This window comes from Rhizobium phaseoli, from assembly GCF_001664385.1.
Classification (GTDB): domain Bacteria; phylum Pseudomonadota; class Alphaproteobacteria; order Rhizobiales; family Rhizobiaceae; genus Rhizobium; species Rhizobium phaseoli.
The window spans coordinates 182103-239244 of record NZ_CP013532.1 but is presented as its reverse complement, the minus strand read 5'-3'; the positions used below and the strand labels follow the sequence as shown (position 1 = coordinate 239244).

The window sequence follows — 57142 nt, the reverse complement described above, 5'->3', positions numbered from 1 at the left end:
GTGTGGCAAAGACGATCGGATAATCCCGGTTGACCACCGAGAGATAGCCGAGGCGGCCGAGACCATCGAGCGAGAAGATGTTCTCGATCAGCAGCGAGCCGGTGAAGAAGGCGGAGATGAAGGCACCGGGAAAACCGGCGATGATGATCAGCATGGCATTGCGGAACACATGGCCGTAAAGCACCTGCCGCTCGTTCAGGCCCTTGGCGCGGGCGGTGACGACATATTGCTTCTTGATCTCCTCGATAAAGGAATTCTTGGTGAGCAGCGTCGTCGTCGCGAAGGCGGCGAGCGACAGCGAGATCAGCGGCAAGGTGAGGTGCCAGAAATAATCGAGCGGCTTCTGCCACCAGGCGAGCTGGTCGAAATTATCGGAGACGAGGCCGCGCAGCGGGAACCAGTCGTAGAAGGAGCCGCCGGCGAACAGCACGATCAGCAGGATGCCGAAGAGGAAGCTTGGCACCGCGTAGCCGACGACGATGACGCCCGACGTCCAGACATCGAAGGTCGATCCGTCCTTCACCGCCTTGCGGATGCCGAGCGGAATGGAGATGGCGTAGGAAAAGATCAGGATCCAGATGCCGAGCGAGATCGACACCGGCAGCTTCTCCTTGATGAGGTCGAGCACCGAGGTGTTGCGGAAGAAGCTCTCACCGAAATCGAAGCGGATATAGTTCCACATCATCTCGCCGAAACGCGTCAGCGGCGGCTTGTCGAAGCCGAATTGTTTTTCAAGTTTGGCGATCAGCTCCGGATCGAGCCCCTGGGCGCCGCGATATTTCGAGTTTTCTTCGCCTCCGCCTGCGCCGAGAAGATCACCGCCGCCGGACAGACGCTGATCGGCACTGTCGGCTTGGCCGGTCAGCTGGGCGATCACCTGCTCGACCGGACCGCCGGGGGCGAATTGAACCACTATGAAGGAAATCGCCATAATGCCGACGATGGTCGGGATCATCAAAAGCAGGCGGCGAATGATATAGGCACCCATCAGCCTTCAGCCTCCGGGAATGTTTTTCCTGTCTGCACGCCGTTCAGTCCAATTCCACTCAATCCGCCAGCCTTCCCTTGCCGGCTCTGCCGGCTTGTCGTGATTCGCATCTGCCATTTGGAGCCCAGAGCCCCTGCATTGCAAGCCCGCTCATTTTGCCGAAGTTGACCACCAGGCATCCGGGAAGCCAAGGCCATAAGCCGGATACTCGGCCGGCCGCGTGACGGTGTTCCAATAGGCGATGTTATAGGTATCGCGGTAGAACAGCGGGATCACATAATGATTTGCCAGCAGGACCCGGTCCATGGCCTTGATCGCCGCAACCTGTTCATCGCGGTTGGGCGCGAAGATGATCATGCGAATAAGCTCGTCGACCGCCGGGTTGGCGATGCCGGCATAATTGCGAGAGCCTTGCTGGTTGGCCGAACCTGATCCCCAGTAATCGGCTTGCTCATTGCCTGGATTCATCGTCTCCGCCCAGACATTCCAGATCATGTCGTAATCGAAGCTGCGCTCGCGATTGACCGCCTGCGAGGCGTCGACCGTGCGCACGCGCGCATCTATGCCGATTTTCTTGAGGTTATTGGCGTAAGGCACCGCCCAGCGCTCCAACATCGGGCTCGACAACAGGATCTCGAAACTCATCGGCTGGCCAGTCTTCGTATTGACCATCCGGTTGTTCTTGATCTCCCAGCCGGCTTCCTTCAGCAGCGCAATCGCCTTGCGGAGGTTGTCGCGGCTTTTCTGCGGATCGCCGCCAACCGGATTTGTATAAGGGGTCGTGAAGATCTCCGGCGGAACCTTGTCCTTCAGCCCCTGCAGTATTTCGAGCTCCCGTCCCTGGGGCAGGCCGGAAGAGGCAAGGTCGGTGTTCCAGAAATAACTGTCGATCCGCTTGTAGCTGTTGAAGGCAACGGTGCGGTTCAACTCTTCGAAATCGAAACCGTAATTCAGCGCCTCGCGGACCCTGATGTCCTTGAACAGATCGCGCCGCATGTTGGGCACGAGCGCCTGCAGGATGCCGGTAGAGCGCAGCGGATTTTTGACCTCTTCCTTCTTGACCCTTCCTTCCTTCACCGCGGGGAAATCATAGCCGGTTGCCCAGCGGGCGGCAGTCGTTTCCTGCCAGTAATCGCTGTTGCCGGCGCGAAACGCTTCGAACTCGACGTCCCGATCGCCGAAATAGGTGTAGATGACGTTGCGGAAATTGTTCTGGCCGACATTCACATTGAGATCCTTGCCCCAATAGTCGTCACGCAGTTCATAACGGATCGTCGCGCCGGGGGAGAAGGCAGCAATCTTATAAGGCCCCGAACCCATCACGGGCTCCAGCGTCGTCTTGGTAATGTCGCGCGGCTTGCCATCGGCTCCAGGCGCTTCCCACCAATGCTTCGGAACGACCACCAGCTGACCTAAAATATTGGGCAATTCGCGATTGTTCTTCTCGTCGAAGGTGAACGTGACATCACGTTCGCCGGTCTTTTCGGCCTTGACCACGTGGGCGTAATAATTCGCCGTGAGAGGATTGAGTTCCTTGGTTTTGTCCAGGCTGAAGACAACATCTTCAGGGGTTACCGGCTGACCGTCCGCCCATTTCGCTTCCTTGCGCAGGCGAAAGGTCGCGCTCGAGACGTCAGCGGGAAAAGATAGGCCCTCGGCCAGCAGGCCGTATGAGACGAGCAGTTCGTCATCGGCCGGCTTCATCAGCGTGTCGTAAACAAGCGTCAGGCCGACCGCTGTCTGGCCTTTCGCAAGCAGCGGATTGAACGTGTCGAAGGCGCCGCTGGCGGAAAGACGCAGGTCGCCCCCTTTCGGAGCAGCGGGATTGACGTAGTCGAAATGCGTAAAGCCCGGTTTGTACTTCATCTCGCTGATGACCGAGCTTCCAATCTGAAAGGATTGGTCCTGCCCCGCAACCGTCATTGGCGCCAGTGCGCCCGCAAGCGACAGAAACAGACCGATCTTCGACCACACAACCGCCATTCACGCTTCCCCTTGATATTGATGGTTCGACAATACGAAAAATGCAGGCGAAAAACAGGACAGAGTTTGGTTTTTGCCGGACTCGCGAAATTTTGACCCCATCGGCTGACGTCAGATCTCGCAGGGGTTGCGCCGCTGCTGCGATCCGTCACCGCCGCCCACCCGGCAAATCATCGATTCACCAAAATCACTTTTCACGTTAGATTCGCGGACAAATCACTTCTCAAGGGAACAGCATGGCATTCGGCTTCGCTCAAGCTTTCAGGACATTCGGCAAACTGGCGCTTGCCGGCGCAATCGGCGCAGGCCTTGCCGCCGGCGACGTCGGCGCCGAGCAGAAGACGCCGAGCCCGGGCAGTGCCAAGGCGCTGTTCGGCGGCGTCAGCCTGCCGACTCAGGGCCCGGCCCAGCCGATCGGCTTTTATGCCAAGGGCTGCATGACCGGCGCGGTGGCGTTGCCGACCGACGGACCGACCTGGCAGGCGATGCGGCTTTCACGCAATCGACGCTGGGGCAATCCGGTAACAATTGCGCTGCTGGAACGATTTTCGCAGGACGCCGCCAAATACGCCGGCTGGCCGGGCATTCTTGTCGGCGATATCGCCCAGCCGCGCGGCGGACCGATGGCCAGCGGTCATGCTTCACACCAGATCGGTCTCGATGCCGATATCTGGCTGACGCCGATGCCGGCGCGCCGCATGACGGCCGAGGAGCGCGAGGACCTGCCCTTCACCTCAATGCTGCAGAAGAACAAGTTTCTGACGATCGATCCCCGGGTCTGGACGGAATCGCATGCGCGGCTCTTGATGCTGGCCGCGAGCTATCCCCAGGTGGAGCGCATTTTCGTCAACCCGGCGATCAAGAAGAAGATGTGCGACACCTGGACGGGCGATCGCACCAATCTCGGCAAGCTCCGGCCGGAATACGGTCATGATTCGCATTTCCATATTCGCCTCAAATGCCCGCCAGGCGTTGCGGGATGCACGCCGCAGGCCCCCGTCGCTGCCGGCGACGGCTGCGACAAGTCGCTTGCCTGGTGGTTCACGCCGGCGCCATGGGCGCCGCCGAAGCCGCCGAAACCCGACGCCAAGCCGCCGAAGCCACCGCGCGAGATGATGGTCTCCGACCTGCCCAAGGCCTGTGCCGCCGTGCTCGACGCCGCTTCGGTCGCCTCTATGCAGGCCGCGACCTATGGCGGACCTTCGGCCGCGGGCGGACCCTCTGCCGCGAACGGACCTTCCGCCGCAAGCGCGCTTGCGGCCGCACCGGCCACCGACGATGACGACGGCGAACTGCCCGATGTCGGCCCGGTTCCGAACGATAAGCCGGCGCTCCAGTGAGGAGCATCGGCGCTGTCTTTCAAATCGCGAATTCTTGGTATAGAAGCGGTCAAATCGATTGAATTGTCAGGTCGGAGGGGTCGATGGCCGGCGGCAAATGCCTAGCATTGATTGCGCATGATCAGAAGAAGGACGATATGGCCGCTTTCGCCCGCGCCAACAGAGACCTTCTCTCCCGCTGGAAGATCGTCGCGACAGGCACGACCGGCGGTCGCGTGCTCGACGCCGCGCCCGACCTCGACGTCACCAGGCTGAAAAGCGGGCCGCTCGGCGGCGACCAGCAGATCGGCGCGCTGATTTCGACCGGCGAGGTGGATGCCTTGATCTTCTTCGTCGACCCGCTGACGCCGATGCCGCATGATGTCGATGTGAAGGCGCTGATGCGGCTGGCGATCGTCTACGACATTCCGATGGCGCTCAATCATGCGACCGCTATAAAGCTCCTCCCCACCCTCGAAGCCTGATCAGCACGGAACCGGCCATGCCAAAACCGAACCACAGCACCGCTCCGCTGCCCTTCCCGATCCTGATCGGCGATATCGGCGGCACCAATGCCCGTTTCTCCATCCTGACCGATGCCTATGCCGAACCGAAGCAGTTTCCGAACGTGCGCACGGCGGATTTCGCAACGATCGACGAAGCGATCCAGAAGGGCGTGCTCGACAAGACCGCGGTGCAGCCGCGCTCGGCAATTCTCGCCGTCGCCGGCCCGATCAACGACGACGAGATCCCGCTGACCAATTGCGACTGGGTGGTGCGGCCTAAGACGATGATCGAGGGCCTCGGCATCGAGGACGTGCTCGTCGTCAACGATTTCGAGGCGCAGGCGCTGGCCGTCGCCGCGCTTTCGGATGAGAACCGCGAACGCATCGGCGACGCCACCGGCGATATGATCGCCTCGCGCGTCGTGCTGGGACCCGGCACCGGCCTCGGCGTCGGCGGCCTCGTTCATGCCCAGCACAGCTGGATCCCGGTCCCCGGCGAAGGCGGCCATGTCGATCTCGGGCCGCGCAGCAAACGCGACTATCAACTCTTCCCCCATATCGAGACGATCGAGGGCCGCGTTTCGGCCGAGCAGATCCTCTGCGGGCGCGGCCTCGTCAACCTCTATAACGCCATCTGTATCGTCGACGGCATCCAGCCGACGATGAAGGATCCGGCCGACATCACCTCGCACGCGCTTGCCGGCAGCGACAAGGCCGCCGTCGAGACCGTGTCGCTGTTTGCCACCTATCTCGGCCGGGTGGCGGGCGACATGGCGATGGTGTTCATGGCGCGCGGCGGCGTCTATCTCTCCGGCGGCATCTCGCAGAAGATCCTCCCGGCCCTGAAGAAGCCGGAATTCCGCATGGCTTTCGAGGACAAGGCGCCGCACACCGCCCTGCTTCGCACTATCCCGACCTATGTGGTGACGCACCCGCTGGCGGCCCTTGCCGGGCTTTCCTCCTATGCGCGCATGCCGGCGAATTTCGGCGTGTCGACGGAAGGCCGCCGCTGGCGGCGCTGATCCCGGCGCGCGTCCCACCCGGACGCGCGGCGCTCTAGCCAAACCGATCCCAACTCTTTATAGACCCGCCAAAAGTACGCGTCGCCCCTGCGCCGCGTTTGGTCGAGATAGGAAAGCTCATTATTGGAAGCGGCGGAAAGCAGAAAGCAGAGCGTCAGCAGCGATACCGTCACCGGCATCCTGAAGCGCATCATCGCTGAAAACGGCCGCGACCATCTCTGGGGCTATGTCTTCGCGATCGCCTGCCTCATCATCGTGGCCCTTTCGACAGCGTTCACGGCGTGGATCATGCGGGCGATCATCGATGAGGCCTTCGCCAATCGCCGCGCCGACGTCGTCTGGATCATCTGTCTTTCGATCTTCGTCGCCTTCGTGCTGCGCGGCTTTGCGAGCTATGGACAGGCGGTGGCGCTCTCCAAGGTCGGCAACGATATCGTCGCGCGATATCAGCGCCGCCTTTACGCGCATTTGATGACACTTTCGGTCGGCTTCTTCAGCGAGGCGCGCTCGGCCCATATCGCCGCGCAGGTGAGCCAGAACGTCAGCGGCATCCGCGACGTGCTCAACCTGACGATCACGTCGACGGTGCGCGACCTCCTGACCTTCGTTTCGCTGATCGGCGTGATGGTCCTCCAGGACCCGCTGCTCAGCCTCGCGGTGTTCATCATGGCGCCGCCGCTGCTCTATGCGCTGCGTTACGTCTCCAAGCGGCTGCGTTCGGCAACCCGCGAGGCCGTGCATCTGAACAGCCACGTGCTGGGCGCCATGCAGGAGACGATCCAGGGCATTGCCATCGTGAAAGCCTTCACGATGGAAGAGGAGCTGGAACGCAAGGTCAACAAACTGATCAAAGGCGCCGAAAACCGGGCAAACCGGATTGCCCGGCTTTCAGAACGCACCTCGCCGCTGACGGAGAGCTTTGCGGGCTTTGCCGTTGCCAGCGTGCTGGCCTATGCCGCCTACCGCTCGATCTATTACAACGTGCCGCCGGGTGCCTTCTTCTCTTTCGTCACCGCCTTGCTGCTGGCCTATGACCCGGCCCGCCGGCTTGCCCGCCTGCAGGTGCAGATGGAGCGCGCCGTCGTCAATGCGCGGATGATCTACGAACTGCTCGACATGGAGCCGCGCCAGCGCGACCTGCCGGATGCAGGGCCGCTGACGGTGACGCAAGCCCGCATCGAATTCCGCAACGTCTCCTTCGGCTATGGCAATGAGAGCGTGCTGAGCGGCGTCAGCTTCGTCGCCGAAGGCGGAGAGACGACGGCGCTCGTCGGCCCCTCGGGTGCCGGTAAATCCACCGTCATCAGCCTCATTCCGCGTTTCTACGATCCGCGCGAGGGCCAGATCCTGATCGACGGGCAGGATATTGCTCACATCACCAAGAAGTCGCTGCGCCAGCAACTCGCCTACGTCTCGCAACAGCCCTACCTGTTCGAGGGCACGATCCGCGACAATATCCGCTACGGCCGGCCGGAAGCGACCGATGCCGAGGTGGAAGAAGCTGCCCGGCTTGCCTATGCGCATGATTTCATCTGCGCCCAACCGCAGGGTTACGAGACACCGGTCGGCGAAAACGGCGTGACGCTTTCGGGCGGCCAGCGTCAGCGGCTGTCGATCGCCCGTGCGCTGGTGCGCAATGCGCCGATCCTGCTTCTCGACGAGGCGACCTCGGCGCTGGACACCGAATCTGAAGCTGCCGTTCAGAAGGCGCTCGACGAGGCGATGACCGGTCGCACTGTCGTCGTCATCGCCCACCGGCTTTCGACCGTGGTGCGCGCCGACAAGATCGTCGTCATGCAGCAGGGCCGGGTCGTCGAGGAAGGCAACCACGAGACGCTTGCGAAGGTCAGCGACGGTCTTTACGCTCGCCTCAACAACCTGCAGAGGCCGTCGGCCTCCGATCTAAACTGACCTGGTGAGACCGAGATGAGCGATGCTGCGATGAAACTGGTGGTGGTTGGCGCGGCAGGGCGCATGGGGCAGACACTGATCCGGCTCATCCATTCCATGGAGGGCGTGACGCTGCACGCCGCCGTCGAGCGCACCGGTTCGCCCTTCGTCGGCAAGGATGCAGGCGAGATTGCCGGGCTTGGCCCGACCGGCGTCATCATCGGCGACGATCCGCTCAATGCCTTCCTGCATGCCGAAGGCGTGCTCGACTTCACCTCGCCCGCCGCAACGGTGGAATTCTCGGGCCTCGCCGCCCAGGCCCGCATCGTCCACATTGTCGGCACCACAGGCTGTTCGGAAGACGACAATGCCAGGATCGCGGCCGCCGCCCGGCATGCCCGCATCGTCAAATCGGGCAATATGAGCCTCGGGGTCAATCTGCTCAGCGTGCTTACCGAACAGGCATCACGGGCGCTCGACCCTGATGACTGGGACATCGAAATCCTCGAAATGCATCACAAGCACAAGGTGGATGCGCCTTCCGGCACCGCGCTTCTGCTCGGCGAGGCAGCGGCCAAGGGGCGCGGCATCGATCTCGCTTCAAAATCGGTCAAAGTGCGCGACGGCCATACCGGAGCCCGCGAAGCCGGCACCATCGGCTTTGCGACGCTGCGCGGCGGCTCCGTCATCGGCGAGCATTCCGTGCTTTTCGCCGGCGAAGGTGAAATCGTCACCCTGTCGCACAGTGCGGCCGACCGCTCGATCTTCGCGCGCGGCGCCATCAAGGCGGCTCTCTGGGCGCGCGACAAGAAGCCGGGCCTCTATTCCATGCTCGACGTGCTCGGGCTTTCTTCCCAATAACGACATTCGGAGACATATTGATGAGCGGAACCCTCGTCCTCGTTCGCCACGGCCAGAGCGACTGGAACCTGAAGAATCTCTTCACCGGCTGGAAGGATCCCGATCTGACCGAGCTCGGCATCCAGGAGGCCAATGCCGGCGGCGCCGCACTTGCCGAATACGGGATCAAATTCGATGTCGCCTATACCTCGGCGTTGGTGCGCGCCCAGCACACGCTGAAGCTCATCCTCGACAAGGTCGGCCAGCCCGACCTGCAGACGATCCGCGACCAGGCGCTGAACGAGCGCGACTACGGCGACCTCTCCGGGCTCAACAAGGACGATGCCCGCGCCAAATGGGGCGAGGAACAGGTCCATGTCTGGCGCCGCTCCTATGACGTGCCGCCTCCCGGCGGCGAAAGCCTGCGCGACACCGGCGCCCGCGTCTGGCCTTATTACCTCACCGAAATCCTGCCGCGGGTGCTGCGTGGCGAAAAGGTGCTGGTCGCCGCCCACGGCAATTCGCTGCGTTCGCTCGTCATGGTGCTCGACAAGCTGACCAAGGAGGGCGTGCTCGCCCTCAACCTCGCCACCGGCGTTCCCATGGTCTACAAGCTGAACGCCGATTCCACCGTCGCTTCCAAGGAAGTGCTCGGCGACATGTCCGGCGCGCATTGAATCTAACGGCCTTCCCTGCACCGACAGGGAAGGCCGTCCTCAGTTCTCGATCGTGAACTGCACCCGGTCGGCCGCGAACCGGCTGATCGAATATTGCACCGGCACACCGTCGAGATCGGTATTCATCGCCTTGGCGATCAGCAGGATCGCCCCGGGGCTGAGTTCGAGATCGGCCAGATCAGCCGTGTCGGCATGCGCCGCCGTCACCTCGGTCGTCGCCCTGATATAATCCGCCAGCCCGAGTTCAGCGAAAGCCTTGGTGATCGATTGATGTTTGCGGTAGGCTTCGCCGATCCCAGCGAAACGTTCTGCGGGGAACCAGCTCGTCGCCTTTGACACCGGCCGCCTGTCGGCCTCGCGCAACGTTTCCAGCCGTATCACCTGTGCGCCCGGCTTCAGCCCCAGCCAGCGGGCGATCTCGGCGCTCGCCTCCTCCGTCACCTCATCGAGCAGCAGGCCGCGCATCTCGCGCGCCTGGTCGCCGATGCCGGCGGTAAAACGCGTGCGCCTGGTGATCGGGAAATTCAGCCGCTCCTTGCGTTCGATCAGCGTGCCGCGACCTTGCACCGCCCGGACGATGCCTTCCTGCGCCAGGGCTGCCAAAGCGCTGCGCACCGTATGCCGGTTCACGCCGAATTGCAGCGCCAGGACGGTTTCGGGCGGCACCATTCCGGTTTCATCATAGGCGCCGTTGCCGATCGCCTCGCGAATCCGGTCGGCGATCTGGCGCCAGAGCGCCACGCCGGTCTGCCTTTGCACCTGATTCAGTCCCGCCATTCCATCCCCTGTCCTGTCATTCATGCCTTCCATCGAATTCAAGGAATTACAGCACTCTCCACGCCCCTGAAAAGGCGCGCGCGCTGCAGAATGTCACACGCTTGTCACGGCATCGATTTAGGACTAAGTATAGCTTGTATAGTTGTCTATATCAATAGACATTTAAAAGGAAGCGGCGATGATATCAGCGGACAGCAACAACGCTGCGTCACAGACGGCATCCGGGCGCAAACGCGCCGCCGATCTGCTGGCGCGCGCAGAACGCAGCGAACTCTCGGCGGCCTGGAATGCGTTGCCGCAAAAGCCTGCGGCGCATCCGGTGCGCGGGCCGGAGACCGGGCTGGTGATGGTGCGCGGACGCATCGGCGGCGGCGGCGCTCCCTTCAATCTTGGCGAGGTGACGGTGACGCGCGCGACGGTGCGTCTCGACTCCGGCTCGGTCGGCCATGCGCAGGCGCTCGGCACCGATCGCGAGAAGGCGCGGCTGGCGGCGATCTTCGATGCGCTGTGGCAGGAGGAGGCGACGAAGGATTTCGTCGAACGGGCGCTGCTTTTGCCGATCACCGAACGGATCGCCGATGCCGAACGCCGCAAGGCCGACGAGACGGCGGCGACCCGCGTCGATTTCTTCACCATGGTGCGGGGAGACAACTGATGGATTTCAAGACAGAAGCCTTGACCGGCGGCTTTGGCGAGCCGGTCTTCCATGCCCAGAGCGTCTTCAAGGTGCTGATGGACGGCATGGCCCGTCCCGGTACGATCCTGACCGTTCAGCCCGATGTCGCGCCGCCTGTGCCGCTCGGCATTGCCGCCGGCGCGATCGCGCTGACGCTTTGCGACCACGACACGCCGGTCTGGCTTTCCCAGGGGCTGGCGAAATCCGCCGTGCCGGAGTGGCTCGGCTTCCACGCCGGCGCGCCGCTGACCGCGGAGAAGGCCGAGGCACGCTTCGCCTTCACGGAAGCCGGTGCCACGCTTTGCCCCTTCGGCCTCTTCGCCTCGGGCACGCAGGAATATCCCGACCGATCGACGACGCTCGTCATCGAACTTTCCGCACTCGAGGGTGGGCGCCGGCTGGCGCTGATCGGCCCCGGCATCCAGACTGTGACCGAGATCGCGCCTGTCGGGCTGCCGGAAACCTTCCTGCGGCTCTGGACCGAGAACCGCGCGCTTTTCTCGCGCGGCATCGACATCGTGCTGACATCGGCCGAGCGCTTCCTCTGCCTGCCGCGCACCACCAAGATCACAGCAACGGAGATCTGAGCTCATGTATGTTGCCGTCAAGGGTGGCGAGGCCGCCATCGCCAATGCCCACCGCCTACTTGCCGACCGCCGCCGCGGCGACCGTTCGCTACCGGCGATCGGCATCGACCAGATCGTCGCGCAGCTGGCGCTCGCCGTCGACCGCGTCATGGCCGAGGCCTCGCTTTTCGACCGGACGCTCGCCGCACTGGCCGTCCGGCAGTCTCGCGGCGACATGATCGAGGCGATCTTCCTGCTGCGCGCCTATCGCACGACGCTGCCGCGCTTCGGTTATTCCAGGCCGCTCGACACGGCTGATATGACGATCGAACGGCGCATCTCGGCGACCTACAAGGATCTGCCGGGCGGCCAGCTTCTTGGGCCCACCTTCGATTATACCCACCGGCTGCTCGATCCCTCGCTGCTTGCCGACGAGGCGGTCGAGGCGCCCGCCCAGCGCGCCGCCGAGACCGGCCGCGTCATGCGCGTCTCCGAAATCCTCGGCGAGGAAGGCCTGATTGAGGCCGATGGCGACATGCCGGAGGATCACGAGGTCGGCGACCTGACGCGCGAGCCGATGGAATTTCCAATGAGCCGCGACCTTCGCCTGCAGGCGCTCGCCCGCGGCGACGAGGGCTTTTTGCTGGCGCTCGGCTACTCCACCCAGCGCGGCTATGGCCGCAACCATCCCTTCACCGGTGAAATCCGCATCGGCGAGGTCGAGGTGGAATTCGACGTGCCGGAACTCGGTTTCGCCGTCTCGCTCGGCTTCATCCAGATCACCGAATGCCAGATGGTCAACCAGTTCAAGGGCTCGGCCAAGGCGCCGCCGCAATTCACCCGCGGCTACGGCCTGGTGTTCGGCCAGAGCGAGCGCAAGGCGATGGCGATGTCGCTGGTGGATCGCGCATTGCGGGCTGAAGAGCTCGGCGAGGATATCACTGCGCCGGCCCAGGACGAGGAATTCGTCATCTCCCATTCCGACAACGTCCAGGCGACCGGCTTCGTCGAGCATCTGAAGCTTCCGCATTATGTGGACTTCCAGGCCGAACTCGATCTCGTCCGCCGCATGCGCCGCGAATTCGAAGTCGCCCGCAACAGAGGCGAAGATTTGAAGGAAGCCGCCGAATGAGCGATCTCGCCAGCTACAACTTCGCCTATCTCGACGAACAGACCAAGCGGATGATCCGCCGCGCCATTCTGAAGGCCATCGCCATTCCCGGCTATCAGGTGCCCTTCGCCTCGCGCGAAATGCCGATGCCCTACGGCTGGGGCACCGGCGGCGTGCAGGTGACGGCCTCGATCATCGGGCCTGACGACGTGCTGAAGGTCATTGATCAGGGCGCCGACGATACGACCAACGCCGTTTCCATCCGCGCCTTTTTCCAGAAGGTCGCCAATGTCGCGGTGACGACGCATACGGGCGAGGCAACGATCATCCAGACGCGCCACCGCATTCCCGAGGAAAGGCTCAAGGCCGGCCAGGTTCTGGTCTACCAGGTGCCGATCCCCGAGCCGCTGCGCTTCCTCGAGCCGCGCGAAACCGAGACGCGCAAAATGCATGCGCTGGAAGAATACGGTCTCATGCACGTGAAGCTCTACGAGGATATCGCCCGCAACGGCCGCATCGCCACGACCTATGCCTATCCGGTCAAGGTTCATGGCCGCTACGTCATGGATCCCTCGCCGACGCCCAAATTCGATAATCCCAAGATGCATCAATCGGAAGCGCTGCAGCTTTTCGGCGCCGGCCGCGAAAAGCGCATCTATGCCGTGCCGCCCTATACCGACGTCGTCAGCCTGGATTTCGAAGACCATCCCTTCGAAATCCAACGCTTCGGCAAGCCCTGCGCGCTGTGTGGCGCCGAGGATGTCTACCTCGACGAGGTGATCCTCGACGACAAAGGCGGGCGCATGTTCGTCTGCTCCGATACCGATCACTGCGAGGATCGCCGCGCACACGGACATGCCGGCGAAATGCTGGCCCGGGAGGCTGCAGAATGACCGAAACGCCGCTTCTTAAAGTCAACGACCTCTCGAAGTTCTATGGCAACCGCATCGGCTGCCGCAATGTGTCCTTCGAGCTCTGGCCCGGCGAAGTGCTCGCCATCGTCGGCGAATCCGGCTCGGGCAAGACGACGCTGCTCAACTGCATCTCCACCCGGTTGATGCCGACCAGCGGCGGTGTCGAATACCACATGCGCGACGGCAGCTACCGCGACCTCTACCATATGAACGAGGCGGAGCGCCGCTTCCTGATGCGCACCGACTGGGGCTTCGTGCACCAGAACCCGGCCGATGGCCTGCGCATGACGGTTTCTGCCGGCGCCAATGTCGGCGAACGCCTCATGGCGATCGGCGACCGTCACTACGGCAAGATCCGCTCCACCGCCATCGACTGGCTGGAACGCGTCGAGATCGATGCCGACCGCATCGACGACCAGCCACGGGCCTTTTCCGGCGGCATGCGCCAGCGATTGCAGATCGCCCGCAATCTCGTCACCGGCCCGCGCCTGGTCTTCATGGACGAGCCGACCGGCGGCCTCGACGTCTCGGTGCAGGCGCGCCTGCTCGATCTCGTGCGCGGCCTCGTCAACGATCTCGGTCTCTCGGCCATCATCGTCACCCACGATCTCGCCGTCGCCCGGCTTCTGTCACACCGCATGATGGTGATGAAGGACGGCTACGTCATCGAACACGGGCTCACCGACCGGGTGCTCGACGATCCGCGCGAACCCTACACGCAATTGCTCGTTTCCTCGATCCTGCAGGTCTGAGCGCCGCGGCAGGTCCAAAACCAGGGAAGAAGACATCATGCCAACGCCTCTCGTCGTTTCCGAAGTCTCGAAGAGCTTCACCATGCACCTGCGCGACGGCATCCGGCTGCCCGTCGTCTCCGATGTCGCCTTCTCGGTCGCGTCAGGCGAATGCGTCGTGCTCGGCGGCCCGTCGGGCATCGGAAAGAGCTCGCTGCTCAAGATGATCTACGGCAATTACGCCGTCGATACCGGTCAGATCCTCATCCGCCACGACGGGCGCGTCGTCGATCTCGCCGCCGCTGATCCGCGCACCGTGCTAAACGTGCGGCGCAATACGCTCGGCTATGTCAGCCAGTTCCTGCGCACCGTGCCGCGCGTCGCGGCAATCGACGTGGTGGCGGAACCGCTGGTGGCGCATGGCGAGGAAGCCGGAGCAGCACGGGAGAAGGCGGGCGCCCTGCTTGCCAGACTCAATCTGCCGGAACCGCTCTGGCAGCTTCCGCCCGCCACCTTCTCCGGCGGCGAGCAGCAGCGCGTCAATATTGCCCGCGGCTTCATCACCGACCATACGATCCTGCTTCTCGATGAACCCACAGCCTCGCTCGATGCCCGCAACCGCGCCGTTGTCGTCAGCATGATTTCGGAAAAGAAGCAGGCGGGTGTCGCCCTTCTCGGCATCTTCCACGACGAGGAAGTGCGCGAAGCCGTCGCCGACCGCATTCTCGACGTCCAGCAGTTTTCTCCAAGAAAGGTCGCCGCATGAGCCGCAGGCTGGGCATTGAACCCTATGTCCACGAGACAGCCTCCGTCAGCGAGTCCAGCTTCGGACGCTATACGGAGGTCTCCGAGCGCTGCCGCATCAGCGAGGCGACCTTCGGCGACTATTCCTACATGATGCAGGACGGCTCCGTCTGGTGCGCGACGATCGGCAAGTTCGTCAACATCGCCGCCGCCGTGCGCATCAACGCCACCAACCATCCGACCTGGCGCGCGACGCTGCATCATTTCACCTATCGCGCCGCCGACTACTGGCCGGACGGCGACATGGAGGAAGACTTCTTCGCCTGGCGGCGCGCAAACCGCGTGACGATCGGCAACGACGTCTGGATCGGCCATGGGGCGACGATCCTGCCGGGCGTCAGCGTCGGCAACGGCGCGGTGATCGGCGCCGGCGCCGTCGTCTCGAAGAACGTCGCAGCCTACTCGATCGTCGGCGGTGTGCCGGCTAAATTGATCCGCGAGCGCTTTCCGAAAGCGGTCGGTGAGCGCATGGACAGGCTTGCCTGGTGGGACTGGGACCATGACCGTCTGCGCCTGGCGCTGCAGGATTTCCGCAACCTGAGCGCGGAAGATTTTCTGTCCCGCTACGAGGGCTAGACGCGCTCGTCAGGACGCAGAGATTTGTGACACGACTTACACAAATATGACACGCGGGGTTCATGAAGCGGGACTAATGCGATGCTGACCGAGCCTGGAGTGCAAGGGAAGAGCATGATGTTCGAGCTGAAGGATGTCACCCGTCGTTTCGGAAAGAAGCTCGCCGTCGACACCGTCACCCTCACGATTCCGCAAGGCCAGATGGTCGGCATCATCGGCCGCTCCGGCGCCGGCAAGTCGACGCTCTTGCGCATGATCAACCGGCTGCAGGAGCCGAGCTCCGGCTCCATCCATTTCGCCGGCGTCGAGGTCTCCGGACTTCGCGGCCGGGCCTTGCGCAACTGGCAGCGCGACTGCGCGATGATCTTCCAGCAGTTCAACCTGGTGCCGCGCCTCGACGTTCTCACCAATGTCATGCTCGGCCGCCTCAATCACCGCTCGACGTTTCTGAGCCTGCTCAGCATCTTCACCCGCGAGGAACGCGTCCATGCCGTCGCAGCGCTCGAACGGCTCGGCATCGAGCAGACGGCGCTGCAGGCGGCCGGCACGCTTTCCGGCGGACAACAACAGCGCGTGGCGATCGCCCGCGCCCTGATGCAGAACCCGAAGATGGTGCTCGCGGACGAGCCGATCGCCTCGCTCGATCCGCTGAACGCCAAGATCGTCATGGATGCGCTGCGCGATATCAACGAGCGCGAGGGCATCACCGTCATCACCAACCTCCACACGCTCGATACCGCCCGCAACTATTGTGAGCGTATCGTCGGCATGGCCGGCGGCCGCGTCGTCTTCGACGGCAAGCCGTCGGAGCTGACCGCCGACGCGGTGAAGGCAATCTACGGAACGGACAAGGATGGCGCCGGCATCGACGAAACGATGACCTCGACATCGATCAATCTCGCTTCCGAGCGGTCAGACAATCAACCCGCCGGCATCCAACCGCTGGCGCTGGCCGGCCTCTGAGCGAGGCGGGCGCGATCGAAAGCCCGCGTCAAGGGCACACTTCTTCGTAACGGAAAGCCGGGGACACCGGTCAATAGGAGAGAACGCATGTTGAAGAAAGCACTCTTTGCGGCAACGGCGCTGTTTGCGCTCGCCGGCGCCGCCAATGCCGCTGACCTCAAGGAATTCCGCATCGGCATCCTTGGCGGCGAAAACGAAACCGACCGCCTGCGCAACTATGCCTGCCTCGCCGACCACTTGAAGCAGGAATTCGGCTTCGAGAAGGTGTCGCTGTTTCCGGCCGCCGATTATGACGGCGTCATCCAGGGCCTGCTCGGCGGCACGCTCGACTTCGCCGAACTCGGCGCTTCCGGCTACGCCGCCGTCTACATCAAGGATCCGAAGGCCGTTACGCCGATCCTGACGACGCAGCAGAAGGACGGCTCGACGGGCTACCACTCGATCGGGTTGGCGCTGAAGTCCTCCGGCATCAAGACCATCAAGGACGCCAAGGGCAAGAAGCTCGGCTATGCCGATCCGGATTCCACCTCAGGCTATCTCGTTCCGCTGACGCAGATCCCGAAGGACACGGGCATGCCGAACGACAAGTTCTTCGCCTCGACGCAGTTCAACGGCGGCCATGAGAACAACCTTCTCGCCGCCTATGACGGCAAGGTCGACGTTGCCGTCGATGACAGCTCGGGCATCGGCGATTTCAAGGACGGCTACACCTCCGGCACCTTCCGCAAGGAAGTTGACAAGGGCGCCGTCGATCCGAACAAGCTGGTTGAAGTCTGGCGTTCGCCGCTGATCCCGAACGGTCCGCTCGTCGTTCGCAACGCTCTCGGCGAAGAATGGCAGACGAAGCTCGCAGCCTTCTTCACGGCGTTGCCGGAAAAGGATCACAAGTGCTTCGCAGCCGTCGAAGGCGGTGATTACAAGGGCTATGCCCCCGTCAAGCACGAGTTCTACAACACTGTTGTCGAAGTACGCAAAGCTGCCATCGGCGGCTGATCGGCCTTTGGAATGCGGGGCGGCCGGAAAACGGCCGCCCTTTCTTGTAACCGGGCGGGGCGTCCATGACTGTTGCCGATACACAGCCGCACATGCAGAGCACTGAGGAGATCGGCACCGCCTGGGGCCGGATGGTCGCCAAGCGCCGCTTCTATACCGTGCTCGGCCTGGTGATCCTCATCGCGGCTTTCGTCAGCTCCGTCCGCTTCGCCGACGAGAGCAATGCCGGCCATTTCTTCGACCGCCTGCCGCATCTCTTCGACTTTTTGAGCTGGCTCATTCCCAAGGACTGGAACGACGTCTGGCGCGCGCTGTTCGACATAGCGAGCGTGAACGACAAGGGCGGCGAGGAATTCAATTTCGACAAGGGCCGTGTCGATGTCTGGGGCGCCTTCTACATTCCCGAATATTTCGAGCTGATGATCGTCACGATCAACGTCGCGCTGCTTTCGACGATCATCGCCTTTGTCTTTGCCGTTCCCTTGAGCTTCATTGCCGCGCGCAACCTGACCAGCTCATGGCCGCTGCGCATCTTCATCAAACGCCTGATGGAATTCCTGCGCGCCTTTCCGGAGATCGTCATCGCCGGCCTGTTTTCGGCGATCCTGTCGATCGGGCCGGTCGCCGCCATCATCGCCATCACCCTGCACACGATCGGCGCGCTCGGCAAACTCTTCTATGAAGTGGCCGAAAATATCGACATGAAACCGCATGAGGGCATGAAGGCCGTCGGCGCCAACTGGTGGGAGCGGGTGCGCTTCGCCGCCCTGCCGCAGGTGCTGCCGAATTTCACCTCCTATGCGCTGCTGCGGCTCGAGATCAACGTGCGCGCCTCGACCATTATCGGCGCCGTCGGCGGCGGCGGCATCGGCGAGGAGCTGAAGCTGTCGATCTCGCGCGGCTTCGGCGCCAAGACGATGGCGCTCGTTCTGCTGCTGTTCGTGACGATCGTCGCGGTCGACCAGTTCTCCGCATGGCTGCGCCGCCGCCTCGTCGGCGAGCACGCCTTCCTCCTGCAACATTGAGGCCGCCATGACGGTGATCGACGCCAACCGGATGCACGAAATCGAAGCGCGCTATCCGGAATACTTCCACCGCTCGTTCCGCCAGCGTTTCGGCGGACTGATGATCGTCATCGCGACGCTGCTTTACGGCCTTTACGCTGTCTGGTTCTTCGACCTTCCGAAGCTTTTCGCCGAAGCCCATTGGGAGCGCGTCGGCATCTATCTCAGCCAATGGGTGAGCTACGACGTTCAGCCGGAATTCCGCATTCAGGACGATGGCTCGATCGCGGTGCGTTATCCGCGCTTTTCGCCGCTCGGCGACAATCCGCATCCGGACTGGGTGGTCGACAATCCCGATGGCAGCATCACCGTTGCCGTCAGCGGCGCCGGTCTCGCCGTCACCGTCTCGAAGAGCGAAACGATCGTCACGGCGCATGGCGTCAGCGTCCCCGTCGACGTTTCGAGCGGCGCGCCGAAGGTCGTCGGGCCGGTGCCCGCCTGGATGACCGTCTATGACGACAACGTCCTCGCCGATCTCGGCTTTGCCGGCGATGTCAGCATTTCCGTCGACCGGGTGAAGATCCGCAAACGCTTCCTCGGCTGGGCGAATTTCGTCTTCGACACGCAGTCTTCCTTTTTCGACAAGCCGGTCGGCGAGGTTATTAGCCTCATCGTCTCCGGCCCGCGCATCAAGCCCGACCAGTCCAACCTGTCGCTCGCCTTCGACGACATTTGGAACAACAGCGAATGGCAGCACGGCGACGTCTGGACCAAGCTCTTCCAGACGATCGTCATGGCCTTCCTCGGCACGCTGCTCGGGGCGCTTGCCGCCTTCCCGCTTGCCTTCATGGCGGCGCGCAACATCACGCCGAACCGGCTGCTCAACCAGATCCTCGAGCGCTTCTTCGATTTCCTGCGTTCGGTCGACATGCTGATCTGGGCGCTGTTCCTGACGCGCGCCTTCGGCCCCGGCCCGTTGGCCGGCAGCGGCGCGATCTTCCTCACCGAGACCGGAACACTCGGCAAGCTCTATTCCGAAGGCCTAGAGAATATCGACAACAAGCCGCGGGAAGGCATCCAATCGACCGGCGCGCAGACCGTGCTCGTCCATCGTTACGGCATTATGCCGCAGATCGTTCCTGTTATCGTCAGCCAGACGCTCTACCAGTGGGAATCGAATGTGCGTGGTGCCACCATCATCGGCGCCGTCGGCGCGGGTGGCATCGGCCTTAAACTCTGGGAGGCCATGCGCACCAACGCCAATTGGGAAAACGTCGCCTATATGGTGATTCTGATTCTGATCGTCGTCTTCCTCTTCGACGCCGCCTCGAACGCGCTGCGCCACCGGCTGATGGGCAGCAGGACACACTGACGATCACAAGGTGGCGGCTATGTCGCCATCATCATTCTGTCACGGAAATCTTTTAGCCGGGGAGCCTGCTTGCGGTTCGCCGCCAAATCACTGCACATTGCGCTCCCCGTTTCGACGATCCCCAGGACAAAAGCCTTGCGCTACGCTCTCTATTTTTCGCCGCCGAAGGATGATCCCCTGACCGGCGCGGCCTCGCTCTGGCTCGGCCGTGACGCCTTTACCGGCGAGACCTATCCTGCCCCGGCCTATGAGCAGCTCGGCCAGGCAGAGCAGTTCGAACTGACCGCCGATCCACGCCGTTATGGCTTCCATGCCACGATCAAGGCGCCGTTTGCGCTCGCCGCCTCGGTCACGGAAAAGGACCTCATGGCCTTTGCCGAGGATTTTGCCTCGCGCACGCCGGCCTTCGAGATCCCTGAACTCGTGCTCGGCCAGCTCGGCCGTTTTTTTGCGCTCGTCCCCGGTTCGCTTCATCAACCTCTTCAGGATTTCGCCGCGAAGGTGGTAAAGTCATTCGAACCGTTTCGCGCGACGCTTTCGGAAGCCGATATCATCAGGCGCAATCCGGAGAAGCTCAGCGACAGCCAGCGGGCCAACTTGCAGCGCTGGGGTTATCCCTACGTCATGGAGGATTTCGGCTTCCACATGACGTTGAGCGGGCAAGTGCCCGAGACACGCGCCGAGGTGATGAAAGCGATTCTGGCCGAGCGTTTTGCCGGGTTCACCGGCCGGCCGCTGTCGATTTCCAGCCTTGCCGTCTTCGTCGAGGAGACGCGCGGCGCCCCGTTCAAAGTTCATTCCTGGCTGCCGCTTTCCGGTGCCAAAAGCTGAAAGACCTGACGTGATGAGCAAAGAGACCGTGTTTTCCAATGCCCGCATCGTTCTCGAGGATGACGTCCTCGCCGGATCGATCCTCATCCGCGACGGCAAGATCGCCGATATTTCCGAAGGGAACTCGGTAGCCGGCGAAGATTTCGAAGGCGACTTCATCATTCCCGGCCTCGTCGAATTGCATACCGACCATCTCGAAGGACATTATCAGCCGCGCCCCGGCATTCGCTGGAACAAGACCGCCGCGGTCCAGGCACATGACGCCCAGATCGTCACATCGGGCATCACCACGGTGTTCGACTGCCTGCGCATGGGTGCGGACGAGGACGGCGGCTTCGAACATGGCGAGATGCGCGAGATGGCCGACGCCATCCAGTCGGCGGAGAAAGAAGGCCGGCTGCGCGCCGAGCACCTTCTGCACCTGCGTTGCGAGGTTTCGGCCGACAATGTGCTCGAGCACTTCGCCGACTTCGAAAACGATCCACATGTGCGGCTCGTCTCGCTGATGGATCATGCGCCCGGCCAGCGTCAGTTCCAGACGATGGATCAATATATCTTCTACTACCAGAAGAAGCGCGGCCTGAGCGATGAGGTCTTCGCCCGTTTCGTCGCCAAGCGTCAGGCGGAATCGGCGCGCAATTCGACGCCGCACCGCAACGCCATCGCCAAGGTCTGCGCCGAACGCGGCATCACCGTTGCAAGCCATGACGACGCCACGCTCGCCCATGTCGACGAGGCGATCGACAACGGCGTGCGGCTTGCCGAGTTTCCGACCAGCTTCGACGCCGCCCGCGCCTCGCACGAGCATGGCATGAGCGTGCTGATGGGCGCGCCCAACATCGTGCGCGGCAAATCCCATTCCGGCAACATCGCCGCCCGCGAGCTCGCGGAAATGGGCGTGCTCGACGTGCTGTCCTCCGACTACGTGCCGCTCAGCCTGCTGCACGCACCCTTCATCTTGGCCGACGAGGTCGAGAGCATCACGCTGCCGAAGGCGATCGCCATGGTGACCTCGACGCCTGCCCGCACCGTCAGCCTCGACGATCGCGGCCGGATCGCGACAGGGCTGCGCGCCGATCTCGTCCGCGTCCACCGTTCGCACGGCGTGCCGGTGACACGCTCCGTCTGGCGCCAGGGACGCCGTGTCGCATGACGCACGAACCCCATCCAGGAGCCGGTGCCGAGCGCGGCATCATGGTCGTCGTCGTCGGGCCGAGCGGCGCCGGCAAGGACACGCTGATGAACCTTGCCGCCCGGCATTTTTCCGGCCGCGCCGACGTTCATTTCACCCGCCGCGTCATTACCCGCCACCGCGGCGCCGGCGGCGAGGATCATCTTTCCGTCTCCCTCCAGGGCTTTGCAGCCATGGAGCAGTCGGGCTCCTTTGCCGTCTGGTGGGAAGCGCATGGTCTGAAATACGGTATTCCGGCCGAAGTCTCGGTGGCGCTGTCGAAGGGTCATATCGTCGTCGCCAACGGCTCACGCTCGGCGCTGCATCGCTTCCAGGCCGCCTTCCCGCGGCTGAAGGTCATCAACGTCACCGCCAGCGCGGAAGTGCTCGCCGGCCGGCTGGAGGCGCGCGGGCGCGAGACACATGAGGATATCATGGCGAGACTCGCCCGCGGGCCGCTGACGGTGCGCGGCGACTACGATGTGACGGAGCTCGACAATAGCGGCTCCATCGAAGAGGCCGAGCAGAAGATGATCGCGATCCTCGACGGGCTGCTGGCCGAGGTGCACTGACCGGGCTCGAGGGGATGATATGCGCGCCATCAACGTGGTCGACTACGATCCCTCCTGGCCGCGGCTCTTTGCCGAAATCAGCACCGAGGTCGCTGCCTTGCTCGGCAGCTTCGTGCTTTCCATCGATCATATCGGCAGCACGTCAGTGCCCGGCCTCGCCGCCAAGCCGAAGATCGACCTCGATGTCGTCGCGATCTCCGACGAGGTTCTGCCGGCGGCGATCGACGCAGTCAGCGCTGCCGATTTCGTCTTCCACGGCGATCGGGGAGAGAAACGCTGGGCCTTCACTCGAGATCATCACGGTTACGGGTTCAAGCTCTATCTCTGCGGCCCCGCTAACCGCGCCCATCGGGAGCGGCTCCTGTTTCGCGATTATCTCCGGAATCACCCCCAAAGGGCCACAGCCTATGCCGAGCTGAAGCGCCGGCTGGCAGCGGAAGCAGGCAACGATTGGGATTTCTACACCGGCGGCAAGACCGCATTCGTCAGCGAGACGCTGCGATTGGCACGCTTGAGGAGGTGAGATCGGAGCGCAGCTTATCGACTCGGACTACCGCTTTCATGAGAGGCGTGACCTCCGGTGGTTTCAGCGATCGACTGCTGCAGCCATGCTCGGAAACGGGCCGATGTCACCTCATTCCAGCGCTCACGCGGCCCGACAAAATAATAGCCGCCGAGCCGGACGTCGGTTTCCAGCAGTTCGACGAGCCGGCCGGCGCGCAAGTCATCCGCGGCGATCAGGCGGGTGGCCAGTGCTATGCCTTGGCCGGCCACCGCAGCGTCGACCGTCAGGTTGGCCGACCACAGCCGCGGGCCATTCAGGGTCACTTCATGCTCGAAGCCGGCCTTGCGAAACCATTGCCGCCACTGATCGCGGCTTTCCTCGTGGATCAGCGGCTGGCGCACCAGATCATCGAGGGTCCGTATCGGAGCGTTTCTGCTGATCCATTCGGGGCTGGTGACCGGGAACATGCGCGGCCTTTCCAACAGGATCCAGCGGACATTTCCCCTCGGCTCCTCGGAATAGCGGATGTCGACATCGGCCTCATACCGGGTGAAATCCGGTTCGAGATCGGTCGCGCGCATCACGAAATCGATGCCGGGCAAGGCAAGCTGGAGCTGGTTGAAACGCGGCGTCAGCCACCGTGTTGCCAGACCGGGCACACACCAGATGCGCAAGACCGTGCGGTTGACTGCCGGGCGCAGTTCCGCCGTGGATTTGGCGATGAGATCGAAAGCCGCCCCCACCGTCTCGGCAAAAACCCTGCCTTCCGCCGTCAGCCTGATGCCGCGCGGTCCGGCATCGACAAGCCGCGTGCCAAACCAGGCTTCGAGATTGCGGACGTGGCGGGATATGACGGTGTGACTGAGATTGAGATCGTCCGCAGCTCTGCGCATCGAGCCCAGGCGGCTGACCGCCTCGAAGGCGCGCACCATGGAAAGCGGCGGTAACCGTCCGCGTTTCGGAACGCCTTCCTGTTCATCTGACGATGATTTCCCTCTGCGCAATCCTGTCTCCCAGAACGGAAATTGGTTCCGCCGAACCAAGATCGGAATGCCGTATTCCCTTCATATGCCATGGAATTGGCGATTTCGGCGTAACGAAGAGTGGTGCACGGTGGTGCATATGATGCACCACCTGCCGACCGGATGACAATCGCGGTTTTCGCCGTTCGCAAGCGAAACCATCAAATTTGCGGGGCGTGCGACCACTTGCCTGGAAAGACTGGAGGGGAGCGGTGCATCCATGTGTCCACCGCGGCCAACAAAAAGCGCCTTCCCGCCCCACCGGACATCCGCCAGCATTGCCCGCAACACGCCGCTCCGCCTCTTGGAGATGACGGCAAGGTTCGCTGCACAGGCCGGCTTTGCCCATCCCTTGCGAGCGGCCGCGATTGCCAACGATCTCAAGGATCCTGGCTGTCACCGGCGTCAGACGGACGCTCAACAAACAGGGGAAAGCGAATGAAATTCAAGAACACTTCGACGATTGCGGCTCTCGGCCTGCTATCGCTGGCACTTGCGGCGGTGCCGGGCGCGGCCCGGGATCTCACCATAGCGTCCTGGGGCGGAAATTTTCAGGATGCGCAGCGGGAGATCTATTTCAAGCCATTCTCCAAGGTTACCGGCAAGCCATTGCTCGACGAAGGCTGGGACGGCGGCATCGGCGTCCTTCAGGCAAAGGTCAAGGCGGGTAATCCCTCCTGGGATGCCGTGGAGGTCGAAGCCGACGAGCTCTCTCTCGGCTGCGCCGACGGGCTTTTTGAGAAGGTGGACTGGAGCAAGCTTGGCGGCAAAGATGCGTTTCTGCCTTCCGCGGTGAGCGATTGCGGCGTCGGCGCCATCGTCTGGTCGACCGCCATCGCCTATGATGGTGCCAAGATTGCCGATGGCCCCAAGTCCTGGGCCGATTTCTGGGACGTGAAGAAATTCCCCGGCAAGCGCGCCCTGCGCAAGGGACCGAAATATACGCTCGAATTCGCGCTGATGGCCGACGGCGTGCCGGCAGACAAAGTCTATGAAGTCCTGGCGACGCCTGAGGGCATCGACCGCGCCTTCGCCAAGCTTGATGCGTTGAAACCGAATCTTGTCTGGTGGACCTCGGGCGCGCAGCCGCTGCAACTGCTGGCTTCCGGCGAAGTGGCCATGACCAGTGCCTATAACGGTCGCATCACCGGCATCAACCGGTCGGAAGGCCGCCAGTTCAAAGTTGTCTGGCCGGGCAGCATCTATGCCGTCGACAGTTGGGTCGTTCTGAAGGGCGCTGAAAACAAGGATTCGGCCTTTGACTTCATCGCCTTCGCCAGCAAAGCGGAAAACCAGGCAAAACTGCCGCAATATATCGCCTACGGCCTCCCGAGCAAGGAAGCCGGCAAGAGCCTGCCGCCGGACCAGCTGGCCGACTTGCCCACCACCCAGGCCAATATGCAGGAAGCAGTCAGCCTTGATACGGACTTCTGGATCGACAATTCGGAAGCGCTGACAAAAAGGTTCGACGCCTGGCTGGCACAATAACGGACGGAATATCGCCCCCGCGGGATCGCATCTGCCGATCGACCCGTGGGGGCTTCCGCACATCCTCGTCACTTCGTCTGCCCCAGAGCCGACAATCCGAACGGAGGGCCACCATGGCTGCGCCGCGCATACGCTTTGAAAAAATTTCCAAGTCCTTTGGCCTGCATCAGGTCGTCAAAGACCTGTCGCTCGACATCGAGAGGGGCGAATTCGTCAGCCTTCTGGGACCTTCGGGTTCAGGCAAGACCACTTTGCTGATGATGCTGGCGGGTTTCGAAAACCCGACCGCCGGCGGCATTTTTCTCGACGGCCGCCGCATCGACCACCTGCCTCCGCATCGGCGCGAAATGGGTGTCGTCTTCCAGAACTATGCGCTCTTTCCGCATATGTCGATCGCCGACAACATCGCCTTTCCTCTCAGGATGCGCGGTGTCGGTCGCGGCGAGATCGAGGAGCGCGTGAACCGCGCCCTCGAGATGGTGCAGCTGTCGGCCATGAGCGGCCGCAAGCCTGCCCAGCTTTCCGGCGGTCAGCAGCAGCGCGTGGCGCTTGCCCGTTCCCTGGTGTTCGAGCCGACGGTGGTGCTGATGGACGAGCCGCTTGGGGCACTCGACAAACAGTTGCGCGAACAGATGCAGCTCGACATCCGCGCCCTTCACAAGCGGCTGGAACTGACGGTGGTGTTCGTGACCCATGATCAATCCGAGGCGCTGACCATGTCGGACCGGATTGCGGTCTTCAACCGCGGCAATATCGAGCAGATCGGTTCGCCGCGCGATATCTACGACCGCCCGCAGACACGCGCCGTCGCCGAATTCATCGGCGAAACCAATCTGATCGAAGGAACGGTCAAGATGACGGGCACGGACGGCACTTCGGTCGAGATCGCCGACGGACGGCATGTGATCGTGCCTGGCAGTAACTCCCTCGCTGTCGGCAGCCGTGTCCATATCTCCGTTCGCCCCGAGCGCATTTGCTTGGCGGCTCGCGGCATCAGCGCGGCGGCGAACGCCCTACCGGCAAAAATACTCGATAGCGTCTATCAGGGCGACCATTTGCGGGTGCAGCTCGATGAGGATGCCTTTCGCTTCGTGGTCCGGACCGACATGCGATCGGCGGAGTGGCCGGTCGGAGCCGATGTGGTGGCGCACTTCACGCCGGACGATTGCTGGGTGATCGCGGCATGAATGCTTTCCGTCGACATACCGGCAGCTTTGCCCTCATCCTTCCCCTGACCCTGTTCCTGGGTGTGTTCTTCATCTGGCCGCTTCTGACCGTCCTGCAACAGGCGGTGTCCGATCCAGTCGTCAGCAAAAACCTGCCGCGGACGACGGCTGCAATTTCAGCCTGGAACCCTGTTTCCGAACCCTCCGACGAAATGCGGACGGCCCTTGTCGACGACCTGAAATCGCTCGACGACGACCAGAATCTGGGAGAGGTGGTGCGAAGGCTGAACAGCGCCCAGCCGGGTTTCCGCACATTGATGCGAAAGACCGTTGCAGCCGTGAGAGACGGCACCGAGCCGATAAGCCTCCCGGAGCTCGACGCCCGATGGAACGACACTGCCTTCTGGCGGGCGGTCGCCGAGGCGACCGAGCCTTACACCGATCGCAACCTGCTTGCCGCAGTCGATCTTCAGCATGACGCCTCAGGGGCGATCGTGGCGATGCCGGCCGGAGAGTCGGCCAATCAGGCGATTCTTCTGAGAACATTCGCCGTGGCTGCCGTCGTGACCCTGGCGACCTGTCTCATCGGCCTGCCTTACGCGATGCTGGCCGCCGCCGCGAGCGGCTGGCGGCGGCAGCTCCTCCTTGCCGCAGTGCTGCTGCCGCTTTGGACATCGCTGCTGGTGCGGACCGCGGCCTGGTACGTCCTCCTTCAGGACAAGGGGCTGATCAACTCCCTTCTCGTGTCGCTGGGCCTCCTCAACGCTCCCTTGCCGCTTCTTTTCAACCGGACGGGTGTCGTTATCGCCATGACGCATGTGCTGCTGCCCTTCATGGTTCTGCCGATCTACAGCGTCCTCATCGCAATTCCGCGAAATCTCATGCCGGCGGCAGCCTCTCTCGGCGCGAGGCCAATCCGGGCCTTTCTGCATATCCTGCTGCCCCTGGCGCTCCGCGGCATCGCCTCGGGCGGACTGCTCGTGTTCATGGCAGCGCTCGGTTACTACATCACGCCGGCACTCATCGGCGGACCGAAGGACCAGATGATCAGTTCGGTGATCGCCTTCTACGCCACGGGCTCCGCCAATTGGGGCATGGCCGGTGCGCTCGGCATGGTGCTGCTCGCCGTGACGATCGTGCTCTACGGCGTTTACGGCCGGCTTTCCATGAAGACGACGGGGGCATGACATGACAATTCGGTTACTCAAATTTCTGTTCGGCGCGGCAACGGTGATTTTTCTGCTGGCTCCGCTTTTGGCGATTCTTCCGATCGCATTTACCTCCAGCAGCTTCCTGGCCTACCCCATTCCGTCTCTTTCGAGTCGCTGGTTTGCGGTGCTGGCTACCGAGGACGCCTGGCGGCGGTCCATCGTCAACAGCTTGCTGATCGGGGCGGGAACCACCTTGCTGTCAACCCTGCTCGGCATTCTGGCCGCACTGGCTTTGCGCCGGCGCGTTGTTTTTGCCGCGGCGCTGAGGACGATATTCCTCCTGCCGATGGTCGTTCCCGCCGTGGTGCTTGGCGTCGGGCTGCAGATCCTGTTTGCCGGGCTCGGATTTCCAAACACATTTGCAGCCGTCATCGTGGCGCATACGGTTGTCGCCGTGCCCTTTGTGCTGGTCAGCATAACCGCGTCGCTCGAGGGCATCGACTATCGGACCGAGCGTGCGGCCGCCAGCCTCGGGGCTTCTCCGGCGAAGGTCTTCTGGAAAGTGACGTTGCCGCTCGCCATGCCCGGCGTCCTTTCCGGCGCCGTGCTTGCTTTCGCGACATCGCTGGATGAAGTCGTCCTGACCCTGTTCGTGGCCGGACCAAATCAGCTGACGCTCGCCCGCCAGATGTTCTCGTCGATTCGCGAAAACATCAGCCCGGCCATCGTGGCGGCGGCATTTCTGTTTATCGTGGGGACGATCCTTCTCGGAGGCCTGCTCGCGGTGGTGCACAAACGCGCCGCCCGGTCCGCAGCTGCCTGACGCCTAGAACAGGATGATTTTTGGCCTGGTTGGCCTAAAATCTTAATCCTGTTCTAAATTAAATAGTTAGAGCATGGTGTCGCCCGAAAACCGCCTACACTTTTCGGCATCATGCTCCAGCCATTCGCCAAAGCCGGAACGTATAGATCCGGCTTGGGGACATCAATGGAAGGGGCCTGGACAACGATGATCAGGGCGCTGGCCCACATCGCCACTTCCAAAGCCGCCAATTCTGCGTCCGGCTCCCGATCAACAACGGGACGGCGGTTACTCGCCGTCGCCCCGGCCGGAAACGATCTCGCGCTTGCCGACATGATTGGCCGGCCCGACCAGGCCTTCCTTTTCCATGCGCTCGACCAGTGAGGCGGCGCGGTTGTAACCGATGCCGAGGCGGCGCTGGATGTAGGAGGTCGAGCACTTCTTGTCGCGCATCACCACCTTGACCGCCTGCTCATAGAGCTCGTTGCCGTCCTCGGAAGCCATGGCGCTCTTGTCGAACACGGCGCCGGCCTCTTCCTCTTCCGGCTCTTCCTCTTCGTCGGCGGTGACGGTGTCGAGATATTCGGGGCGGCCTTGCGTCTTCAGGTGGGCAACGACCTTTTCGACCTCGGCATCCGAAACGAAGGGACCGTGCACGCGGGCAATCCTGCCGCCGCCCTGCATGTGCAGCATGTCGCCCTGGCCGAGCAGCTGCTCGGCGCCCTGTTCGCCGAGGATGGTGCGGCTGTCGATCTTCGAGGTCACCTGGAAGGAGATGCGGGTCGGGAAGTTCGCCTTGATCGTGCCGGTGATGACGTCGACCGAGGGGCGCTGTGTCGCCATGATCAGATGGATGCCGGCCGCACGCGCCATCTGCGCCAGACGCTGGATCGCGCCTTCGATCTCCTTGCCGGCGACCATCATCAGATCGGCCATCTCGTCGACGATGACGACGATATAGGGCATCGGCGCAAGATCCAGCTCCTGGCTCTCCTCGATCGGCGCGCCGGTTCCCTTATCGAAGCCGGTCTGGACCATGATATGGATGGTCTCGCCCTTTTCGCGCGCCTGGCAGACGCGGCCGTTATAGCCGTCGATGTTGCGCACGCCCAGGCGCGACATTTTGCGATAACGCTCCTCCATCTCGCGCACGGCCCATTTCAGCGCCATGACCGCCTTCTTCGGATCGGTGACGACGGGCGTCAGCAGATGCGGGATGCCGTCATAGACCGAGAGTTCGAGCATCTTCGGGTCGACCATGATCAGCCGGCACTGTTCCGGCGTCATGCGGTAGAGCAGCGACAGGATCATCGTGTTGATGGCGACCGATTTGCCCGAGCCGGTGGTGCCGGCGACGAGCAGATGCGGCATCTTCGCAAGCTCAGCGATCACGGGTTCACCGCCGATGGTCTTGCCGAGGCCGAGCGCCAGCTTATAGCCGCTCTTGTCGAAATCCTGGCTTTCGATCATCTCGCGGAAATAGACCGTTTCACGGGTGACATTCGGCAGTTCGATGCCGATGACGTTGCGGCCGGGGACCACGGCGACGCGGGCCGAAAGCGCCGACATCGAGCGGGCGATATCGTCGGCGAGGCCAATGACGCGCGATGACTTCACGCCGGGCGCCGGCTCGAATTCATAGAGGGTGACGACGGGACCGGGGCGGACATGAATGATCTCGCCCTTGATGCCGAAATCCTCAAGCACGCTTTCCAGGAGACCGGCATTCTGCTCCAGCGTCTCCTGCGACATGATCTCGCCAAGCCGTTCCGGCGGCTCCTGCAACAGGGCGCGCGGCGGGAATTCATAGCCTGACGCATCGACCTTTTCCGGTCTTGCCATCAGGCGCGGCGACGGCAGGACGGCGGCCACCGGAGGCGTCGGCCGAGGCGCCGGCGCCGCCTGGAGGACGGGTGCGGTCTGCGGCATTGGCCCAGTCTGGGGTACCTGGGGCGCGCCTCGAGGCGCCAGCACGATCGGCTCCGGAGCACGAACCGCCTTTTCCAGGGATATCGCGGCTGGCGGCCGCAGGGCTGTCGCTGCGGGTCTTGCGGCCGGCGGCTGGATCGGGCGCGATGCGGCGGGAGCCGGTTTCGGCGCGCCCGGACGCCATTCCATGACGCGGAACAGGGCGGTGATCGATTCGGGCGTGGTCTCGATCTTCGGAACAACGATCGAAGGCGTGCGGACCGGCTCGCCCTCTTCGAAGGCCATGACCTCCCAGAAGGCGAAATCGGAAATCGAAGACAATTCGGAAGCCGCACGCAAGGCGGGCGTCTCCGCCCGGCCAGGGGCCAGCGGCTGTGGCGTCTCGATCATCGGAGCCGGCGCTGCGGCAAGCTCGCTCGGCTCCGGCAGATAGATGTCGAAAGGCACATCGACGGCGACCGGTTCGATCCGTATCGCCTGCTGTTCGAGCGGCGGTTCGTCGTGAACGGGCTCGTTCGGCGGACGGCGCCGGCTGATCAGCGTTTCCGGGGTGCGGGTGAAGCGAACATTCGGCGCGAGCGAGAAGTTGCTCTGCCAGATCGGCGCCGCAGGCCTTTCGCCGGGATTTTCCTCCGCAAGCTCCGTTTCAAACCCGCTGGAAAAATCTGCGGCATCCGTCAAATTGGTTCTGGGAAAACGCATGCGTCCGCTACTCACTCATGCCTAACAAATTACGACCCTACCGGGATAGAAAAGGAAGGTTAATAAGTTCCTTCCAGCCGCATCGTTTCGATGCAGCGCCCAGAGGCAAACTGTTGTTATTTCAGTGAGTTACTTAAAACAGAAAATCTTTTTCCGATTTGAAGAGGCGCTCAATGCGCCTCGTCCCAATTGGTGGCAGCGCGCGCATCCACCTTAAGCGGCACACGCATTTCGAGGGCCGGCATGGTGGCGTTTTCCATGACCGAGACGATGATCGGCATCGCCTTGTCGACATCCTCATCCTCGACTTCGAAGATCAATTCGTCATGCACCTGCAGCAGCATGCGGACGCGCTCAGCGAGGCCGGCTTCAGCCAGCGCCGGCTCGATCTTGATCATCGCCCGGCGGATGACGTCGGCGGCCGAGCCCTGGATCGGCGCGTTGATCGCAGCCCGCTCGTTGAAGGCGCGCACGGAGGGATTGGACGAGCGGATTTCGGGATAGTTGATTCGCCGGCCGAAGATCGTCTCGACATACCCTTTGTCGCGCGCCATGGCCTTGCGGCTTTCCATATAGTCGCGGATGCCGGGAAAACGCTCGAAATATTTCTTGATATAGTCGCCAGCTTCCGACCGCTCGATCGACAGCTGATTGGCAAGGCCGAAGGCCGAAATGCCGTAGATGATGCCGAAATTGATCGCCTTGGCGCGGCGGCGCACCTCGCCCGGCATGCCCTCGACCGGCACGCCGAACATTTCCGACGCGGTCATCGCATGGATGTCGACGCCATCCTCGAAGGCCTTGGTCAACTGCGGGATCTCGGCCACATGGGCAAGCACGCGCAGTTCGATCTGGCTGTAATCGGCGGAAATCAGCTTGTGACCCGGTGTCGATATGAAGGCGGTGCGGATCTTGCGGCCTTCGGCGGTGCGCACCGGAATATTCTGCAGGTTCGGTTCCGAGGAAGACAGGCGACCTGTCGTGGTCGAGGCCAGCGAGTAGGAAGTGTGAACCCGCTTGGTCTCCGGATGCACATAGCCGGGAAGCGCATCCGTGTAGGTCGATTTCAACTTGGTGAGCTGGCGCCAGTCGACGATCTTGCGCGGCAGTTCGAACCCGGCGGCGGCGAGATCCTCGAGCACCGAGGCGGAGGTCGACCATTGCCCGGTCTTCGTCTTGCTGCCGCCGGCAAGACCCATCTTGCCGAACAGGATATCCCCGAGCTGCTTTGGCGAGCCGATATTGAAACGCTCGCCGGCCAGCGTGTAGATCTCGTCCTCCAGGCGCGCCGCACCTTGAGCCAGTTCGCCGGACAGGCGCGACAGGATCTGCCGGTCGACGGTGATCCCCCGCGCTTCCATCCGCGCCAGCACCGGCAGCAGCGGCCGCTCCAGCCGTTCATAAACGCTGGTCAGCCCGGCTGCCGCCAGCCGCGGCTTCAGCACCAGCCAGAGGCGCAGCGTCACATCGGCATCTTCGGCGGCATAATGGGTGGCGCGATCGATATCGACCAGATCGAAGGTAACGTTCGCCCTGCCGCTACCGGCCACGTCCTTATAGGGGATCGGCGTATGGCCGAGGAATTTTTCCGACAGCGGGTCCATGCCATGGGCGCCGGTGCCGGCGTCGAGCACATAGGAAATCAGCATCGTGTCGTCGAAACTCTTGGTCTCGATGCCATAGCGTTTCAACAGCAGGTAGTCGTATTTCAGATTCTGGGCGACCTTCAGAACCGATTCATCCTCCAGTAGCGCCTTCAGCCGCGGCAGCGCATCACGCATGGGGACCTGATTTTCGGCAAGGCCGCCGCCGAGCAGATCGCCGACGCCGTTCTTGTGGGAAAGCGGCACATAGGCGGCGCGGATCTTCGTGCCGCTGGGATCGGCGACGTTGTCGGCGATCGCCATCGAGATGCCGACGAGCTCGGCCTGCATGGCGTCAAGCGAGGTGGTCTCGGTATCGAAAGCCACGAGACCGGTGTCGCGCGCATCGGCGATCCATCGGTCGAGCGTGGCGAGATCGCGGATCGTCACATAGGCGGAATGATCGAAGGGCAGCGCCGCAAAGGCCTCGGCCCGGGCCTTGGCAAGATCGGCAGGGGAAAAGGCGCCTTCGACGCCAGCCTTCGCACGCGGCGGCACAGGCACGGATTGCCCTGAAACCTCGGGAATGCCGCCGGCGACGGGCGCCGGCTCGGCCGCATCGAGATCGGGACCATGGGCGGCGTCACCCCATTCGATGCGGACGACCGCCGGTTCGATGGCGCTCGCATCGCAATCGCAAACTTCCGCGACGCGGCGCGTCAGCGTCGTGAATTCCATCGTCTTGAGAAAGCCGATCAGCTTCGGACCGTTCTGCGGCTCCAGCACCAGCGCGTCGAGATCGAGATCGAGCGGCACGTCGGTGCGCAACCGCACGAGTTCGCGGGAAAGCCTCGCCATCTCGATGTTGGCAAGGATCGTCTCGCGCCGCTTGACCTGCTTGATCTCGGTAGCGCGTTCGAGCAGCGTGTCGAGATCGCCGTATTCCTCAAGGAGCTGGGCAGCGGTTTTCGGGCCGATACCGGGAATGCCGGGCACGTTGTCGACGGAGTCGCCGGTCATCGCCTGCAGGTCGATCATCTTTTCCGGCGGCACGCCCCACTTCTCGATCACGTCGGGAATGCCGATCTGCTTGTCCTTCATGCTGTCATACATGTGGACGTTCGGTGTGACGAGCTGCATCAGATCCTTGTCGGAGGAGACGATGGTGACATCGGCACCCACGGCTTCGGCCTGGCGGGCATAGGTGGCAATGATATCGTCGGCCTCGAAGCCTTCGGTCTCGATGCAGGGCAGGTTGAAGGCGCGGGTCGCCTCGCGGATGAGCCCGAATTGCGGGATGAGCTCTTCGGGAGGGGCCGAACGGTTCGCCTTGTAGGCGTCGTAGAGATCCTTGCGGAACGTCTTGGCGGAATAATCGAAGATGACGGCAAGATGCGTCGGCGTCACCCCGACATCGGTATTGCGCGCGTCCCTCAGGAGCTTCCACAGCATGTTGCAGAAACCGGAAACGGCGCCGACCGGCAGACCGTCCGTCTTGCGCGTCAGCGGCGGCAATGCATGAAACGCCCGAAAGATGAATCCGGAACCGTCGACTAGGAAGAGGTGATCGCCTTTTTTCATGCGTGCATGGATAGCGCGGGCTCGGAACGAGGTCCATATAAAGTTCGGCGCGCCAAGAGATAATGGCGTCAGCTTCAAGGAATTCTGTAGAGGGCAGTCCTGCTCACCAAACTGTTACCGATTTGTAACGTGGTGTGACCCTTGAAAAACCACATTCGCAGTTACAAATCCATGTCACCGGCGCTTGATCGTGCCGAGGGCCTGATCACCGGCTTGTCCCCCGCCGCATCAGGCTTGGACAAAGGCCTTATCCCCCTCTCCGGGCCTTTGTCCCCATTTTAAGGTCGCCATGGCCAACCTCCAGGCCATGGCGACTTTTGTTTTTCCAGCACCGGAAACAATGGGCGGAGCCTGCATTTTTTGGAGCGTCCTATGCGATTTGCTGCATTGTCTCCGGCATGGTTTTGAGCCTAACTTGCAATCATGGGATTTAACCGCATGGATTCGGGAGCTTACCTTGCCAGTCAGCTGGCGAAGGGTTTCGCCCGCTCGCTACACCGGCGCGCGGTCGGGCTCGGTTTTTCTCCGGGTCAGTTTCCCATTCTACTGGAACTCTGGGGCGAAGACGGCCTGACCCAGAAACAGCTTCTCGAGCGGGTCGATATCGAGCAGGCGACCATGGCCAATACGCTGTCGCGCATGGTTCGCGACGGGCTGATCGAACGCCGGCCGCATCCATCCGACAAGCGGGCGCAGCTGATCTTCCTGACGCCGAAGGCGCGCGCCATGGAAGCCGAGGCGATCGAAAGCGCGCGCGAGGCCGACCTCGCGCTGTTCAAGGGCTTTCGGACTTTCGAGCGCGAGCTGACCCTCGAATATATCCGCCGGCTGCTGGAAAACGCCAAGGCGCTGTGACCGGCGTTACTCGCAGGCAAGACGCGTGGGTCGTCGCCACGGCATCGACGGATCGTCCGTTTAAAGCGCGTCACATCAAATTTGATTCATGTGACGCGCTTTAGCCTTTTGTTTTTATGCATGTCGTTGTCCCCGAACCGCTGCACACTTTCGGGCGACATGCATTAGGCTGTCGAGGCCAGCAAACTTTCGCCGGCGGCGAGCTTGATGCTCGGCTCGACATCCGGTCTGCCGAGTAAAAACCCCTGTACCTGCGCACAGCCTTCTTCGACGACGATCTGGCGCTGCGCCTCGGTTTCGACGCCCTCCGTCACGACAGGCATGCCGAGACTGTGACCGAGGCCGATGATCGCGCGCACGATCGAGCGCGCCGCCGCGTCATGCTCCAACATGCCGGTGAAGCTGCGGTCGACCTTGATCTTGTCGAAAGGGAAGGTTCGCAGGTTGGAAAGCGAGGAGAAGCCGGTGCCGAAGTCGTCCATGACGATGTGGACACCCAGACTGCGCAGACGCTGCAGCGTGGCCATCACCCGGTCGCGATCACGGATGAGAGCGGCCTCGGTGATCTCGATTTCCAGCCGGGCGGGCGCAAGCCCCGTTTCCTTGAGGATAGCCTCGATCCGCTCGCATAGGTTTGGCAGCATGAACTGCACCGGTGAGACATTGACGGCGATCCTCAGCGGATCCGGCCAGCGAGCGGCCTCCTTGCAGGCCTGCTGCAGCACCCATTCGCCGAGCTGGACGATCGACCCGCTTTCCTCCGCGATCGGAATAAAAATATCCGGCTCGCTCAGGCCGTGGCCCGGCCGGTTCCAGCGCATCAAGGCCTCGTATCCGCTGATCTCGCCGCTCTGTGCATCAAGAACCGGCTGATAGCTGACATGGATCTGATTGCGAATAATGGCGTGGCGCAGTTCGCTTTCGATCTGGCGGCGGGCTCGCGTGGCCTCGTCCATTTCCGCATTGAAGAAACAGGCCTTGCCGCGACCGCCGTGCTTGACCCGATAGAGTGCGATATCGGCGTTGTTGCAGATCTCGTCCGGATCGCTTCCGTCGGCCGGATAAAGAGCAATACCGAGGCTGACGCCGACGGCGGTCGGGTCGCGCGCCATATCCATCTCGGCGGCGAATTCGTCGAGGATCGCGGCTGCGAGCTTCTGCGCCGCCGCCGGTTGCTGTCCGGCGGACTGAATGATGGCAAACTCATCGCCGCCGAGACGGGCGATCGTATCGCGTTCATCGGCCACGCGACGCAGGATTGCCGCGACTTTGCAAAGAATGCGGTCGCCCTCGGCGTGGCCGAAAATATCGTTGACGGTCTTGAAACGATCGAGATCGATATAGAAGAGGGCAACCTCGCTGTTCTTTCCCTTGGCCATCTGCAGCGCCTGGCGAATGCGCTTGTCGAACAACGACCGATTTGGAAGGTCGGTGAGAACATCGTGGTGGGCGAGGTGTTCGATGATCTCCTCGGCCTGCCGGCGCTCGGTAAGATCGCGCACCGCCAGCACGTCGCAGTTGTGGCCGCGATAGACGATCCTGCTCGTGTTCACTTCGACGGCGATCTCCCTGCCGTTCCTGGTTTTGAGCAGCGTCTCGCCGGGCCTGTTCTGTCCCTGGACGGCGGTCAAGACAATGGAGGGCGCCTTGCCCGAGAGATCGGCAAGCTTCCAGCCGGAAAGTCCCTGAAAGCGTTCGTTGGTATCGATAATCCTACCCTCCCGCAGGATCACCAATCCTTCTTGTGACGCATTTGCGAGTCCCCTGAGATCCGTCAGGTGGCTTTCGAAAAAGGCCACGGCAATGGCGATCAGAATGAGAGCCGTCGCCGCCACCACGACGATCGTTGCCAGCAGGCTGGTATCCAGCACCGTTGCCGGAACCTCTTTGCCGGGATCGGGCACGAGCGTGATGCTGGCCATCGAAATGAAGTGGAGTGCGCAGATCGCAAGGACGAAGGTGATCGACGAGGCAAGGAGCCGTCTCAGTCCCTTCAGGTGGAAGAAGGCGTGGAAGGCAATGCTCGACAGCAGCGCCCCCGCGAGTACCGCAGTCACGGTCATATAAGGATCGTAGAGGATTTCCGCCTGTGTCTCGATCGCCTGCATGCCCGTCAGGTGCATCGCGGCGATGCCGAGCGCCATCAGCACACCGCCTTGGATGCTCGAGAACCTGCCCCGGCCTTTCGAAGCGACGAGGATCGCCGCCCACGAACCGGCAACCGACAAGAGGAAGGAAAGCGCCGTCAGGCCCAGCTGGTAGCTGATCGGCATGCCGCCGTCATAGGCCAGCATTGCGATGAAATGGGTCGCCCAGACGCCGGTGCCGAAGGCGAATGCCGACGCGCCGATCCAGAGCTTGCGACGCCCGGCGTCGCATTCCTGGGCGCGGGAAAGCGGCAGCATCGCTGCCATCGCGCCGATGAGGCAGACCGCGGCCGCCGCAAGCACCAGCCGCCAATCGTGATCGTCGCGAATACAAGTAATGACCGAAAACATCTCGCCCCTCGTACAGCTGAATTCGGTCAGGCTAGTTTGGTTGTGCTAAATAACTGTAAATTGAATTAGGATGTTCTTCTATACCATCCGACAAATCTTGCAGACGCTGATCCAGATCTGGCCGCTTCGCCAGCCCGCTTTTGCTTTTTCCGCCTCGCCTGCCCTGCTGGTTTGGTCTATCGTCCGGCCAAATTTCAAAAAGGAGTCGAAAATGACGGATGTACAACAGGTGCTTGCGCGCGCGGATCAGAACCTTTCCTCGAGTCTGGAAAAGCTGTTCGAGCTTCTGCGCATCCGGTCGATTTCCACCGATCCCGCCTTCAAGGCGGAGTGCCGGAAAGCCGCCGAATGGCTGGTCGCCTATCTCCAAGGCATCGGCTTCGACGCTTCGGTGCGTGACACGCCCGGTCATCCGATGGTGGTCGCCCATCATGCCGGCGCTTCCGCCGACGCGCCGCACCTTCTGTTCTACGGCCACTACGACGTGCAGCCGGTCGATCCGATCGAGCTCTGGGAAAACGATCCCTTCGAGCCGTCGATCAAGGATATCGGTGAGGGCCGCAAGATCCTGACCGGCCGCGGCACGTCGGATGACAAAGGCCAGCTGATGACCTTCGTCGAAGCCTGCCGCGCCTACAAGGAGATCAACGGCGCGCTTCCCTGCCGTATCACCATTCTCTTCGAGGGCGAGGAAGAATCGGGCTCGCCGTCGCTGAAACCTTTCCTCGAAGCCAATGCCGCCGAGTTGAAGGCCGATTATGCGCTTGTCTGTGATACCGGCATGTGGGACCGCGACACGCCGGCAATCGCCGCGGCGCTGCGCGGCCTCGTCGGCGAGGAGGTGGTCGTCACCGCCGCCGACCGCGATCTGCATTCCGGTCTTTTTGGCGGCGCGGCGGCAAATCCGATCCATATTCTCGTCGAGGCGCTTGCCGGCCTGCATGACGAGACGGGCCGCATCACGCTTGACGGCTTCTATGACGGTGTCGAGGAAACGCCCGACAATATCAAGGCGTCATGGGAGACGCTCGGCAAGAGCGCGGAAAAATTCCTCGGCGAAGTCGGCCTTTCCATTCCCTCCGGCGAGAAGGGCCGCTCGGTGCTGGAACTGACCTGGGCGCGGCCGACCGCCGAAGTCAACGGCATCTGGGGCGGATATACCGGCGAAGGCTTCAAGACGGTGATCGCCGCCAAGGCGTCGGCAAAGGTTTCGTTCCGGCTCGTCGGCACCCAGGATCCGACCGCCATCCGCGAGGCTTTCCGCAGCTATATCAGATCGAAAATTCCGGCCGACTGCTCGGTCGAATTCCATCCGCATGGCGGCTCGCCGGCGATTCATCTCTCCTATGACTCGCCGCTGCTGACCAAGGCAAAGACGGCGCTTTCCGACGAATGGCCGAAACCCGCCATCGTCATCGGCATGGGCGGCTCGATTCCGATCGTCGGCGACTTCCAGAAGATGCTCGGCATGGAATCGCTGCTCGTCGGCTTCGGTCTCAGCGACGACCGCATCCATTCACCGAACGAAAAATACGAGCTTGTCTCCTATCACAAGGGCATCCGCTCCTGGGTGCGGATTCTTCAGGCGCTTGCCGCCTGAGGGGCTGGCCGCGTCCCGCGCCGCACGAAAAATCGCGACAACAAAAAGGCCGGTTCAAACCGGCCTTTTCGTCATCCGCTCGTCTCAGTGCCAGTTCATCCGTGGTCAAGGAGAAAGCGGTATTGCAACGAGACTGCCTTCGAAAGGTTAACGAGCGGTTAACGACAGCTGCACAAGCGTCTCCCTTATCGAGACGCCATGTTGCATCACAAAATCCCCCTCGTTCAAGCTGCGTTCATCGCGACTTCATATAAGCCTTTGAAAGACAAGGAAGATGGTGCCGCCCTAACAAGTGCCGGCGATCGCTCTATCTTTGTGCCTTATGGCATATGCCTCAAGAAAGCGCAGCTAAGCGCTGCTGAAAACACGCCAACCAGGAGCGAGAAGCGTGAAAAACCTCATCGTCAAGATCGCCGCGGCCGCACTGCTTGTGCTGGCTCCGGCGATGGCCCACGCCGCCGAGGGTTACTCGACGGCCAATGTCAACATGCGTGCGGGACCGAGCACGCGCTATCCTGCCGTCGCAGTCATCCCCGCCGGTTCTTCCGTCGAAATCCGCGGATGTCTTTCCAACGTCAACTGGTGCGACGTCGAATTCTACGGCGGCCGCGGCTGGGTTTCCGGCCAGTATGTGCAGGCCGTCTACCAGCAACGCCGCGTCTATGTCGGTCCCGAATATTACCGTCCTCTCGGCATTCCGATGGTTACCTTCAGCGTCGGCAATTATTGGGACCGCTACTACCGCCACCGCGATTTCTATCGCGAGCGTGATCGCTGGAGCCGCGGCCCGGACTACTATTACCGCGACCGAGACTACAGCGATAGGGATTACCGGCGGCGCGAGTATCGGGATCGGGATTACCAGGCCCGCGAATACCGGGATCGTGACCGGGACCGGCGCGACGACGACCGCAGGGAGGAGCGCCGCAGAGAGGTCCGCAGGGATGACGACAACAGGAGTTCGAATTTCCGCGATCTGCCGCAGTTCAGGGGCGGGAAGGCCGATACCTACAATCGCCCGGATCCCAGGGCCTCGCCCTTTGTCTGCCGCCCGGGCGATCCATCCTGCGACAACTGAAATATCGAGGGCGGCAGCAATGCCGCCCTTTCTTCACGAGCGGGTTCAATGCGCCGCAGTGCCAGAAAAAAGCCCGGCGCTCCTTTGGGGGATGCACCGGGCCTGATGTCGATCGGCGCGCGTTGAGGGGAGACGGCCGATCATAAGCGGGACGTGAGGGGGTGTCCCGCTGCTCACTAAACAATCGTCGAGCCTATTGGTTCCGCCCTCTCGCATAATTCCTTAAATCAGAAATCGCATTTGATCGGTGCAACGCGTCGCTGGTCTTTGTTTATGCCACCTGTGGCCGCGACGGGACGGACCGCGATAGGCGTGCGATTCCCGCACTCCGCGCGCGTGACCGAATGGCAGCGAGGCAGCGGCTGCGGAAAGCCTCGGTCCGCGCGAGGTCAGTGACAATTTGCTGTGAGTGCAGCATGTCGCTCTTGTTTTGCCGGGGTCCTTATAGCAATTTTGCGATATGCGGATCGATCCTGATCCGTTCGAGGCTGGAACCCTGATGACGCAAGATTACCTGGCTCTCTTCGGGCTGTTCGGCCCCCGGCCGGCCGCCACGGACGTTACCGTTTGGCATAAATACAACCCCATCCTTCCCGTACGCCTGACCGATGGGGCAAGCCTGAACCCTTCCGGCCAGATCTGGCGCCGCTTTCATCTGGGCGAGTGGGAATATAAGCAGGATCCGGAAACGCTCGACGATTACGAAGCCCGCCAATATTGAAGCGGCAAGGCGAGGCCGTCGTTTGACGATCTTTAACACCCCGTTAAATCGCCGCAATTACAGTTCAACCGGATGATCGCGTCGGCTGCTGCGTCGTTCCTTGAACCGGAAGCGGTTGAAGGCAAATCATGCAGCCCTTCGAAGGGCTATAGCGTTCTTTGCGCGTCTGAAAAGACACGCGGCGCTGCAGGGGCGCCTTTATGCGAAGCGGGCTTCGCGATCGAACAGGGGATGCGACCGGTCGGCGATGGCAGGCAGAGGCAGATCAAGCGACAGAATAGAACCGTCCTTCAGCGGCCGCCCGGCCCGCGACGATGACGAATTTTCGCTCGATGCCGATGACCGCGTCGTCGGCAGCAGATCAACGCGGCGCGGCGGTTCCAGGCCCCCACCCCAGCGCGCCGCCCGCCAGCGGCGGCGCGAGCCGCGCGAGCGTGCCGGCGGCGGCTTATTCGGTTTTCTGCGCCGTGTGGTCTACTGGTGCGTCGTGCTGTTCATCTGGGCCGGCATCGGCGTTGCCGGGCTTGTCGTCTATTATGGTTCGCGCATGCCGAGCGCCAGCACATGGGCGATTCCCGAGCGGCCGCCGAACGTCAAGATCACCGCCGTCGATGGCAGCGTCATTGCCAATCGCGGCGCCACCGGCGGCGAGGCGCTGTCGCTCGAAAATATGTCACCCTATATTCCCGAAGCCGTCATCGCCATCGAAGACCGGCGCTTCTATTCGCATTTCGGCGTCGATCCGCTCGGCCTCGGCCGGGCGATCGTCACCAATTTCACGGCCGGGCACATGGTGCAAGGCGGCTCGACGCTGACGCAGCAGCTTGCCAAGAACCTCTTCCTCTCTCCGGAAAGAACCCTGGAGCGCAAGGTGCAGGAAGTGCTGCTTTCGCTCTGGCTGGAGCAGAAATACACCAAGGACCAGATCCTTGCGATGTATCTCAACCGGGTGTTCTTCGGATCGAACGCCTATGGCGTCGAGGCGGCGTCGAGGCGCTATTTCAACAAATCGGCGCGCGACGTAAACCTCGGCGAGGCCGCCGTGCTGGCCGGCCTGCTCAAGGCGCCGTCGCGGCTTTCGCCGGCCCGCGACGCCGAGGCCGCGAACGCACGCGCCCAGCTCGTGCTCGCGGCGATGCGCGAACAGGGTTTCATCTCCGATTCCGAGGTCAAGACCGCGATGTCGCAGACCCCGGCTTCGGCCAAGAGTTACTGGTCGGGCGCCGGACATTATGTCGCCGACATGGTGATGGATGAACTGCCGGGCCTGATCGGCGACGTCAAGGAAGACGTCATCGTCGATACGACCATCGACAAGTCACTGGAAAAGAAGGCCGAGCAATCGCTGGTCGATGTGCTCGACAAGGAAGGCGGCAAGCTCGACGCCTCGCAGGCAGCCCTCGTCTCGATCGACGGCACCGGCGCCATCCGGGCGCTGGTCGGCGGCAGGGACTATGCAACGAGCCAGTTCAACCGCGCCGTCAAGGCCAAGCGCCAGCCGGGATCCTCGTTCAAGCCTTTCGTCTATGCCGCAGCACTGGAAAAGGGACTGACGCCGTTTTCGGTGTTCAACGACGCGCCGATCCGCATCGGCGACTGGACGCCGGAGAATTACGAGAAGAAATACAATGGCGAAGTGACGCTCGCCACCGCGCTTTCCAAGTCGCTGAACACGGTTGCCGCGCAGCTGGTGATGTATGATGGGCCCGACCAGGTGATCAAGCTTGCCCACCGGCTCGGCATCGAAAGCGAACTGCAGCCGAACGCCTCGATTGCGCTCGGGACATCCGAAGTGTCGCTGATGGAACTCACCGCCTCCTATGCCGCCTTCATGAACGGCGGCTACAAGGCGACGCCGCACGTCATCCGCCGGGTGACGACCGCAGACGGCAAGGTTCTCTACGAAAATACCTATGACAGCCCGCCGCGTGTGCTGTCCGAGCAGATCGCCGCCGAGATGGATGCGATGATGATGGGCGTAATCGACAACGGCACCGGCAAGAGCGCAAAGATTCCCGGGTGGCAGGCGGCGGGAAAGACCGGCACGACGCAGAATTCACGCGACGCGCTCTTCGTCGGCTTCACCAGCAACCTCACGACAGGCGTCTGGTTCGGCAATGACGACGGCAAGCCGATGAAGAAGGTGACGGGCGGCGGCCTGCCGGCCAAAGCCTGGAAGGAATTCATGATCGCCGCCCACAAGGGTCTTTCGCCGGCGCCGCTCTTCGGCAACGGCCAGCTGATCGGCGATCCCGACGGCCAGCCGATGGCGCAGACGGCACCGGACGGCGGGCAGCCGGTCACGGCCGAAGCGCCGCCGCCCACGACAATCGGCGGCATCATTTCCGGTGTCTTCGGCGGCAACGAGAATGCCAACCGCTATCCGCAGGCGCCCGTTCGGCAGCAAACTGCGCCGTCAGGAAACGGTCCGGTTCCGCCTGCCGACATTGCCGAAGGCGACGGGTCCGGCTATGGAAACGTCGTGCCGCCGGGCGATGTCGGGACGCCCCAGACGACCTCTTCGGTGCAGCCGCGACGCACCACATTGCTCGATCTGATCATGGGGCAGTGAGATTTTTGCATCGCGTCCCTTCAGATTCGGCTGCGATGCTCGGGGCCTTTGCCTCTCGCATGTCTCTGCCGCAAAACCGCCGCATGCCGTTGCAGAACTCGCGCAGAAATCCACCGCTTTCCTGCTATGGGCAGATTGCTTTCCCGGCTGCTGCCAAAATTGGAGGCAACACATTCGTTTTGCTGGATTCCGGGCTATTTCCCGCCTTGCAGTCCAGAAAACCGCTCCTTATATACGCCGCATCACCGCAATCACGATTGCGTAATCTTAAGTAGACCCATCCCGTAAGGGGCTGTCAGGGAAATGCCTTCTGGGGGTTCCGACAGCTTGCTTCAAGGAGAGAATGACATGGCAAAAGTAATTGGTATCGACCTTGGAACGACGAATTCCTGCGTCGCAGTCATGGACGGCAAGGACGCGAAGGTCATCGAGAATGCGGAAGGTGCGCGCACGACCCCTTCCATGGTGGCTTTTTCCGATGACGGCGAGCGCCTCGTCGGCCAGCCTGCCAAGCGCCAGGCGGTCACCAACCCGACGAACACGCTCTTTGCAGTCAAGCGCCTGATCGGCCGCCGCTACGAAGATCCGACCGTCGAGAAGGACAAGCATCTCGTTCCCTTCAGCATCGTCAAGGGCGACAATGGCGACGCCTGGGTCGAAGCCAATGGCAAGGGCTACTCGCCCGCACAGATTTCCGCGATGATCCTTCAGAAGATGAAGGAAACGGCCGAATCCTATCTCGGCGAAAAGGTCGAGAAGGCGGTCATCACCGTTCCGGCCTATTTCAATGACGCTCAACGCCAGGCAACCAAGGATGCCGGCAAGATCGCCGGCCTCGAAGTGCTGCGCATCATCAACGAGCCGACCGCTGCCGCTCTCGCCTACGGCCTCGACAAGAAGGACGGCAAGACGATCGCCGTCTACGACCTTGGCGGCGGCACCTTCGATATTTCGATCCTTGAGATCGGCGACGGCGTCTTCGAAGTGAAGTCCACCAACGGCGATACCTTCCTCGGCGGTGAAGACTTCGACATGCGTCTCGTCGAATATCTCGTTGCCGAATTCAAGAAGGACAACGGCATCGACCTGAAGAACGACAAGCTTGCCCTGCAGCGCCTCAAGGAAGCTGCCGAAAAGGCCAAGATCGAGCTGTCCTCTTCGCAGCAGACCGAAATCAACCTGCCGTTCATCACGGCGGATGCCTCCGGTCCGAAGCATCTGACGCTGAAGCTGACCCGCGCCAAGCTCGAAAGCCTGGTCGACGATCTCGTCCAGCGCACGATCGCGCCCTGCAAGGCCGCTCTCAAGGATGCCGGCGTCACCGCTGCCGAAATCGACGAAGTTGTTCTCGTCGGCGGCATGAGCCGCATGCCGAAGGTACAGGAAGTCGTCAAGCAGCTGTTCGGCAAAGAGCCGCACAAGGGCGTCAACCCGGATGAAGTCGTCGCTCTCGGCGCCGCCATCCAGGCCGGCGTTCTCCAGGGTGACGTCAAGGACGTTCTGCTCCTCGACGTGACCCCGCTGTCGCTCGGCATCGAAACGCTCGGCGGCGTCTTCACCCGCCTGATCGAACGCAACACCACGATCCCGACGAAGAAGAGCCAGACCTTCTCGACCGCCGAAGACAACCAGCAGGCCGTCACTATCCGCGTTTCGCAGGGCGAGCGCGAAATGGCTGCCGACAACAAGCTGCTCGGCCAGTTCGACCTCGTCGGCCTGCCGCCGTCGCCGCGCGGCGTGCCGCAGATCGAAGTGACCTTCGACATCGACGCCAACGGCATCGTCCAGGTTTCGGCCAAGGACAAGGGCACCGGCAAGGAACAGCAGATCCGCATCCAGGCTTCCGGCGGCCTCTCCGATGCCGACATCGAGAAGATGGTCAAGGATGCCGAGTCGCATGCGGCCGAAGACAAGAAGCGCCGTGAGGCCGTGGAAGCCAAGAACCAGGCCGAAAGCCTGATCCACTCGACGGAAAAGTCGCTGAAGGATTACGGCGACAAGGTTTCCGAAGCCGACCGCACTGCGATCTCGGATGCGATCGCCGCGCTGAAGTCCGCGACCGAGGCGACCGAAGCCGACGCCGAAGACATCAAGGCCAAGACCCAGACGCTGATGGAAGTTTCCATGAAACTCGGCCAGGCGATTTATGAAGCACAGCAGGCCGAAGGCGGCGCTACTGCCGATGCCTCCGCGGAAGAAGGCGGCGACAATGTCGTCGACGCTGACTACGAGGAAATCAAGGACGACGACCGCAAGAAGTCCGCGTAATCCGCGGCGGCGTGGTAATGCTTCAACACCTGATCCGGCTGCTCACCATGGCAGCCGGAAATCCATTTCCGGGGTTTAATCCTTAATGGCAAAAGCGGACTTTTACGAAACTCTGGGTGTAGCCAAGTCGGCGGACGAGAAAGAGCTGAAGAGCGCCTTCCGAAAGCTGGCGATGAAATACCATCCGGACAAGAACCCGGATGACAAGGACGCCGAACGGAAGTTCAAGGAAATCAACGAAGCCTACGAGATGCTCAAGGACCCGCAGAAGCGGGCGGCCTATGATCGTTACGGCCATGCTGCCTTCGAACATGGCGGTATGGGCGGCGGTGGCGGCGGCTTTGCCGGCGGCGGCTTCTCCGACATCTTCGAGGATATTTTCGGCGAGATGATGGGCGGCGGCCGGGCGCGCCAGCGCTCGTCGGGCGGGCGCGAACGCGGCGCCGATCTTCGCTACAACATGGAAATCACGCTGGAAGAGGCCTTTTCCGGCAAGACGGCGCAGATCCGGGTGCCGACGTCGATCACCTGCGACGTCTGTTCGGGGTCGGGCGCAAAGCCCGGCACGCAGCCGAAGAACTGCGGTACCTGCCAGGGCTCGGGGCGCGTGCGTGCGGCGCAGGGCTTCTTCTCGATCGAGCGGACCTGCCCGACCTGCCACGGCCGCGGCCAGATCATTCCCGATCCCTGCCCGAAGTGCCACGGTCAAGGCCGGGTGACGGAGGAGCGTTCGCTTTCGGTCAACATTCCCGCCGGCATCGAGGACGGCACGCGCATCCGCCTGCAAGGCGAGGGCGAAGCCGGCGCGCGCGGCGGCCCGGCGGGCGACCTCTATATCTTCCTATCGGTGAAGCCGCATGAATTCTACCAGCGCGATGGAGCCGATCTCTATTGCGCCGTCCCGATCTCGATGACGACGGCGGCGCTCGGCGGAACCTTCGACGTGGCGACACTCGACGGCACCAAATCGCGAGTGACCGTGCCCGAGGGCACGCAGGCGGGCAAACAGTTCCGCCTGAAGAGCAAGGGCATGCCGGTGCTGCGTTCGGCGCAGACGGGCGACCTCTATATCCAGATCCAGATCGAGACCCCGCAAAAACTCACCAAGCGCCAGCGCGAGCTGCTGCAGGAGTTCGAGCAGATTTCTTCCAAGGAGAACAATCCGGAATCGACGGGCTTCTTTGCCCGGATGAAGGAATTCTTCGAAGGCTGAGCCTATGCAGGAAGGTCTCTAAGCCGCGACCGAAATAGTCGTTTCGAAAGCCGGGGCACGGAAACGTCCTCGGCTTTTTCGTTATACCGACTCGTTTTGGCACATCCGCGCGGCGCGCCGGCAAACTTGTACCGCAATGACACGGCAGCGGGAAGAAAGTCGGCTGGCGTTAACGCAGCCGGATAATGGCGCTTGCAAGTTTTCCAAATGAATTCAGTCTCTGTCGCCAGCGCATGACCGGAGATCGGCACCGGTTTTCGAAGGATCAGGCGCAGATTGGAATCATGGAGCGATCACAGCCGTCCTTTCAGGCGCTGCGCTCCGTTCGGGGAACAACCAAAACAAGAGTAACTGCCATGGCGCCAGCCTTCTCCTCTCAGCACGACGACGTCGACGTTCTCGCCGGCGCCATTTACACATGGTGCGCCGAGCGCAACATCAAGCTTCGCAGCCAACAGGGCCTTTCGATCGCCAGTATCGCGATCGACCTCTATCATGCCGGCCACCAGACGCAGGACGATCTGCTGACGGCGTTGCACGAGCGCGAATTTCACTGACACTTCTTATCGAAGGCGGACGTCGCGGCGCGTTTCTGCTCTCGCTGTTCATGGGCTTGCCCGAAACCCGGCGCTAAACAGATCACATTGTCTGCGGGGAAGCTGATTTCCCGGTTCGGATCAAGCGGCGTTTTCGGCCGCCTGCCCACTGCTTATAAGCGTGAGGATGGTCTTGACCGCTTCCTTGCCTGCCGGTGAATTCAGCTTGTCGTAACTCAGGGCAAGCGCATAGGCGTCCGGGCTGAGCTCGATACGGCTGCCGAATTGCGGCATGTCGGCTCCCTCGAAAAGAACCGAGATTTCGACATCGAGAAAAACCGCGATCTGATGCAGTTTGCTGGCAGAAACGCGGTTCGTCCCCTTTTCATATTTCTGAATCTGCTGGAAGGTCAGTCCAAGTGCTTCACCAAGCTCGAGCTGAGAAACCCGGCGAAGGGCGCGAAGCTGTCTTATGTTGTGACCAACGATAATATCAACCGGATCTGGCACTTACATTCTCTCATACGCAAACGTTTCGTTTACCATAACGTTTCCCTCGCATAACTCAACCCTTCAGTTGCAAAATTCAACCGACTTTTTCTGGGCTTTACCTTACGTCAGCGATCCGAAAAAATGCTGCGGATCCCTTGGCTGCCAGGCAGTTTGAAAGCAATGACGATGGCTGTCCGCGGCTGAGGAGACGATGACGGATCGCTTCGATGCGGTTGTATTTTTTTGGGATTTGCCAAACAAGCGTACCGAACAGTTCCGGAATCAGCGCTCACTTGCGGGAACATGCGGAAATGCCGCCCGGTTATTTTACGCGCGATCTGGGGCGGCGGAACCGCAAGCCTTGCTATCGACGCCGCTTCGGCATAGCTGTCAGGCTTCACCAACCCGGACACGCGATGCCGCACAAGGTTTCTCTTTCCCGTCTGAAGCTGACAGACTTCCGCAACTATGCGGCAGTGAGCCTTGCCCTCGACGGCCGGCATGCCGTGCTGACGGGAAACAACGGCGCCGGCAAGACCAATCTCATGGAGGCGGTTTCGCTGCTGTCGCCGGGCCGGGGCCTGCGCCGCGCCGCCTATGGCGATATTACCCGCGTCGGCGCGGCCGGCGGCTTCTCGATCTTTGCCGCGCTTGACGGCATGGAGGGCGAAGTCGAGATCGGCACCGGCATCGAAGCGGGCGAGGAGACCACTACGCGCAAGCTGCGTATCAACGGGACGCCGGCAAAGACCGCCGACGAACTCACCGATCATCTGCGCCTCCTCTGGCTGACGCCGGCAATGGACGGGCTCTTTACCGGCGCCTCCTCCGACCGCCGACGTTTTCTTGACCGGCTGGTGCTGTCCCTCGATCCCGCCCATGGCCGCCGCGCGAGCGATTTCGAGCGGGCCATGCGCAGCCGCAACAAGCTGCTGGATGAGGGCCGCTTCGATCCTTCCTGGCTTGCCGGCATCGAGGAGCAGATGGCAAGCCTCGGCATCGCCATGGCGCTCGCCCGGCAGGAAATGCTCGGCCTGCTCGCCCGGCTGATTGAGGAAAGGCCGGAGAGCTCGCCCTTCCCTTCGGCATCGTTGCAGCTTTCGGGCTTCATGGACGGCCAGTTCTCCCGCCCCTCGGTCGACCTCGAGGACGAATATGCGGCGATGCTGGCGGAGAGCCGGTACCGCGACGCCAGTGCCGGGCGCACGCTGGACGGGCCGCACCGGGCCGATCTCATCGTCCATCACCGCGAAAAGGCGATGGAAGCCGAGCGTTGCTCAACCGGTGAGCAGAAGGCGCTGCTCGTCGGCCTCGTGCTTGCACATGCGCGGCTCGTCGGCAATCTGACCGGCCATGCGCCGATCCTGCTGCTCGACGAGATCGCCGCCCATCTCGACGAGGGCCGCCGCGCCGCGCTGTTCGATCTCATCGACGGGCTCGGCGGCCAGGCTTTCATGACGGGCACGGATCAGACAATGTTTTCAGCGCTCGCAGACCGGGCGCAGTTCTTCACCGTTGCCGACGGAAAGGTGTTCGGATGAGGAAGGCGGCTTTTCCCGGCGTCGGGCATCATGATAGCATCGCCGCCATGGAACCGCTCAGCCCCGACGAAATTGCCCGATATCACCGTCACATCCTGCTCCCCGAGATCGGCGGCGCCGGCCAGCAGAGACTGAAGGCCGCGCGCGTGCTGGTGATCGGCGCCGGCGGCCTCGGAGCGCCGATCCTCCAATATCTGGCGGCAGCCGGTGTCGGCACGCTCGGCATCGTCGATGATGACCGGGTGTCGCTCTCCAACCTGCAGCGCCAGGTGATCCATGATTCCGGCACGATCGGCGAATTGAAAATCGAGAGTGCTGCGCTCGCCATTGCCAGGCTCAATCCGCATGTGCGGCTCATCCGCTTCGAAGAACGGTTTTGCGCGGAGACCGCCCAGCGGCAACTCTCCGGCTTCGACCTGCTGATCGACGGTTCCGACAATTTCGACACGCGTTATGCCGCCGCCGACGCCGCTGAAGCGGCGCGGATTGCGCTTGTTACCGGCGCGGTCGGGCGTTTCGACGGTTCGCTGACGGTCCTCAAGCCCTATGAGACCAGCGAGGACGGAACAGCAAATCCCAGATATCGCGACCTGTTTCCGGAAGCGCCGCCGGCGGGTCTGGTCCCCTCCTGCGCCGAAGCCGGCATCATCGGCGCGCTGACCGGCGTCATCGGCACGATGATGGCGATGGAGGCGATCAAGCTGATCACCGGCGCTGGCGAACCGCTGATCGGACGGCTGCTGCTCTATGACGCGCTCTCGGCCCGGTTCGACACGATACGGTATAAACGCCGCCGGGAGAGGCAGGGGCAGGCCGTATGACGATCCTCCGCCTGGATCGGAGCTTCACGCGCTGGGACGAACTGCTGGCACTCATCCTCGCCGCCTTCGCTTCGATGAACGGCAGGATCGACCCCCCATCCTCCGCACTCAAGCTGACGACGAGGTCGCTGGCCGAAAAGGCCGAGGCCGAGATCGGTCATGTCGTCATCGAAAACGAAAGGCTGATCGGCTGCCTGTTCCTGCGGCCGGAAGCGGACTGTCTCTATGTCGGCAAGCTCGCCATTCTCCCCGAGGCTCAAGGCAAGGGGCTCGGCAAGCGGCTATTGGCAATCGCCGAGGAGACCGCGGCAGCGCTTGGCCTTGCCGCTTTACGGCTGGAGACGCGCATCGAACTCACCGAAAATCATGCCGTCTTTGCCGCCTGGGGATTTTCGAGAACGGCCGAGAAGGCGCATCCGGGCTTTGCCAGAACCACCTTCATCGAGATGCGGAAGTTGCTTGCGCCTCGGACCCCGGCCGTCTGAACCGGATCAACGTCCAGGCAGCACCCGGTTCGGCGGCCTGTGGCCGTCGATGAAGGTGCGGATATTGATGATTACCTTGTCGCCCATATCGATGCGGCCTTCGATCGTCGCCGAGCTCATATGCGGCAGCAGCACGACCTTGCCCTCATTGGCGAGCTTGACGAGCTTTGGGTTGACGGCCGGTTCGTTTTCGAAAACGTCGAGGCCGGCACCGGCGATCTTGCCCTCCCTCAGGCATTTGATCAGCGCGCTTTCGTCGACCACGTCACCGCGGGCGGTGTTGACGAGGTAGGCGGTCGGCTGCAGCAGCGCCAGGCGGCGTGCCGAGATCAGATGAAAGGTTGCCGGCGTCGACGGACAATTGACCGAGACGATGTCGACGCGGGCGAGCATCTGGTCGAGGCTTTCCCAATAGGTTGCCTCCAACTCGTCCTCGACGGCCGGATTGACGCGCTTGCGGTTGTGGTAGTGGATCGAAAGGCCGAAGGCTTTGGCGCGGCGGGCCACCGCCGTGCCAATGCGACCCATGCCAACGATGCCGATGCGCTTGCCGTGAATGCGCCGGCCGAGCATCCAGGTGGGAGACCAGCCGGCCCATTCGCCCGGCTTGTCGGTCAACACCCGCGCCCCTTCGCCGAGCCGTCTCGGTACCGCCAGAATCAGCGCCATCGTCATGTCGGCGGTGTCCTCGGTCAGGACATTCGGCGTGTTGGTGACGGTGATGCCCTTGCGCGCCGCCGCCTCGACGTCGATATGGTCCGTGCCGTTGGAGAAGCTGGCAATCAGCTTCATCTGCGGACCGGCCGCTTCGATCAGCGCCGCGTCGATGCGATCGGTGACCGTCGGCACGAGCACGTCGGCGGTGCGGACAGCCGCCATGAGCTCGGGCACGGAGCGCGGCGCGTCGTCGATGTTCAGCTCGGCGTCGAAGAGCTCGCGCATGCGGGTTTCGACGGCATCCGGCAGCTTGCGGGTGATGTAGACCTTCGGTTTTTTCTTCGCTGTCATGGCTGGCTGTGGTGCCTTGTTCAGAGGTCTTTAACCAAGAAAGGTGATAACTTTCTCATTCCGGGCATTTTCTACCAGACCCGCACGCGAAGACAAACAAAACTCGTGGTGCAGCCGGGGAATGTCAGTGCCCGGACAGCGAGCAGCCCGATCTGCCGCCGATTCGAGCAAACGGAAGCTTCCATGCGCAGCAAAGTCCTGAAGTCCTGCCTCGCCGTCGCGATCGCGCTGGCCACATCGCTCGGCCCCATCGAATTTGCCCATGCGCAGGCCGCCAAGGGACCGAGCGGCCTGCCATTACCGCGCTTCGTCACGCTGAAATCCAAGCGCGTCAATCTGCGCATTGGCCCTGGAACGGATTACGCAGTTTCATGGATGTATCTGAAATCCGGCCTGCCGGTCGAGATCATCCAGGAATACGACAACTGGCGCCGCATCCGTGATGCCGACGGCACCGAAGGCTGGGTCAACCAGTCGCTGCTCTCCGGCCAGCGAGCGGCGATCGCCGCACCCTGGATGAAGACGAAGGGCAAGGGCGTCTTCGTCAATCTGCGTCGCGAGGCGCAGCCCTCCGCCTCGATCATCGCCAAGCTGGAACCCGGCGTGATGCTGACGATCGGCGAATGCAATGGCGATTGGTGCCGCGCCGAAACCGACGGCGCCACCGGCTGGGTGGCGCAATCGGAAATCTGGGGCGCCTATCCGGGCGAAGCCTTCAAATAAGCCCTGCGTGCTTGGCGGCCTCGGAGAGCGAGGTCATCGGGCGCGGGCCGATCTGCTGGATAACGATGCCGGCAGCGAGGCAGCCGAGCTTGCCGCAATCTTCCAGCGACCGTCCCTGCGTATAGCCGTAGAGGAAGCCGGAGGCGAAGAGGTCTCCGGCGCCCGTCGTGTCCACAACTTCCCTGATCCGGATCGCGTCGACGTAATAGCGCTCCTGGCCCTTCAGGATGACGGCGCCATTCTCACTCATCGTCACGGCAGCGATCTTACAGTCCGCGGCGATCCTGTTCAGCGCCTCCTCGAAGTCTTCGGTCTGGTAAAGCGCCAGCGCTTCCTGGCGATTGGCGAAGACGATGTCGACCGTGCCCGAGCGCATCAGATCGAGGAATTCGCCGCGATAACGGTCGACGCAGAAACTGTCGGAGAGCGTCATCGACATTTCACGGCCGTTTTCATGGGCGATGCGGGCGCAGTCGCGAATGGCCTCCTTGGCGCGCGGCGGATCCCAGAGATAACCTTCGAAATAGGTGACCTTGGCGTCGGCAACGACATCGGCCTCGACGTCCTCAGGACCGAGTTCGACGCACGCGCCGAGATAGGTATTCATCGACCGCTCGCCGTCCTCGGTGACGAAGATCATCGACCGCGCCGTCGGCGGGAAGGTGCCCTTGGGACGGGTCTGGTAGTGGACGCCCTGGGCGCGAATGTCGTGGGTGAAAATGTCGCCGAGCTGATCTGAGGCGACATTGCCGAAATAGGCAGCCTTGCCGCCGAGGTTCGCAACGCCGGCCGCCGTATTGCCGGCGCTGCCGCCGGAGGCTTCAAGGGCGGGTCCCATGCGCGAATACAGAAGTTCGGCGCGTTCGGCATCGATGAGGTTCATCGCCGCCTTGGTGATCTTGTTATCAATGAGGAACTGGTCGTCGCAGCGAGCAATGATATCCACGATCGCGTTGCCGATTGTCAGAACATCGAATCTAGTCATGAAATGGGGGGTCCCGGATTTGTGATATCAGGGTTCGGTCTTAGCGAAAATTCCGCCGTTTGGAAGGATAAATGGTGAAGGTGTCCCTATTCTTCGCAAAAGTGCCGCTTATTCGTCATGTCCCTGTCATTTTGGAAACCTACAAATGCTCGCAGGAAGACCGGCATGAGCAGCTTTCAGTTGCAGCCGGGCGACGGGGGATGATCCCTTCGATCTTACCGGCGCGGTGCTGACCACGGATGAACTGGCAGCCTCGCGATCCGGAGATCCGGCAAGGCCGGAGCGGAAAAGCGGGCCATGCCCGCTTTTTTTGCGTGCGCATGCACTCCATCTGCGGCGGGATGCCGATTGCGTTTTCAACGCCAGCCTTTTGCTGCTAGACCTCGGATCCTCCCTCCCCCGCAGAGCATCCTCCCTCATGTCAGCCATCATTCTCGACGTCCTTCCCATCTTCATCCTGATCCTCATCGGCTGGGTAATCGTTCGCAGCGGCCTGATGGCATCAAATGTCGGCGACGCGCTCAGCGAATTCGTCTTCAAGATCGCCGTGCCGCTGCTGCTCTTCCGCACCATCGCCGAGGCGGATTTCCATGGCGCCTCGCCCTTCCGGCTCTGGATCGTCTATTTCTCCGGCGTCGCCATCACCTGGACGGCCGGCCATATCGCCGCCACGCGCCTCTTTCACCGCGACGAACGGATCGGGGTGCTGGCCGGCGTTTCCTCGGCCTTCGCCAACAATGTCTTCATCGGATTGCCGCTCGTCCAGCGGACCGTCGGCGACGAAGGGCTGGTGGCGTTGTCGATCCTGCTTGCCGTGCATTTGCCGGTGATGATGGTCGCCGGCACGGTGTTGATGGAGCACGCGGAACGAAAGATCGCCGGCAAAAGCGACCGCAGCATGGTCTTCGTGCTGCGCCAGATCGCCATCAACCTCATCCGCAATCCGCTGGTGATCGGCCTTGCGGCCGGCATGGCCGTGCATCTTTCCGGCCTCACCATGCCGGCTGCGGTTGCATCGGTCGTCGGCCAGATCGCCGGCATAGCCGGCCCGGCGGCGCTGATCTCGCTCGGCATGGCGCTGGAGAGATACGGCGTCTCCGGCAATCTCGGCATTGCCAGCGTGACCTCCAGCCTCAAGCTGCTGCTGCTGCCCGGCTGCGTCTGGACAGCGAGCCGTCTCCTCGGTCTCAGCCCCGAATGGACGGCGGCGATCGTGCTAACCTCCTCGGTGCCGACAGGCGTCAATGCCTGGCTGATCGCCAATCGTTTCGGCGTCGGCCACAGCCTCGCCGCCTCGACAATCTCGGTGACGACGGCGCTCGGCGCCATCACCGTTTCGCTCTGGGCTTATTTTCTCGGCGCCTGATCTTGCGCCGTGAACAACAAAAGCCCGGCTTGCGGCCGGGCTTCGATTGTCATGCGATGGCGCTTCGCCTTACTGCGTTGCGGTTTTCGGATCCGGCAGCGGCACCGGCGAATCGGCGAGCGTGTGCAGATAGAGGATGACGTTGGCGCGGTCCTGATCCTTCGCCAGACCTGCAAAGCCCATTGCGGTGCCGGGAACGTCCTTCTTCGGCGCCGTCAGGAACTTGTTGAGGGCCTCGAAGGTCCATTTTTCAGAACTGCCCTTGGAAAAATCCTTCATCGCAGAGGAATAGGCAAAGCCTTCATGCGAGGCGATCGGGCGATCTACGACACCAAAGAGGTTAGGACCGACCTTGTTCGGTCCCCCTTTGGTGCCGTCATGACAGGCCTGACACTTCTTGAAGACCGCTTCACCGGCCTTGGCATCTGCAGAGGCGAGCAATTGCGCGATCGGAACGGCAGCAGCGGCAGGCGCGGCTTCACCGCCGGCGGCGGGCGCCTCTTCGGCAACGATCGCGAAACCTTCCTTTTCCGGCGCTTCGGAATGGAAGATCCCCTCGGACGCGATGGAGACCGACATCAGAACGAAAATCGTTCCGAGCAGCGCCCCCACGGCCGTATTGACGTATGAATTCATCTGCAATGCTCCCCTTGCAGCCGGCAGACCAGAACCGGACCATCTTGAAATCGCGCGGAACCTATGTCTTTTGACTGATCGTTGCAACTGTCTAAATGGTCTTATGCGTGAGACTTTTTGACACTTTTCAGCCCGGAATAGAAGGCCCGAACAATGAGTGATTCAAATTTGGACGAGGTGCTCGTCTTGATCCCGGCGCGCATGGCCTCCACCCGGCTTCCGGGCAAGCCGCTCGCCGATATTTGCGGACTGCCGATGATCGTGCAGGTGGCGATGCGCGCCAAAGAGGCAGCCATCGGCCGCGTGGTCGTCGCGGTCGACGACCAACAGGTGTTCGATACCGTTTCCGCCGCCGGCTTCGATGTCGTCATGACCAGCAGCGATCATCAATCGGGTTCCGACCGGATCTTCGAAGCGCTGACGAAAGTCGATCCCGACGGCAAGGCGAAATTCATCGTCAACGTCCAGGGCGACCTGCCGACGATCGATCCGCAAACCGTGCGCGCAGCGCTGCGCCCGCTCGAGAACGAGGCGGTCGATATCGGCACGCTGACGACCGAAATCGACAATGAGGACGACAAGACCGCGCCGCATATCGTCAAGATCGTCGGTTCGCCGGTCTCCGACACCCGCCTGCACGCCCTCTATTTTACCCGCGCGACAGCACCCCACGGCAAGGGGCCGCTCTATCACCATATCGGCCTTTATGCCTATCGGCGTGCGGCGCTGGAGCGATTCGTCTCGCTCGGCCCATCGACGCTCGAAAGGCGCGAATCGCTCGAGCAACTGCGGGCGCTGGAGGCCGGCATGCGCATCGACGTGGAGATCGTTGACACGGTTCCACTCGGTGTCGATACTCCCGCCGACCTTGAGAAAGCGCGGCGCATCCTCTCCGCCAGAACGGGATGATTTAGGCTCGGTTGGCCTAAAATCTGAATCCTGTTCTCAATTAAAGAGTCAGAGCATGATGTCGTCCGAAAACCGCTCACACTTTATCGGCATCATGCTCCAAGTCGAACTGACGGAACCATCATGAACATCAAGACCAACAGGATCGCCTTCCAGGGCGAGTTCGGCGCGAATTCCGACATGGCTAGCCGCGACATGTTTCCGACCATGGAGCCGCTGCCCTGCCAGACGTTCGAGGATGCGTTCACCGCGGTCGACAACGGCGACGCCGATATCGCCATGATCCCGATCGAAAACACGATCGCCGGGCGCGTTGCCGATATCCATCACCTGCTGCCGGAATCGCGGCTGCACATCATCGGCGAATATTTCATGCCGATCCGCTTTCAGCTGATGGTGCTGCCCGGGGTCACCAAGGACGAGATCCGCACGGTGCACAGCCATATCCATGCGCTCGGCCAGTGCCGCAAGATCGTTCGCGCCCATGGCTGGAAGCCTGTCATTGCCGGTGATACGGCAGGCGCGGCAAAGCTCGTCAAGGAAACCGGCGACCGCTCGATGGCCGCGTTGGCGCCGCGCCTTGCCGCCGATCTCTACGGGCTCGAGATCGTCGCCGAAAA

51 protein-coding genes (2 of these 51 only partly in view) are annotated in these 57142 nt (G+C 62.3%); 40 read left to right on the top strand and 11 right to left on the bottom strand.

Going from position 1 to position 57142, the window contains the following annotated elements; all coding sequences use genetic code 11:
- Window positions 1-988: the 5' portion of a microcin C ABC transporter permease YejB gene (locus tag AMC88_RS01105; protein WP_004673538.1), read on the bottom strand. 101 nt of this gene lie to the left of the window's left edge; only the first 988 of its 1089 coding nucleotides appear in the window; its start codon is at window positions 986-988; its stop codon lies beyond the left edge, outside the window.
- 150 nt (window positions 989-1138) lie between these two features.
- Window positions 1139-2971: an extracellular solute-binding protein gene (locus tag AMC88_RS01100; RefSeq protein WP_012482257.1), complete on the bottom strand. Its 1833-nt coding sequence runs from the start codon at window positions 2969-2971 to the stop codon at window positions 1139-1141.
- A 236-nt stretch (window positions 2972-3207) separates the two neighbouring features.
- On the opposite strand from AMC88_RS01100, the gene mepA reads away from it, so the two are divergent.
- The 6 genes from mepA (at window position 3208) to AMC88_RS01070 (ending at window position 9225) form a co-directional block, all read left to right on the top strand.
- Window positions 3208-4311: a penicillin-insensitive murein endopeptidase gene (gene mepA, locus AMC88_RS01095; protein ID WP_064824681.1), complete on the top strand. Its 1104-nt coding sequence runs from the start codon at window positions 3208-3210 to the stop codon at window positions 4309-4311.
- 83 nt (window positions 4312-4394) lie between these two features.
- Window positions 4395-4775: a methylglyoxal synthase gene (locus AMC88_RS01090; protein ID WP_004673532.1), complete on the top strand. Its 381-nt coding sequence runs from the start codon at window positions 4395-4397 to the stop codon at window positions 4773-4775.
- A 17-nt stretch (window positions 4776-4792) separates the two neighbouring features.
- Window positions 4793-5818 (top strand): glucokinase, encoded by a 1026-nt coding sequence (locus tag AMC88_RS01085; protein WP_004673529.1) that lies wholly within the window; start codon window positions 4793-4795, stop codon window positions 5816-5818.
- Between the two features lie 123 nt (window positions 5819-5941).
- Window positions 5942-7729, top strand: a complete 1788-nt coding sequence (locus AMC88_RS01080; RefSeq protein ID WP_064824680.1) for an ABC transporter ATP-binding protein — start codon at window positions 5942-5944, stop codon at window positions 7727-7729.
- A 15-nt stretch (window positions 7730-7744) separates the two neighbouring features.
- Window positions 7745-8569: a 4-hydroxy-tetrahydrodipicolinate reductase gene (gene dapB, locus AMC88_RS01075; protein ID WP_010022540.1), complete on the top strand. Its 825-nt coding sequence runs from the start codon at window positions 7745-7747 to the stop codon at window positions 8567-8569.
- Between the two features lie 20 nt (window positions 8570-8589).
- The gene (locus AMC88_RS01070; protein ID WP_004673523.1) at window positions 8590-9225 is read left to right on the top strand and encodes a 2,3-bisphosphoglycerate-dependent phosphoglycerate mutase; all 636 of its coding nucleotides are present in this window, start codon (window positions 8590-8592) and stop codon (window positions 9223-9225) included.
- Window positions 9226-9264: 39 nt separating this feature from the next.
- On the opposite strand, the gene phnF is transcribed toward AMC88_RS01070, so the two are convergent.
- Window positions 9265-10002, bottom strand: coding sequence for a phosphonate metabolism transcriptional regulator PhnF (gene phnF / locus AMC88_RS01065; protein WP_064824679.1), 738 nt, complete (start codon window positions 10000-10002; stop codon window positions 9265-9267).
- 178 nt (window positions 10003-10180) lie between these two features.
- Here phnF and phnG point away from each other — a divergent pair, with 178 nt between their 5' ends.
- The 15 genes from phnG (at window position 10181) to AMC88_RS00990 (ending at window position 22809) form a co-directional block, all read left to right on the top strand.
- Window positions 10181-10657 (top strand): phosphonate C-P lyase system protein PhnG, encoded by a 477-nt coding sequence (gene phnG / locus AMC88_RS01060; RefSeq protein WP_010020871.1) that lies wholly within the window; start codon window positions 10181-10183, stop codon window positions 10655-10657.
- On the top strand, window positions 10657-11265 hold the full coding sequence (phnH, locus tag AMC88_RS01055; protein WP_064829850.1) for a phosphonate C-P lyase system protein PhnH: 609 nt from the start codon (window positions 10657-10659) through the stop codon (window positions 11263-11265). The genes phnG and phnH overlap by 1 nt, the downstream gene beginning before the upstream one ends.
- Before the next feature lie 4 nt (window positions 11266-11269).
- Window positions 11270-12376: a carbon-phosphorus lyase complex subunit gene (locus AMC88_RS01050; RefSeq protein ID WP_012482249.1), complete on the top strand. Its 1107-nt coding sequence runs from the start codon at window positions 11270-11272 to the stop codon at window positions 12374-12376.
- Complete coding sequence (locus AMC88_RS01045; protein ID WP_004673514.1) at window positions 12373-13248, top strand: alpha-D-ribose 1-methylphosphonate 5-phosphate C-P-lyase PhnJ; 876 nt, start codon at window positions 12373-12375, stop codon at window positions 13246-13248. The genes AMC88_RS01050 and AMC88_RS01045 overlap by 4 nt, the downstream gene beginning before the upstream one ends.
- A complete protein-coding gene (gene phnK / locus AMC88_RS01040) occupies window positions 13245-14021 on the top strand; it encodes a phosphonate C-P lyase system protein PhnK (protein WP_010010774.1) in 777 nt (258 codons plus the stop codon). Before AMC88_RS01045 ends, phnK begins: the two co-directional genes overlap by 4 nt.
- 37 nt (window positions 14022-14058) lie before the next feature.
- Window positions 14059-14766 (top strand): phosphonate C-P lyase system protein PhnL, encoded by a 708-nt coding sequence (gene phnL, locus AMC88_RS01035; RefSeq protein WP_064824677.1) that lies wholly within the window; start codon window positions 14059-14061, stop codon window positions 14764-14766.
- Complete coding sequence (locus AMC88_RS01030; RefSeq protein ID WP_010024714.1) at window positions 14763-15380, top strand: DapH/DapD/GlmU-related protein; 618 nt, start codon at window positions 14763-14765, stop codon at window positions 15378-15380. Before phnL ends, AMC88_RS01030 begins: the two co-directional genes overlap by 4 nt.
- A gap of 117 nt (window positions 15381-15497) precedes the next feature.
- Window positions 15498-16343, top strand: a complete 846-nt coding sequence (phnC, locus tag AMC88_RS01025) for a phosphonate ABC transporter ATP-binding protein (protein WP_064824676.1) — start codon at window positions 15498-15500, stop codon at window positions 16341-16343.
- Between the two features lie 87 nt (window positions 16344-16430).
- The gene (gene phnD, locus AMC88_RS01020; RefSeq protein WP_037142740.1) at window positions 16431-17336 is read left to right on the top strand and encodes a phosphonate ABC transporter substrate-binding protein; all 906 of its coding nucleotides are present in this window, start codon (window positions 16431-16433) and stop codon (window positions 17334-17336) included.
- Between the two features lie 65 nt (window positions 17337-17401).
- Entirely contained in the window at window positions 17402-18361 is a 960-nt protein-coding gene (gene phnE, locus AMC88_RS01015; protein ID WP_064824675.1) for a phosphonate ABC transporter, permease protein PhnE, read from the top strand.
- A 7-nt stretch (window positions 18362-18368) separates the two neighbouring features.
- A complete protein-coding gene (gene phnE / locus AMC88_RS01010; RefSeq protein ID WP_064824674.1) occupies window positions 18369-19712 on the top strand; it encodes a phosphonate ABC transporter, permease protein PhnE in 1344 nt (447 codons plus the stop codon).
- A 135-nt stretch (window positions 19713-19847) separates the two neighbouring features.
- Entirely contained in the window at window positions 19848-20543 is a 696-nt protein-coding gene (locus AMC88_RS01005) for a DUF1045 domain-containing protein (protein WP_064825784.1), read from the top strand.
- Window positions 20544-20556: 13 nt separating this feature from the next.
- A complete protein-coding gene (locus tag AMC88_RS01000; protein WP_064824673.1) occupies window positions 20557-21696 on the top strand; it encodes an alpha-D-ribose 1-methylphosphonate 5-triphosphate diphosphatase in 1140 nt (379 codons plus the stop codon).
- Window positions 21693-22286 (top strand): phosphonate metabolism protein/1,5-bisphosphokinase (PRPP-forming) PhnN, encoded by a 594-nt coding sequence (gene phnN / locus AMC88_RS00995; RefSeq protein ID WP_004677184.1) that lies wholly within the window; start codon window positions 21693-21695, stop codon window positions 22284-22286. The genes AMC88_RS01000 and phnN overlap by 4 nt, the downstream gene beginning before the upstream one ends.
- A 19-nt stretch (window positions 22287-22305) precedes the next feature.
- Window positions 22306-22809 carry a GrpB family protein gene (locus AMC88_RS00990; protein ID WP_064824672.1) on the top strand — a complete coding sequence of 168 codons (504 nt, stop codon included), beginning with the start codon at window positions 22306-22308 and terminating at the stop codon, window positions 22807-22809.
- 14 nt (window positions 22810-22823) lie between these two features.
- On the opposite strand, the gene AMC88_RS00985 is transcribed toward AMC88_RS00990, so the two are convergent.
- Window positions 22824-23795: a LysR substrate-binding domain-containing protein gene (locus AMC88_RS00985; RefSeq protein WP_225880699.1), complete on the bottom strand. Its 972-nt coding sequence runs from the start codon at window positions 23793-23795 to the stop codon at window positions 22824-22826.
- Between the two features lie 456 nt (window positions 23796-24251).
- Between AMC88_RS00985 and AMC88_RS00980 the strand changes: the two genes are divergently transcribed.
- From AMC88_RS00980 to AMC88_RS00965, 4 genes are all read left to right on the top strand, one after another.
- Window positions 24252-25301, top strand: a complete 1050-nt coding sequence (locus AMC88_RS00980; RefSeq protein WP_064824671.1) for an ABC transporter substrate-binding protein — start codon at window positions 24252-24254, stop codon at window positions 25299-25301.
- Between the two features lie 113 nt (window positions 25302-25414).
- Entirely contained in the window at window positions 25415-26488 is a 1074-nt protein-coding gene (locus tag AMC88_RS00975; protein WP_064824670.1) for an ABC transporter ATP-binding protein, read from the top strand.
- Entirely contained in the window at window positions 26485-27654 is a 1170-nt protein-coding gene (locus AMC88_RS00970; RefSeq protein WP_064824669.1) for an ABC transporter permease, read from the top strand. Before AMC88_RS00975 ends, AMC88_RS00970 begins: the two co-directional genes overlap by 4 nt.
- Window position 27655: 1 nt before the next feature.
- On the top strand, window positions 27656-28441 hold the full coding sequence (locus AMC88_RS00965) for an ABC transporter permease (RefSeq protein ID WP_004677177.1): 786 nt from the start codon (window positions 27656-27658) through the stop codon (window positions 28439-28441).
- Between the two features lie 267 nt (window positions 28442-28708).
- Here AMC88_RS00965 and AMC88_RS00960 read toward each other — a convergent pair whose 3' ends face one another.
- Entirely contained in the window at window positions 28709-31051 is a 2343-nt protein-coding gene (locus tag AMC88_RS00960) for a DNA translocase FtsK (RefSeq protein ID WP_064824668.1), read from the bottom strand.
- Window positions 31052-31221: 170 nt separating this feature from the next.
- Window positions 31222-34215, bottom strand: coding sequence for a DNA polymerase I (polA, locus tag AMC88_RS00955; protein WP_064824667.1), 2994 nt, complete (start codon window positions 34213-34215; stop codon window positions 31222-31224).
- A gap of 438 nt (window positions 34216-34653) precedes the next feature.
- Between polA and AMC88_RS00950 the strand changes: the two genes are divergently transcribed.
- Entirely contained in the window at window positions 34654-35070 is a 417-nt protein-coding gene (locus AMC88_RS00950; RefSeq protein ID WP_004674042.1) for a MarR family winged helix-turn-helix transcriptional regulator, read from the top strand.
- Window positions 35071-35234: 164 nt separating this feature from the next.
- Here the strand turns inward: AMC88_RS00950 and AMC88_RS00945 are convergent, their stop codons facing one another.
- A complete protein-coding gene (locus tag AMC88_RS00945) occupies window positions 35235-37568 on the bottom strand; it encodes a bifunctional diguanylate cyclase/phosphodiesterase (RefSeq protein ID WP_012482234.1) in 2334 nt (777 codons plus the stop codon).
- Between the two features lie 211 nt (window positions 37569-37779).
- Here AMC88_RS00945 and AMC88_RS00940 point away from each other — a divergent pair, with 211 nt between their 5' ends.
- The 7 genes from AMC88_RS00940 to AMC88_RS00910 all read left to right on the top strand — a co-directional run bounded on the left by AMC88_RS00940 (window position 37780) and on the right by AMC88_RS00910 (window position 47577).
- On the top strand, window positions 37780-39168 hold the full coding sequence (locus tag AMC88_RS00940) for a dipeptidase (protein WP_012482233.1): 1389 nt from the start codon (window positions 37780-37782) through the stop codon (window positions 39166-39168).
- A gap of 388 nt (window positions 39169-39556) precedes the next feature.
- Window positions 39557-40246 (top strand): SH3 domain-containing protein, encoded by a 690-nt coding sequence (locus tag AMC88_RS00935; RefSeq protein WP_010023239.1) that lies wholly within the window; start codon window positions 39557-39559, stop codon window positions 40244-40246.
- A 499-nt stretch (window positions 40247-40745) separates the two neighbouring features.
- Window positions 40746-40967, top strand: coding sequence for a hypothetical protein (locus tag AMC88_RS00930; RefSeq protein ID WP_041683818.1), 222 nt, complete (start codon window positions 40746-40748; stop codon window positions 40965-40967).
- A gap of 247 nt (window positions 40968-41214) precedes the next feature.
- Window positions 41215-43539: a transglycosylase domain-containing protein gene (locus AMC88_RS00925; RefSeq protein ID WP_012482231.1), complete on the top strand. Its 2325-nt coding sequence runs from the start codon at window positions 41215-41217 to the stop codon at window positions 43537-43539.
- 348 nt (window positions 43540-43887) lie between these two features.
- On the top strand, window positions 43888-45807 hold the full coding sequence (gene dnaK / locus AMC88_RS00920) for a molecular chaperone DnaK (RefSeq protein WP_064824666.1): 1920 nt from the start codon (window positions 43888-43890) through the stop codon (window positions 45805-45807).
- Window positions 45808-45892: 85 nt separating this feature from the next.
- A complete protein-coding gene (gene dnaJ, locus AMC88_RS00915; protein ID WP_004672627.1) occupies window positions 45893-47020 on the top strand; it encodes a molecular chaperone DnaJ in 1128 nt (375 codons plus the stop codon).
- A gap of 356 nt (window positions 47021-47376) precedes the next feature.
- On the top strand, window positions 47377-47577 hold the full coding sequence (locus AMC88_RS00910; protein WP_004672628.1) for a hypothetical protein: 201 nt from the start codon (window positions 47377-47379) through the stop codon (window positions 47575-47577).
- A gap of 120 nt (window positions 47578-47697) precedes the next feature.
- Here the strand turns inward: AMC88_RS00910 and AMC88_RS00905 are convergent, their stop codons facing one another.
- On the bottom strand, window positions 47698-48066 hold the full coding sequence (locus tag AMC88_RS00905) for a helix-turn-helix domain-containing protein (RefSeq protein ID WP_010010244.1): 369 nt from the start codon (window positions 48064-48066) through the stop codon (window positions 47698-47700).
- Between the two features lie 398 nt (window positions 48067-48464).
- Between AMC88_RS00905 and recF the strand changes: the two genes are divergently transcribed.
- Genes recF through AMC88_RS00890 form a run of 3 tightly spaced genes read left to right on the top strand, consistent with a single transcriptional unit; the run spans window position 48465 to window position 50895 of the window.
- Window positions 48465-49589, top strand: coding sequence for a DNA replication/repair protein RecF (gene recF, locus AMC88_RS00900; RefSeq protein ID WP_012482228.1), 1125 nt, complete (start codon window positions 48465-48467; stop codon window positions 49587-49589).
- A complete protein-coding gene (locus AMC88_RS00895) occupies window positions 49586-50410 on the top strand; it encodes a molybdopterin-synthase adenylyltransferase MoeB (RefSeq protein WP_010021212.1) in 825 nt (274 codons plus the stop codon). Before recF ends, AMC88_RS00895 begins: the two co-directional genes overlap by 4 nt.
- Window positions 50407-50895: a GNAT family N-acetyltransferase gene (locus tag AMC88_RS00890; protein ID WP_064824665.1), complete on the top strand. Its 489-nt coding sequence runs from the start codon at window positions 50407-50409 to the stop codon at window positions 50893-50895. The genes AMC88_RS00895 and AMC88_RS00890 overlap by 4 nt, the downstream gene beginning before the upstream one ends.
- Before the next feature lie 6 nt (window positions 50896-50901).
- Here AMC88_RS00890 and AMC88_RS00885 read toward each other — a convergent pair whose 3' ends face one another.
- A complete protein-coding gene (locus AMC88_RS00885) occupies window positions 50902-51903 on the bottom strand; it encodes a 2-hydroxyacid dehydrogenase (RefSeq protein ID WP_004672637.1) in 1002 nt (333 codons plus the stop codon).
- Window positions 51904-52086: 183 nt separating this feature from the next.
- Here AMC88_RS00885 and AMC88_RS00880 point away from each other — a divergent pair, with 183 nt between their 5' ends.
- Window positions 52087-52626 carry an SH3 domain-containing protein gene (locus AMC88_RS00880; RefSeq protein ID WP_004672638.1) on the top strand — a complete coding sequence of 180 codons (540 nt, stop codon included), beginning with the start codon at window positions 52087-52089 and terminating at the stop codon, window positions 52624-52626.
- Here the strand turns inward: AMC88_RS00880 and AMC88_RS00875 are convergent.
- Complete coding sequence (locus AMC88_RS00875) at window positions 52619-53611, bottom strand: adenosine kinase (RefSeq protein WP_012482225.1); 993 nt, start codon at window positions 53609-53611, stop codon at window positions 52619-52621. The two genes, AMC88_RS00880 and AMC88_RS00875, sit on opposite strands and share 8 nt — an antisense overlap.
- Window positions 53612-54029: 418 nt before the next feature.
- On the opposite strand from AMC88_RS00875, the gene AMC88_RS00870 reads away from it, so the two are divergent.
- Complete coding sequence (locus AMC88_RS00870) at window positions 54030-54977, top strand: AEC family transporter (protein WP_004672640.1); 948 nt, start codon at window positions 54030-54032, stop codon at window positions 54975-54977.
- 69 nt (window positions 54978-55046) lie between these two features.
- On the opposite strand, the gene AMC88_RS00865 is transcribed toward AMC88_RS00870, so the two are convergent.
- Window positions 55047-55613, bottom strand: a complete 567-nt coding sequence (locus AMC88_RS00865; protein WP_004672641.1) for a c-type cytochrome — start codon at window positions 55611-55613, stop codon at window positions 55047-55049.
- A gap of 153 nt (window positions 55614-55766) precedes the next feature.
- Between AMC88_RS00865 and AMC88_RS00860 the strand changes: the two genes are divergently transcribed.
- Both AMC88_RS00860 and AMC88_RS00855 read left to right on the top strand, forming a co-directional pair.
- On the top strand, window positions 55767-56522 hold the full coding sequence (locus AMC88_RS00860; RefSeq protein WP_064824664.1) for a 3-deoxy-manno-octulosonate cytidylyltransferase: 756 nt from the start codon (window positions 55767-55769) through the stop codon (window positions 56520-56522).
- Window positions 56523-56645: 123 nt separating this feature from the next.
- A protein-coding gene (locus tag AMC88_RS00855; RefSeq protein ID WP_004672645.1) for a prephenate dehydratase crosses the window boundary here: on the top strand, window positions 56646-57142 show its 5' portion. 358 nt of this gene lie beyond the right edge of the window; 497 of the gene's 855 nt are visible here — the first part of the coding sequence; its start codon is at window positions 56646-56648; its stop codon lies beyond the right edge, outside the window.

Excerpts from the sequence above, each read along its gene's own strand:
- AMC88_RS00895 (WP_010021212.1), top strand. The coding sequence starts at position 49,586 with ATGAGGAAGGCGGCTTTTCCCGGCGTCGGGCATCATGATAGCATCGCC.
- AMC88_RS01030 (WP_010024714.1), top strand. The coding sequence starts at position 14,763 with ATGAGCCGCAGGCTGGGCATTGAACCCTATGTCCACGAGACAGCCTCC.
- AMC88_RS01090 (WP_004673532.1), top strand. The coding sequence starts at position 4,395 with ATGGCCGGCGGCAAATGCCTAGCATTGATTGCGCATGATCAGAAGAAG.
- mepA (WP_064824681.1), top strand. The coding sequence starts at position 3,208 with ATGGCATTCGGCTTCGCTCAAGCTTTCAGGACATTCGGCAAACTGGCG.
- AMC88_RS01045 (WP_004673514.1), top strand. The coding sequence starts at position 12,373 with ATGAGCGATCTCGCCAGCTACAACTTCGCCTATCTCGACGAACAGACC.
- AMC88_RS00865 (WP_004672641.1), bottom strand. The coding sequence starts at position 55,613 with ATGAATTCATACGTCAATACGGCCGTGGGGGCGCTGCTCGGAACGATT.
- AMC88_RS00945 (WP_012482234.1), bottom strand. The coding sequence starts at position 37,568 with ATGTTTTCGGTCATTACTTGTATTCGCGACGATCACGATTGGCGGCTG.
- AMC88_RS01000 (WP_064824673.1), top strand. The coding sequence starts at position 20,557 with ATGAGCAAAGAGACCGTGTTTTCCAATGCCCGCATCGTTCTCGAGGAT.
- AMC88_RS00970 (WP_064824669.1), top strand. The coding sequence starts at position 26,485 with ATGAATGCTTTCCGTCGACATACCGGCAGCTTTGCCCTCATCCTTCCC.
- AMC88_RS00930 (WP_041683818.1), top strand. The coding sequence starts at position 40,746 with ATGACGCAAGATTACCTGGCTCTCTTCGGGCTGTTCGGCCCCCGGCCG.
- recF (WP_012482228.1), top strand. The coding sequence starts at position 48,465 with ATGCCGCACAAGGTTTCTCTTTCCCGTCTGAAGCTGACAGACTTCCGC.
- phnK (WP_010010774.1), top strand. The coding sequence starts at position 13,245 with ATGACCGAAACGCCGCTTCTTAAAGTCAACGACCTCTCGAAGTTCTAT.
- phnE (WP_064824674.1), top strand. The coding sequence starts at position 18,369 with ATGACGGTGATCGACGCCAACCGGATGCACGAAATCGAAGCGCGCTAT.
- AMC88_RS00940 (WP_012482233.1), top strand. The coding sequence starts at position 37,780 with ATGACGGATGTACAACAGGTGCTTGCGCGCGCGGATCAGAACCTTTCC.
- phnN (WP_004677184.1), top strand. The coding sequence starts at position 21,693 with ATGACGCACGAACCCCATCCAGGAGCCGGTGCCGAGCGCGGCATCATG.
- AMC88_RS00910 (WP_004672628.1), top strand. The coding sequence starts at position 47,377 with ATGGCGCCAGCCTTCTCCTCTCAGCACGACGACGTCGACGTTCTCGCC.
- phnL (WP_064824677.1), top strand. The coding sequence starts at position 14,059 with ATGCCAACGCCTCTCGTCGTTTCCGAAGTCTCGAAGAGCTTCACCATG.
- AMC88_RS00950 (WP_004674042.1), top strand. The coding sequence starts at position 34,654 with ATGGATTCGGGAGCTTACCTTGCCAGTCAGCTGGCGAAGGGTTTCGCC.
- AMC88_RS01070 (WP_004673523.1), top strand. The coding sequence starts at position 8,590 with ATGAGCGGAACCCTCGTCCTCGTTCGCCACGGCCAGAGCGACTGGAAC.
- phnC (WP_064824676.1), top strand. The coding sequence starts at position 15,498 with ATGTTCGAGCTGAAGGATGTCACCCGTCGTTTCGGAAAGAAGCTCGCC.
- phnD (WP_037142740.1), top strand. The coding sequence starts at position 16,431 with ATGTTGAAGAAAGCACTCTTTGCGGCAACGGCGCTGTTTGCGCTCGCC.
- AMC88_RS01050 (WP_012482249.1), top strand. The coding sequence starts at position 11,270 with ATGTATGTTGCCGTCAAGGGTGGCGAGGCCGCCATCGCCAATGCCCAC.
- AMC88_RS00925 (WP_012482231.1), top strand. The coding sequence starts at position 41,215 with ATGGCAGGCAGAGGCAGATCAAGCGACAGAATAGAACCGTCCTTCAGC.
- AMC88_RS01085 (WP_004673529.1), top strand. The coding sequence starts at position 4,793 with ATGCCAAAACCGAACCACAGCACCGCTCCGCTGCCCTTCCCGATCCTG.
- AMC88_RS00880 (WP_004672638.1), top strand. The coding sequence starts at position 52,087 with ATGCGCAGCAAAGTCCTGAAGTCCTGCCTCGCCGTCGCGATCGCGCTG.
- AMC88_RS00990 (WP_064824672.1), top strand. The coding sequence starts at position 22,306 with ATGCGCGCCATCAACGTGGTCGACTACGATCCCTCCTGGCCGCGGCTC.
- dapB (WP_010022540.1), top strand. The coding sequence starts at position 7,745 with ATGAGCGATGCTGCGATGAAACTGGTGGTGGTTGGCGCGGCAGGGCGC.
- AMC88_RS00890 (WP_064824665.1), top strand. The coding sequence starts at position 50,407 with ATGACGATCCTCCGCCTGGATCGGAGCTTCACGCGCTGGGACGAACTG.
- AMC88_RS00860 (WP_064824664.1), top strand. The coding sequence starts at position 55,767 with ATGAGTGATTCAAATTTGGACGAGGTGCTCGTCTTGATCCCGGCGCGC.
- AMC88_RS00960 (WP_064824668.1), bottom strand. The coding sequence starts at position 31,051 with ATGCGTTTTCCCAGAACCAATTTGACGGATGCCGCAGATTTTTCCAGC.
- AMC88_RS00980 (WP_064824671.1), top strand. The coding sequence starts at position 24,252 with ATGAAATTCAAGAACACTTCGACGATTGCGGCTCTCGGCCTGCTATCG.
- phnF (WP_064824679.1), bottom strand. The coding sequence starts at position 10,002 with ATGGCGGGACTGAATCAGGTGCAAAGGCAGACCGGCGTGGCGCTCTGG.
- AMC88_RS00870 (WP_004672640.1), top strand. The coding sequence starts at position 54,030 with ATGTCAGCCATCATTCTCGACGTCCTTCCCATCTTCATCCTGATCCTC.
- phnG (WP_010020871.1), top strand. The coding sequence starts at position 10,181 with ATGATATCAGCGGACAGCAACAACGCTGCGTCACAGACGGCATCCGGG.
- phnH (WP_064829850.1), top strand. The coding sequence starts at position 10,657 with ATGGATTTCAAGACAGAAGCCTTGACCGGCGGCTTTGGCGAGCCGGTC.
- phnE (WP_064824675.1), top strand. The coding sequence starts at position 17,402 with ATGACTGTTGCCGATACACAGCCGCACATGCAGAGCACTGAGGAGATC.
- AMC88_RS00875 (WP_012482225.1), bottom strand. The coding sequence starts at position 53,611 with ATGACTAGATTCGATGTTCTGACAATCGGCAACGCGATCGTGGATATC.
- dnaJ (WP_004672627.1), top strand. The coding sequence starts at position 45,893 with ATGGCAAAAGCGGACTTTTACGAAACTCTGGGTGTAGCCAAGTCGGCG.
- polA (WP_064824667.1), bottom strand. The coding sequence starts at position 34,215 with ATGAAAAAAGGCGATCACCTCTTCCTAGTCGACGGTTCCGGATTCATC.
- AMC88_RS00975 (WP_064824670.1), top strand. The coding sequence starts at position 25,415 with ATGGCTGCGCCGCGCATACGCTTTGAAAAAATTTCCAAGTCCTTTGGC.
- AMC88_RS00965 (WP_004677177.1), top strand. The coding sequence starts at position 27,656 with ATGACAATTCGGTTACTCAAATTTCTGTTCGGCGCGGCAACGGTGATT.
- AMC88_RS00885 (WP_004672637.1), bottom strand. The coding sequence starts at position 51,903 with ATGACAGCGAAGAAAAAACCGAAGGTCTACATCACCCGCAAGCTGCCG.
- dnaK (WP_064824666.1), top strand. The coding sequence starts at position 43,888 with ATGGCAAAAGTAATTGGTATCGACCTTGGAACGACGAATTCCTGCGTC.
- AMC88_RS01100 (WP_012482257.1), bottom strand. The coding sequence starts at position 2,971 with ATGGCGGTTGTGTGGTCGAAGATCGGTCTGTTTCTGTCGCTTGCGGGC.